The 56,858-nt window shown below is 59.8% G+C and carries 51 protein-coding genes (1 of these 51 running past the window's edge); 31 read left to right on the forward strand and 20 right to left on the reverse strand.

Annotation, left to right across the window (positions count from 1 at the left end):
* Positions 1–53: 53 nt before the first annotated feature.
* The 5 genes from dgoD to ACQRBV_RS08990 all read right to left on the reverse strand — a co-directional run bounded on the left by dgoD (position 54) and on the right by ACQRBV_RS08990 (position 4,314).
* Positions 54–1,202, reverse strand: coding sequence for a galactonate dehydratase (dgoD, locus tag ACQRBV_RS08970; protein WP_411984855.1), 1,149 nt, complete (start codon positions 1,200–1,202; stop codon positions 54–56).
* Between the two features lie 48 nt (positions 1,203–1,250).
* Positions 1,251–1,871: a 2-dehydro-3-deoxy-6-phosphogalactonate aldolase gene (locus tag ACQRBV_RS08975; RefSeq protein WP_161548514.1), complete on the reverse strand. Its 621-nt coding sequence runs from the start codon at positions 1,869–1,871 to the stop codon at positions 1,251–1,253.
* Position 1,872: 1 nt separating this feature from the next.
* The gene (locus ACQRBV_RS08980) at positions 1,873–2,832 is read right to left on the reverse strand and encodes a 2-dehydro-3-deoxygalactonokinase (protein WP_104995094.1); all 960 of its coding nucleotides are present in this window, start codon (positions 2,830–2,832) and stop codon (positions 1,873–1,875) included.
* 174 nt (positions 2,833–3,006) lie between these two features.
* The gene (locus ACQRBV_RS08985; protein WP_060756682.1) at positions 3,007–3,333 is read right to left on the reverse strand and encodes a DOPA 4,5-dioxygenase family protein; all 327 of its coding nucleotides are present in this window, start codon (positions 3,331–3,333) and stop codon (positions 3,007–3,009) included.
* 30 nt (positions 3,334–3,363) lie between these two features.
* Positions 3,364–4,314 carry a choline sulfate utilization transcriptional regulator gene (locus ACQRBV_RS08990; protein WP_060756539.1) on the reverse strand — a complete coding sequence of 317 codons (951 nt, stop codon included), beginning with the start codon at positions 4,312–4,314 and terminating at the stop codon, positions 3,364–3,366.
* Between the two features lie 103 nt (positions 4,315–4,417).
* Here ACQRBV_RS08990 and betC point away from each other — a divergent pair, with 103 nt between their 5' ends.
* The 3 genes from betC (at position 4,418) to ACQRBV_RS09005 (ending at position 8,546) form a co-directional block, all read left to right on the forward strand.
* Positions 4,418–5,932: a choline-sulfatase gene (gene betC, locus ACQRBV_RS08995; protein WP_411984856.1), complete on the forward strand. Its 1,515-nt coding sequence runs from the start codon at positions 4,418–4,420 to the stop codon at positions 5,930–5,932.
* A gap of 18 nt (positions 5,933–5,950) precedes the next feature.
* Positions 5,951–6,865, forward strand: a complete 915-nt coding sequence (gene choX, locus ACQRBV_RS09000) for a choline ABC transporter substrate-binding protein (RefSeq protein WP_411984857.1) — start codon at positions 5,951–5,953, stop codon at positions 6,863–6,865.
* A gap of 112 nt (positions 6,866–6,977) precedes the next feature.
* Positions 6,978–8,546 carry a SulP family inorganic anion transporter gene (locus tag ACQRBV_RS09005; protein ID WP_411984858.1) on the forward strand — a complete coding sequence of 523 codons (1,569 nt, stop codon included), beginning with the start codon at positions 6,978–6,980 and terminating at the stop codon, positions 8,544–8,546.
* A 128-nt stretch (positions 8,547–8,674) separates the two neighbouring features.
* On the opposite strand, the gene aroE is transcribed toward ACQRBV_RS09005, so the two are convergent.
* Together aroE and hemF are read right to left on the reverse strand one after the other, a co-directional pair.
* The gene (gene aroE / locus ACQRBV_RS09010) at positions 8,675–9,493 is read right to left on the reverse strand and encodes a shikimate dehydrogenase (protein WP_090367774.1); all 819 of its coding nucleotides are present in this window, start codon (positions 9,491–9,493) and stop codon (positions 8,675–8,677) included.
* Complete coding sequence (hemF, locus tag ACQRBV_RS09015; RefSeq protein WP_060756544.1) at positions 9,493–10,425, reverse strand: oxygen-dependent coproporphyrinogen oxidase; 933 nt, start codon at positions 10,423–10,425, stop codon at positions 9,493–9,495. The genes aroE and hemF overlap by 1 nt, the downstream gene beginning before the upstream one ends.
* A gap of 160 nt (positions 10,426–10,585) precedes the next feature.
* Here hemF and ACQRBV_RS09020 point away from each other — a divergent pair, with 160 nt between their 5' ends.
* A complete protein-coding gene (locus ACQRBV_RS09020; protein ID WP_060756545.1) occupies positions 10,586–11,563 on the forward strand; it encodes a quinone oxidoreductase family protein in 978 nt (325 codons plus the stop codon).
* A 131-nt stretch (positions 11,564–11,694) separates the two neighbouring features.
* Here ACQRBV_RS09020 and ACQRBV_RS09025 read toward each other — a convergent pair whose 3' ends face one another.
* From ACQRBV_RS09025 to ACQRBV_RS09035, 3 genes are all read right to left on the reverse strand, one after another.
* On the reverse strand, positions 11,695–12,252 hold the full coding sequence (locus ACQRBV_RS09025) for an L-threonylcarbamoyladenylate synthase (RefSeq protein WP_060756546.1): 558 nt from the start codon (positions 12,250–12,252) through the stop codon (positions 11,695–11,697).
* Between the two features lie 54 nt (positions 12,253–12,306).
* A complete protein-coding gene (gene dprA, locus ACQRBV_RS09030; protein ID WP_411984859.1) occupies positions 12,307–13,401 on the reverse strand; it encodes a DNA-processing protein DprA in 1,095 nt (364 codons plus the stop codon).
* A gap of 63 nt (positions 13,402–13,464) precedes the next feature.
* Entirely contained in the window at positions 13,465–14,241 is a 777-nt protein-coding gene (locus tag ACQRBV_RS09035) for a peptidoglycan-binding protein (RefSeq protein WP_411984860.1), read from the reverse strand.
* A 135-nt stretch (positions 14,242–14,376) separates the two neighbouring features.
* Between ACQRBV_RS09035 and def the strand changes: the two genes are divergently transcribed.
* From def to ACQRBV_RS09060, 5 genes are all read left to right on the forward strand, one after another.
* A complete protein-coding gene (gene def, locus ACQRBV_RS09040) occupies positions 14,377–14,883 on the forward strand; it encodes a peptide deformylase (protein WP_016970668.1) in 507 nt (168 codons plus the stop codon).
* A gap of 69 nt (positions 14,884–14,952) precedes the next feature.
* Positions 14,953–15,906: a methionyl-tRNA formyltransferase gene (fmt, locus tag ACQRBV_RS09045; protein ID WP_411984861.1), complete on the forward strand. Its 954-nt coding sequence runs from the start codon at positions 14,953–14,955 to the stop codon at positions 15,904–15,906.
* Positions 15,903–17,213: a 16S rRNA (cytosine(967)-C(5))-methyltransferase RsmB gene (gene rsmB, locus ACQRBV_RS09050; protein WP_411984862.1), complete on the forward strand. Its 1,311-nt coding sequence runs from the start codon at positions 15,903–15,905 to the stop codon at positions 17,211–17,213. Before fmt ends, rsmB begins: the two co-directional genes overlap by 4 nt.
* A 22-nt stretch (positions 17,214–17,235) precedes the next feature.
* Complete coding sequence (gene trkA / locus ACQRBV_RS09055; RefSeq protein WP_060756551.1) at positions 17,236–18,609, forward strand: Trk system potassium transporter TrkA; 1,374 nt, start codon at positions 17,236–17,238, stop codon at positions 18,607–18,609.
* A gap of 20 nt (positions 18,610–18,629) precedes the next feature.
* The gene (locus ACQRBV_RS09060; protein ID WP_060756552.1) at positions 18,630–18,941 is read left to right on the forward strand and encodes a hypothetical protein; all 312 of its coding nucleotides are present in this window, start codon (positions 18,630–18,632) and stop codon (positions 18,939–18,941) included.
* A 133-nt stretch (positions 18,942–19,074) separates the two neighbouring features.
* On the opposite strand, the gene ACQRBV_RS09065 is transcribed toward ACQRBV_RS09060, so the two are convergent.
* Entirely contained in the window at positions 19,075–19,962 is an 888-nt protein-coding gene (locus ACQRBV_RS09065; RefSeq protein ID WP_060756553.1) for a lysophospholipid acyltransferase, read from the reverse strand.
* A 40-nt stretch (positions 19,963–20,002) separates the two neighbouring features.
* Positions 20,003–20,560, reverse strand: a complete 558-nt coding sequence (locus ACQRBV_RS09070; protein WP_104995084.1) for a DNA-3-methyladenine glycosylase I — start codon at positions 20,558–20,560, stop codon at positions 20,003–20,005.
* 81 nt (positions 20,561–20,641) lie between these two features.
* Between ACQRBV_RS09070 and glyQ the strand changes: the two genes are divergently transcribed.
* From glyQ to ACQRBV_RS09090, 4 genes are all read left to right on the forward strand, one after another.
* Entirely contained in the window at positions 20,642–21,595 is a 954-nt protein-coding gene (gene glyQ, locus ACQRBV_RS09075) for a glycine--tRNA ligase subunit alpha (RefSeq protein ID WP_003187265.1), read from the forward strand.
* Complete coding sequence (gene glyS, locus ACQRBV_RS09080; RefSeq protein ID WP_411984863.1) at positions 21,592–23,646, forward strand: glycine--tRNA ligase subunit beta; 2,055 nt, start codon at positions 21,592–21,594, stop codon at positions 23,644–23,646. The genes glyQ and glyS overlap by 4 nt, the downstream gene beginning before the upstream one ends.
* Positions 23,647–23,648: 2 nt before the next feature.
* A complete protein-coding gene (gene gmhB / locus ACQRBV_RS09085) occupies positions 23,649–24,185 on the forward strand; it encodes a D-glycero-beta-D-manno-heptose 1,7-bisphosphate 7-phosphatase (RefSeq protein ID WP_411984864.1) in 537 nt (178 codons plus the stop codon).
* An 82-nt stretch (positions 24,186–24,267) separates the two neighbouring features.
* Entirely contained in the window at positions 24,268–25,038 is a 771-nt protein-coding gene (locus ACQRBV_RS09090) for a lysophospholipid acyltransferase family protein (RefSeq protein ID WP_411984865.1), read from the forward strand.
* Between the two features lie 180 nt (positions 25,039–25,218).
* Here the strand turns inward: ACQRBV_RS09090 and ACQRBV_RS09095 are convergent, their stop codons facing one another.
* Positions 25,219–27,498 carry a CHASE2 domain-containing protein gene (locus tag ACQRBV_RS09095; RefSeq protein ID WP_411984866.1) on the reverse strand — a complete coding sequence of 760 codons (2,280 nt, stop codon included), beginning with the start codon at positions 27,496–27,498 and terminating at the stop codon, positions 25,219–25,221.
* 3 nt (positions 27,499–27,501) lie between these two features.
* Positions 27,502–28,464: a FecR family protein gene (locus tag ACQRBV_RS09100; protein ID WP_161548525.1), complete on the reverse strand. Its 963-nt coding sequence runs from the start codon at positions 28,462–28,464 to the stop codon at positions 27,502–27,504.
* A gap of 281 nt (positions 28,465–28,745) precedes the next feature.
* Between ACQRBV_RS09100 and ACQRBV_RS09105 the strand changes: the two genes are divergently transcribed.
* The gene (locus tag ACQRBV_RS09105) at positions 28,746–29,468 is read left to right on the forward strand and encodes a response regulator transcription factor (protein WP_060756559.1); all 723 of its coding nucleotides are present in this window, start codon (positions 28,746–28,748) and stop codon (positions 29,466–29,468) included.
* 78 nt (positions 29,469–29,546) lie between these two features.
* Here the strand turns inward: ACQRBV_RS09105 and ACQRBV_RS09110 are convergent, their stop codons facing one another.
* Entirely contained in the window at positions 29,547–32,000 is a 2,454-nt protein-coding gene (locus tag ACQRBV_RS09110) for a TonB-dependent receptor (RefSeq protein WP_332874161.1), read from the reverse strand.
* 507 nt (positions 32,001–32,507) lie between these two features.
* Here ACQRBV_RS09110 and ACQRBV_RS09115 point away from each other — a divergent pair.
* The 12 genes from ACQRBV_RS09115 (at position 32,508) to ACQRBV_RS09170 (ending at position 45,103) form a co-directional block, all read left to right on the forward strand.
* Positions 32,508–33,032: a sigma-70 family RNA polymerase sigma factor gene (locus ACQRBV_RS09115; RefSeq protein ID WP_069076214.1), complete on the forward strand. Its 525-nt coding sequence runs from the start codon at positions 32,508–32,510 to the stop codon at positions 33,030–33,032.
* Entirely contained in the window at positions 33,016–33,978 is a 963-nt protein-coding gene (locus ACQRBV_RS09120) for a FecR family protein (protein ID WP_411984867.1), read from the forward strand. Before ACQRBV_RS09115 ends, ACQRBV_RS09120 begins: the two co-directional genes overlap by 17 nt.
* Before the next feature lie 172 nt (positions 33,979–34,150).
* Positions 34,151–34,528, forward strand: coding sequence for an STN domain-containing protein (locus ACQRBV_RS09125; protein WP_411984868.1), 378 nt, complete (start codon positions 34,151–34,153; stop codon positions 34,526–34,528).
* Between the two features lie 5 nt (positions 34,529–34,533).
* Positions 34,534–35,361: an energy transducer TonB gene (locus ACQRBV_RS09130; protein WP_232965744.1), complete on the forward strand. Its 828-nt coding sequence runs from the start codon at positions 34,534–34,536 to the stop codon at positions 35,359–35,361.
* Between the two features lie 40 nt (positions 35,362–35,401).
* Entirely contained in the window at positions 35,402–36,154 is a 753-nt protein-coding gene (locus ACQRBV_RS09135) for a MotA/TolQ/ExbB proton channel family protein (protein ID WP_411984869.1), read from the forward strand.
* Between the two features lie 2 nt (positions 36,155–36,156).
* Positions 36,157–36,573: an ExbD/TolR family protein gene (locus tag ACQRBV_RS09140; RefSeq protein ID WP_232965733.1), complete on the forward strand. Its 417-nt coding sequence runs from the start codon at positions 36,157–36,159 to the stop codon at positions 36,571–36,573.
* A gap of 16 nt (positions 36,574–36,589) precedes the next feature.
* Positions 36,590–38,302 carry an ABC transporter ATP-binding protein/permease gene (locus ACQRBV_RS09145; RefSeq protein ID WP_411984870.1) on the forward strand — a complete coding sequence of 571 codons (1,713 nt, stop codon included), beginning with the start codon at positions 36,590–36,592 and terminating at the stop codon, positions 38,300–38,302.
* Positions 38,299–40,077 carry an ABC transporter ATP-binding protein/permease gene (locus ACQRBV_RS09150; protein ID WP_411984871.1) on the forward strand — a complete coding sequence of 593 codons (1,779 nt, stop codon included), beginning with the start codon at positions 38,299–38,301 and terminating at the stop codon, positions 40,075–40,077. Before ACQRBV_RS09145 ends, ACQRBV_RS09150 begins: the two co-directional genes overlap by 4 nt.
* A 13-nt stretch (positions 40,078–40,090) precedes the next feature.
* Positions 40,091–41,437 carry a TldD/PmbA family protein gene (locus ACQRBV_RS09155; RefSeq protein ID WP_411984872.1) on the forward strand — a complete coding sequence of 449 codons (1,347 nt, stop codon included), beginning with the start codon at positions 40,091–40,093 and terminating at the stop codon, positions 41,435–41,437.
* 27 nt (positions 41,438–41,464) lie between these two features.
* Positions 41,465–41,821 carry a thioredoxin gene (trxA, locus tag ACQRBV_RS09160; protein ID WP_198761079.1) on the forward strand — a complete coding sequence of 119 codons (357 nt, stop codon included), beginning with the start codon at positions 41,465–41,467 and terminating at the stop codon, positions 41,819–41,821.
* Between the two features lie 37 nt (positions 41,822–41,858).
* Positions 41,859–43,313, forward strand: a complete 1,455-nt coding sequence (tldD, locus tag ACQRBV_RS09165) for a metalloprotease TldD (RefSeq protein WP_411984873.1) — start codon at positions 41,859–41,861, stop codon at positions 43,311–43,313.
* A 23-nt stretch (positions 43,314–43,336) separates the two neighbouring features.
* Positions 43,337–45,103 carry an enoyl-CoA hydratase-related protein gene (locus ACQRBV_RS09170; protein WP_411984874.1) on the forward strand — a complete coding sequence of 589 codons (1,767 nt, stop codon included), beginning with the start codon at positions 43,337–43,339 and terminating at the stop codon, positions 45,101–45,103.
* Between the two features lie 112 nt (positions 45,104–45,215).
* Here ACQRBV_RS09170 and gyrB read toward each other — a convergent pair whose 3' ends face one another.
* From gyrB to dnaA, 4 genes are read right to left on the reverse strand one after another with little or no spacing between them, the layout of a single operon-like run.
* On the reverse strand, positions 45,216–47,633 hold the full coding sequence (gene gyrB, locus ACQRBV_RS09175; RefSeq protein ID WP_060756560.1) for a DNA topoisomerase (ATP-hydrolyzing) subunit B: 2,418 nt from the start codon (positions 47,631–47,633) through the stop codon (positions 45,216–45,218).
* 4 nt (positions 47,634–47,637) lie between these two features.
* Entirely contained in the window at positions 47,638–48,741 is a 1,104-nt protein-coding gene (gene recF / locus ACQRBV_RS09180; protein ID WP_034101623.1) for a DNA replication/repair protein RecF, read from the reverse strand.
* 20 nt (positions 48,742–48,761) lie between these two features.
* The gene (gene dnaN, locus ACQRBV_RS09185; protein WP_060756562.1) at positions 48,762–49,865 is read right to left on the reverse strand and encodes a DNA polymerase III subunit beta; all 1,104 of its coding nucleotides are present in this window, start codon (positions 49,863–49,865) and stop codon (positions 48,762–48,764) included.
* A gap of 38 nt (positions 49,866–49,903) precedes the next feature.
* Complete coding sequence (dnaA, locus tag ACQRBV_RS09190) at positions 49,904–51,415, reverse strand: chromosomal replication initiator protein DnaA (protein ID WP_060756563.1); 1,512 nt, start codon at positions 51,413–51,415, stop codon at positions 49,904–49,906.
* 586 nt (positions 51,416–52,001) lie between these two features.
* Between dnaA and rpmH the strand changes: the two genes are divergently transcribed.
* From rpmH to mnmE, 5 genes are all read left to right on the forward strand, one after another.
* The gene (gene rpmH / locus ACQRBV_RS09195) at positions 52,002–52,136 is read left to right on the forward strand and encodes a 50S ribosomal protein L34 (RefSeq protein WP_003213577.1); all 135 of its coding nucleotides are present in this window, start codon (positions 52,002–52,004) and stop codon (positions 52,134–52,136) included.
* Between the two features lie 13 nt (positions 52,137–52,149).
* Positions 52,150–52,557 (forward strand): ribonuclease P protein component, encoded by a 408-nt coding sequence (gene rnpA / locus ACQRBV_RS09200; protein WP_020302575.1) that lies wholly within the window; start codon positions 52,150–52,152, stop codon positions 52,555–52,557.
* Positions 52,550–52,795 (forward strand): membrane protein insertion efficiency factor YidD, encoded by a 246-nt coding sequence (yidD, locus tag ACQRBV_RS09205; RefSeq protein WP_003213574.1) that lies wholly within the window; start codon positions 52,550–52,552, stop codon positions 52,793–52,795. The genes rnpA and yidD overlap by 8 nt, the downstream gene beginning before the upstream one ends.
* 2 nt (positions 52,796–52,797) lie before the next feature.
* Positions 52,798–54,480, forward strand: a complete 1,683-nt coding sequence (yidC, locus tag ACQRBV_RS09210) for a membrane protein insertase YidC (protein ID WP_060756565.1) — start codon at positions 52,798–52,800, stop codon at positions 54,478–54,480.
* A 79-nt stretch (positions 54,481–54,559) separates the two neighbouring features.
* Positions 54,560–55,930, forward strand: a complete 1,371-nt coding sequence (mnmE, locus tag ACQRBV_RS09215) for a tRNA uridine-5-carboxymethylaminomethyl(34) synthesis GTPase MnmE (protein WP_060756566.1) — start codon at positions 54,560–54,562, stop codon at positions 55,928–55,930.
* Positions 55,931–55,947: 17 nt separating this feature from the next.
* Here the strand turns inward: mnmE and ACQRBV_RS09220 are convergent, their stop codons facing one another.
* A protein-coding gene (locus ACQRBV_RS09220) for a TonB-dependent siderophore receptor (RefSeq protein WP_411984875.1) crosses the window boundary here: on the reverse strand, positions 55,948–56,858 show its final stretch. It continues 1,525 nt past the right edge of the window; the window shows 911 of its 2,436 coding nt (coding positions 1,526–2,436); the start codon falls outside the window, past its right edge; it ends in the stop codon at positions 55,948–55,950.

The raw sequence follows: 56,858 nt of genomic DNA on the forward strand, positions 1-56,858 counted from the left end.
CTGACTGACTCACCGCCATCGGGAGCAAGCCCCCTCCCACATTTAGCTGGAAATCACCACTCGGCAAAGCTGCCGTCGGCATGGCGCCAGATCGGGTTGCGCCAGCGATGGCCGATGGCCGCGCGTTCAACCACATATTCCTCGTTGATCTCGATGCCCAGGCCTGGCCCGTTGGGTATCTTCACGAAGCCCTGGTCATAATCGAACACGCCCGGGTCGCGCACGTAGTCGAGCAGGTCATTGCTCTCGTTGTAGTGAATGCCCAGGCTTTGCTCCTGGATAAACGCGTTGTAGCACGCAGCGTCCAGTTGCAGGCACGCCGCCAGGGCAATCGGGCCCAGCGGGCAGTGCAGGGCAAGGGCCACGTCGTAGGCTTCGGCCATGTTGGCGATCTTGCGGGTTTCGGTGATGCCTCCGGCGTGGGACGCATCCGGCTGGATGATGTCGACATAGCCTTCGCTGAGCACACGCTTGAAGTCCCAGCGCGAGAACAGGCGCTCGCCCAGCGCAATCGGGGTGCTGGTCAGCGGTGCCAGTTCCTTGAGCGCTTCGTAGTTTTCACTGAGCACCGGCTCTTCGATGAACATCAGTTTGTACGGGTCCAGTTCCTTCATCAGCACCTTGGCCATGGGCTTGTGCACGCGGCCATGGAAGTCGACGCCAATGCCCACGTTAGGGCCGACCGCATCCCGCACAGCGGCAACGTTGGCCAAGGCCAGGTCGACTTTTTCGAAGCTGTCGACGAACTGCAACTCCTCGGTGCCGTTCATTTTCACTGCGGTAAAGCCACGCGCCACCGCCTCTTTGGCGGCACGGGCGGTATCGGCCGGGCGGTCGCCACCGATCCATGAATACACGCGGATCTTGTCGCGCACCTGGCCACCGAGCAGGTCGCTGACGGACACGCCGAGGGCCTTGCCCTTGATGTCCCACAACGCCTGGTCGATACCGGCCAGCGCACTCATGTGCACCGCGCCGCCACGGTAGAAACCACCGCGATAGAGCACGGTCCAGATGTCTTCGATATTGCGCGGGTCTTTTCCGATCAGGTAGTCGGACAGTTCTTCGACGGCCGCCGCCACGGTATGGGCGCGGCCTTCAACCACAGGCTCGCCCCAGCCGGTCACGCCCTGGTCGGTTTCGAGCTTGAGGAAGCACCAGCGCGGCGGGACGATGAAGGTCGTCAGTTTGGTGATTTTCATCTGTTATCTCTCTTATAGATGCAGCGCCCGTGGGCGCGGAACTTGGAGTCAGCTCAGGCTGTTCCAGGCGGCGACATACGCCTGGGCGCGGCTCGCGACCTGATCCACCGTCATACCCGGCTTGAACAACCCGGAACCCAGGCCGAACCCTTTGGCGCCGGCATCGATGAACACCTGCATGTTGTCCGGGGTAATGCCGCCCACCGGCAGCAGCAACGTGCCCGTCGGCAAGACCGCCAGCCACGCCTTGATCACCGACGGGCCCATTTGCTCGGCCGGGAACAGCTTCAACACGTCGGCGCCTTCGGCCAGGGCGGCAAATGCTTCGGTCGGCGTGGCCACACCGGGCGACAGGAACAGGCCCGTCGCTTTCGCTGCGCGCAAGACCTTGGCATCGCTGTGGGGCATCACGATGACCTGGCCACCGGCGGCTTTCACTTGCTCGACCTGCTCCGGGGTCAACACCGTGCCCGCGCCGATCAGGCAATCGGCAGGCAGGCCATCGCGCAGCGTGCGGATGCTGGTGTAGGGGTCGGGCGAATTCAGCGGCACTTCGATGACACGAAACCCCGCCTGGTACAGCACCTGGCCGATCGCCAGGGCTTCGTCCGGTCGTACGCCACGCAGGATTGCGATCAAACCGTTGCGGGCGAGCGCTTGCTTGAGCATGTCAGGTCTCCAATGCAGGTTGAGTGAGCCCGGCGGCCACCGCCAGTTGCCACAGGCCACGCTCGGTGGCTTCCTGCGCCAGGCTGACGTGGTCGAAGCCGCACAGGGCGAGGGCGCGTTGGTAGCGGGCGCAGAGGGCGGCGGCGCCGACCAGGATGATGGGTTGGTGTTTGGCGCCGACCGGCAGGCCGGCCAGTTCATGACCGATGAGCAAACCGGACAGGTAGTCAGGCTGTTGTTCGGGCGCCAACTCGCCGGTCAGCCCGAGCGTGCGCGCACTGAACAACGTCGACAGCACGCCGCGTTGGCCATCTTTGGAGAGCGCCACCTGCACGCCCCGATCAAAAGCGTCGGCCTGGAAGTATTCGGATATTTGCTGGGTACGCCCAAGCAGGCTGTGTTTACTCAACACCGCGAACAGCTCGCCGGTCATGAAGGTGTCGAAGTGGGTGATACGCCCCTCGACCACCTCGACCCATTTGGAATGGCTGCCGGGCAGGCCGATCAAAACATCGGCGCCAAGCCCCTGCAGCACGCCCAGCACTTGGGTTTCTTCGCCACGCATCACATTGGGCAGACCGACCTGCTCAATCACGCCGGGCACGATATGCACGTCGATTCCACGCAAGCTGCGTACCCGATGCAGAGCGTTGCCGAGGCTGGCGACGTTCACTGGCGTATTGCGATAGGCCGCCTCGCTCCAGCCCTGGGCGCTGCCGACCATGCCGCAGGCGATCACGGGCAGGTCGGGCCGGGCATCGAGCCAGTCACCACACGCCGCATCGAATGCCAATTCAAAGCCATCACGACAGTACACACCCGCGATATCCCGGGGCTCGCTGGGCAAATGCATGATGCCCCACGCCAGCGAGCGCTGCTCCAGCACCACACCTGCGGGGCCGAGTTTATAAGCACGAAGGGAACTGGTGCCCCAATCGAGCGCGATCAATTGCGCCTGCATCGCTTCACCTGAATGAGTGGTGATGAAAAAAGCTGATGGGCGAATATAAACCTATGCTTGCGCATATCTCAATATATAAATATCAATCCCATATAGTGAGACGAGACGAGATAAATCCTACTCCGTTTGCCCTTTTTGCGGGGAGTGGAACAAGACGTTATCTGATAGGGGAAGTTAAAAAGCCGACAAGTCCAGTTCGCGCATCGCCCCCATCCAGATCGCATAGTCGGTGTGATCCTTCAGGTCATCGCCGGTTTCGGGGTGCAGGAACACCACCAGACCCTCGCGGTGCAAGGCCAACCACGGCAGCACCACACCGATGTACTCCGGCTCGAAAGCCAATTGGCAGCTCCAGTCCGGGTGCGGGCCCACCGGCCGTTCGTGCACTCGACCCATGCGTAACGGGAACAGCTTGGCCGCGTCTTCGCACAGGGTGCGCGCCTGCTCGATCGTACTGGCGTCGAAGTAGATATGGGCGTGATAGCCCTTGATACGTTGCATGATGAAATCCGCGTCCACTGTGCGCCGATCCTAGACCGCAATCGACGGCAGGGCCAGCCCGGTCAGGGACTGCGCGCTGCTGGCCTGCTCCGCCAGCAGCCAATCGACAAAGCGCTCGATCAACTGCCCCCGGCGTTTGCGCTGGGGCTGCACCACGTAATAACCGAAACGCGAGATCACCGTGTCGCTGATCGGCCGGCACAGCCAGTTCTGCTGCAACAGGTTATCCACCAGGTGGCGCCAGCCGATGGCTACGCCCTGACCGGCAATCGCCGCCTGGATCAGCAGTGTGTAGTTGTCGAAACGCAACTGGCCTGGCGTGGGTGCCGTGGTGATCCCTAACTCGCGAAACACACCGCTCCAGTCGAACCACTGGCTGTTGTTCTCCTGACGCAGGTGCAGCAGGGGAAAATCCTGCAAATTCGCCAGGGTCAGCGCTGTGGTCTGCTCCTTGAGCCACTGCGGGCTACACACCGGGAACACTTCTTCGTTGAACAGCCACAGGCTGTCGCCCTGCTTGAAACGCCCGTCGCCGAACAGCACCGCCACATCGATATCACTGCGCAAGGTGGCGTGGTTACGTTCGCTGGTGACCAGGCTGACATCGACCTGCGGGTTGGCCTGGTGGAAGCGGTGCAGGCGCGGCATCAACCAGTAAGCGGCGAAAGCGAAGTCGGTGGCCACTTGCAGCACTTCATGCTGGCCCTGCTGGGTGATCGCGCTCAGGCCTTGGTTGATGGCCTGCAAGCCACCCTGGGCATGCTCGAACAGCAGGGCACCCGCGTCGGTCAATTCGATGCCACGGTAGATGCGATCAAACAGGCGAATCGACAGCTGTTCTTCGAGCCGCTTGATCTGCTGGCTGATGGCCGGTTGAGTGGTGCCCAACTCCATGGCGGCCGCCGTGAAGCTGCGATGTCGCGCCGCCGCTTCGAACACGCGCAACAGGTCGAGGGATAGATCACCGAGGGCTTCATACATTAGCTGTACTTATCCTAGACATTGTATTTCATGGGCTTTACCCAATTTTTCATGGGCTGCATGCTCATTCGCATAAACACCGCCTATGGAATGCCGAAGCCCCATGAAGCGCAAGAACATTCTTTTCATCATGGCCGATCAAATGGCCGCGCCACTGTTGCCGTTCTACGCACCGTCCCCGATCAAGCTGCCGAACCTGAGCCGCCTTGCCGCACAAGGCGTGGTGTTCGACGCCGCCTATTGCAACAGCCCGCTGTGTGCACCGTCGCGCTTCACCTTGGTCAGCGGCCAACTGCCGAGCAAGATCGGCGCCTACGATAACGCGGCGGATTTCCCCGCCGATGTACCGACGTATGCCCACTACCTGCGCCGCCTCGGCTACCGCACCGCGCTGTCGGGCAAGATGCATTTCTGTGGCCCCGACCAGTTGCATGGCTACGAGGAGCGCCTGACCAGCGACATCTACCCCGCCGACTACGGCTGGGCGGTGAACTGGGATGAGCCGAACGTGCGCCCCAGCTGGTACCACAACATGTCCTCGGTACTGCAAGCCGGTCCGTGTGTGCGCACCAACCAGCTCGACTTCGACGAAGAGGTGGTGTTCAAAGCCCAGCAATACCTGTTTGACCATATCCGTGAGGACGGCGATCAGCCGTTCTGCCTGACGGTATCGATGACTCACCCGCACGACCCGTACACCATTCCCAAGCCGTTCTGGGAGCTGTACGACGATAGCCAGATCCCTTTGCCGACGACCCCGCCCCAGGCCGATCTCGACCCGCACTCCCAGCGCCTGCTCAAGGTCTATGACCTGTGGGACAAGCCGCTGCCTGTGGATAAGATCCGCGATGCGCGGCGTGCTTATTTCGGTGCTTGCAGCTATATCGACAGCAATGTCGGCAAGCTCTTGCAGACCCTGGAAGACACCGGCCTGGCCGAGGATACGATCATCATCTTCTCCGGCGACCACGGCGACATGCTCGGCGAGCGCGGCCTCTGGTACAAAATGCATTGGTTTGAAATGGCCGCCCGCGTACCGTTGCTGGTCTGGGCACCGGGGCAATTCGCCGCCGGCCGCGTGGCCCACGCGGTGTCCACCGCCGACCTGCTGCCGACCCTGGTGGAACTGGCCGGCGGCGAGCTGGATCCACGCCTGCCGCTGGACGGCCGCTCGCTGGTGCCGCATTTGCAAGGGCAGGGCGGGCACGACGAAGTGTTCGGCGAATACATGGCCGAAGGCACCATCAGCCCGCTGATGATGATCCGCCGTGGCGCCTACAAATTCATCTACAGCGAAGACGACCCTTGTCTGCTGTTCGATGTGCACAACGACCCGCACGAGCGGGAGAACCTCAGCCAGTCGCCGGAGCACCGCTCACGGTTCGAGGCGTTCTTGAGCGAGGCGCGAGCCAAATGGGACATCCCGGCGATCCACCAACAGGTGCTCGCCAGCCAACGCCGCCGTCGCCTGGTGTTTGAAGCCCTGACCCAGGGCAAGCTGAAGAGCTGGGATCACCAGCCACTGGTAGACGCCAGTCAGCAGTACATGCGCAACCATATCGACCTCGACGACCTGGAGCGCAAGGCACGTTATCCACAACCCTGCCAAAACCAATAAAGACACAGAGGGAAGGCCATGCAAAAGCTAACGGTAGTACTGGGTATCCTGGCGCTCGCCAGCGCCAATGTGTACGCAGACACCAGTTGTGAAACGGTGAAAATGGCTGATCCCGGCTGGAGCGATATCGCCGCCACCAATGCCATCACCGGTTTTCTACTGACAGGCATGGGCTACAAACCCAAGGTCGACACCCTGGCGGTGCCGATCACGTTTGGCGGGCTCAAGGATGGCCAGGTGGATGTGTTCCTGGGTAACTGGATGCCGGCACAACAGGGCTTCTATGACAAATTCGTGGCCAATGGCGATGTGGTGCAACTGGCGAAAAACCTCGACGGCACCGAGTTCACCCTCGCGGTACCGGACTACGTGTGGGACGCCGGCGTGCATGACTTCAACGACCTGAACAAGTTTGCCGACAAGTTCGACAAGAAGATCTACGGCATCGGCTCCGGCGCACCGGCGAATATCTCGTTGCAGGAGATCATCAAGAAGAACGACTTTGATCTGGGCCAATGGAAGCTGATCGAGTCCAGCGAACAGGCGATGCTCGCCGAGGTGTCACGCTCGGTCAAAAAACAGAAATTCGTCACCTTCCTCGGCTGGACGCCGCACCCGATGAACGTGCAATTGAAAATGCACTACCTCAAGGGCGGCGAGAAGTATTTTGGTGACACCGGCAGCGTGTATACCTTGACCCGCAAGGGTTACGCACAGGCCTGCCCGAATGTCGGGAAGCTGCTGACCAACCTGAGTTTCACCCAGGAGATGGAGAACAGCATCATGGCCGAGGTCGCCAACAACAAGGTCAGCAATGCCGATGCGGCGAAGGCGTGGATCAAGGCGAATCCAGCGGTGTTGGACAAGTGGCTCGACGGCGTGAAGACCACGGATGGCCAGGAGGCCCTGCCGGCTGTCAAAGCCAGGCTCTGACATCCAACACGATCCAAGTGTGGGAGGGGCGGTGCGACGATTCGACTTGCTCCCTCCCACAGGGATCGGTGCCTGCTGATATTCTGCGCCAAACCTACAGACCGAGCCTTTCATGCCCCGGCCCAACCGCCACACACTTTTTCCCTTTCTCGCCTGGCTCCCGCGCCAAACCCGCGCCAGCATGGGTCGAGATGCAGTCGTTGGCCTCAGCGGCGCAATCCTCGCCCTGCCACAGTCGATTGCCTACGCACTGATCGCCGGTCTCCCGCCCGAATACGGCCTGTACGCGGCAATCATCCCGGTACTGATCGCCTGTCTCTGGGGCTCCTCCTGGCACCTGATCTGCGGCCCTACGGCGGCGATTTCCATCGTGCTGTACGCCAGCATCAGCCCCTTGGCGATACCCGGATCGCAGGACTACATCACCTTGATCCTCCTGCTGACATTCCTGGCCGGCGTTTTCCAGTGGCTGCTGGGCATGCTGCGCTTCGGCGCGCTGGTGAATTTCGTCTCTCACTCGGTGGTACTGGGTTTCACCCTGGGTGCCGCCGTGGTGATTGCCCTGGGCCAGTTGCCCAATCTGCTGGGCCTGGATTTGCCGAGCCAGGCCACGGCAGTCAATAGCCTGCTGGCACTGATCGACCATGGCGGCGAGTGGGACCAGGCGTCACTGGCCCTGGGGCTGGGCACCTTGTTGGTGGGCGCGTTGCTCAAATACTGGGTGCCACGCTGGCCAACGCTGTTGATCGCCCTGGCCCTCGGCAGCCTGGCCGTCTGGCTGTGGCCGGCGATGTTCGGGCATGTCGCGCGGGTCAGTTCGTTTGTTGGCAAGCTGCCGCCATTCAGCCCGCTACCGATGGACCTCGATCTGCTGCTGCGCCTGCTGCCCAGTGCAGTGGCGGTGGGGATGCTGGGGCTGGTGACCAGCCTGTCGATAGCCCGCTCCTTGTCGGCTCGTTCACAGCAATTGCTCGACGCCAACCAGGAAGTCCGCGCGCAGGGTTTATCCAACATTGTCGGCGGATTTTTCTCGGGCTACTTGTCAGCCGGTTCCTTTACCCGCTCCGGGCTCAGCTATGAAGCCGGCGCGTGCTCGCCGTTGGCGGGGGTGTTTTCCGCGCTGTGGGTGGCGCTGTTCGCGTTGTTCGGCGCCGCATTGATCGCCCACATCCCCATTCCGAGCATGGCCGCGAGCATTCTGTTGATTTGCTGGGGCCTGGTGGACCATCGCGGCATTCGTGCGTTGTTCCGGGTGAGCCGGGCCGAGTTTGTGGTGATGAGCCTGACCTGCGTCGCCACCTTGCTGCTGGAGCTGCAAACGGCGATTTATGCCGGGGTGCTGGCCTCGCTGTTTTTCTACCTCAAGCGCACCTCGCAACCGCGCGTCCAGCAGTGGCGTGACGGCGACGAAGATGTGCTGCGGGTAGGCGGCTCGATCTTCTTCGGCGCCAGCCATTACCTGCAAGTACGTCTGCAAAGTCTGCATGGCCAGCGGGTGGTCATCGAGGCGCAGCAGATCAACTTTATCGACTATTCCGGCGTGGAGATGCTGCACCAGGAGGCACGGCGATTGCGGGGCTTGGGACGCAGCTTGACCTTGCGCCGGGCCCGGCCGCAGGTGGTGGAAGAGTTGAAGAAACTGGAAGGGGCCGACAACTGCCCCCTCCAGTTCGAAGACTGAACGCAGTCAAACATGTGGGAGGGGGCTTGCTCCCGATAGCGGTGGTTCAGCCAAGTCATTCTTGGCTGACACACTGCAATCGGGAGCAAGCCCCCTCCCACAGTAGCGGTGCCCACATCAGATTGGAGCTAGATGAGTTGGCGGCGCAGTTCAGCCAGCACCGGTGCCGAAGCCGGGCGCACACCGCGCCACAGGAAGAACGCTTCCGCCGCCTGCTCCACCAGCATGCCCAAGCCATCCATCGCCACGGCTGCACCTTGTTCAGCAGCCCAGCGACAGAACGCGGTCGGCTCCTTGGCGTACATCATGTCGTAGCAAAAGGTCTTGCCGGGTTCGATCAGGCTGCCGGCAATCGGCGGTACATCGCCTGACAGGCTGGCGGACGTGGCATTGATGATCAGGTCTACCGGCTCACGCAGCCAGTCGAAACCGCTGGCGGATACCGGGCCGAGATCGTCGAACAGCTCCGCGAGCAATTCGGCCTTTTCGACCGTACGGTTGGCGATGATCAACGAGGCCGGTTGTTCCGCCAGCAACGGTTCCAATGCCCCGCGGACTGCACCGCCGGCGCCCAGCAGCAGGATGCGCGCGCCTTTGAGCGTCAACCCGGCGTTTACCGTCAGGTCGCGCACCAAACCCGCGCCGTCGGTGTTGTCGCCCAGCAGGGTGCCGTCGGCCAACTTGCTCAAGGTGTTCACCGCACCGGCGCGTTGGGCGCGCTCGGTCAAGGTATCGGCCAGACGGTAGGCTTCTTCCTTGAACGGCACGGTGACGTTGGCACCCCGTCCTTGCACAAAGAACTCACGGGCACAGCCGGAGAAATCCTCCAGCGGTGCGAGCAAGGTGTTGTAATCCAGTTGCTCGCCGGTCTGCTCGGCAAACATACGGTGGATCAACGGCGATTTACTGTGGCCGATGGGGTTACCGAATACGACATACCGATCCATCAGACAGCCGCCTTGGGCGCAATCAGGCCAAGCCAGTCGCGGTCTTGCAGGAAGTAGTCGGTGAGCCGCGCTTCTTCGCTGCCGGCTTCGGCTTTCCAGTCATAGCTCCAGCGCACTTGCGGCGGCAGCGACATCAGGATCGACTCGGTACGCCCACCCGACTGCAGGCCGAACAAGGTGCCACGGTCGTAGACGAGGTTGAATTCCACGTAGCGGCCGCGACGGAATTCCTGGAATTCGCGCTGTTGCTCGGTGTAGGGCATGGCCTTGCGGCGCTGTACGATCGGCAGGTAGGCATCGATGTAGGCATCGCCGATAGCGCGGATGAAGGCGAAGCAGGTGTCGAAGTCCCATTCGTTCAAGTCATCGAAGAACAGCCCGCCGATACCGCGCGGTTCGTTGCGATGCTTGATATGAAAATAGGTGTCGCACCAGGCTTTGTAGCGCGAGTACACCTGCGGGCCGAACGGCGCACAGGCCTGCTCGGCCACGCGATGCCAGTGGATGCAGTCTTCTTCGTTTCCATAGTAGGGCGTGAGGTCGAAGCCGCCACCGAACCACCATACCGGCTCTTCGCCGTCTTTTTCGGCAATGAAAAAGCGCACATTGGCGTGGGACGTCGGCACATGCGGGTTGTGCGGATGGATCACCAGCGACACCCCCAACGCCTCAAAGCCTCGCCCGGCCAGCTCAGGGCGATGGGCACTGGCAGAGGGTGGTAGGCCGCTGCCAAACACGTGGGAAAAGTTAACGCCGCCTTTTTCAATGACCGAACCGTCTGCAATCACACGGGTGCGACCGCCACCGCCGGCAGGCCGGGTCCAGGCGTCTTCGATAAAGCGAGTGTCCGTCTCGAAGGTTTCCAGGGCGCTGCAAATGCGGTCTTGCAGGTCGAGCAGGTAGGCTTTAACAGCCTCAGTGCGAGTAGTCATGGCATCACCTTGAATCGGGCAAAGCTACGCGAGGCCATCGGGCGTCGGCGGCAAATGGGCGCACAGGATAACACCGCACCCACGCGCGTCGCAGTTGACGAAGATCAAGCTTAGGAGTCCGATAGCAGGCCACGCGATTCGATCTCAAGGAGAAGTGCAGATGGCCAAACGTATCCAGTTCAGCGCCCATGGCGGTCCCGAAGTACTTGAATATGTCGACTACACGCCCGCAGAGCCGGGCCCGCAACAGGTTCGCGTGCGTAATGAGGCCATCGGCCTGAACTTCATCGACACCTATTTCCGCAGCGGCCTGTATGCGCCGCCAGCCTTGCCGTCGGGGCTGGGCGCCGAGGGTGCCGGGGTGGTCGACGCGGTCGGCAGTGAAGTCTCTCAATTCAAGGTCGGCGACCGTGTGGCGTATGGCAGCGGCCCATTGGGCGCCTACAGCCAACTGCATGTGTTGCCCGCAGCCAACCTGGTGCACCTGCCGGACGAGATCAGCTTTGAACAGGCTGCCGGCGCAATGCTCAAGGGCCTGACCGTGCAATACCTGCTGCGCCAGACCTATGAACTCAAAGGCGGCGAAACCATTCTGTTCCACGCCGCGGCCGGGGGCGTGGGCTCCCTGGCCTGCCAATGGGCCAAAGCCCTGGGCGTCAAGCTGATCGGTACCGTGAGCTCGCCGGAAAAAGCCGCCCTGGCCAAATCCCTCGGCGCCTGGGAAACCATCGACTACAGCAAGGAAAACGTCGCACAGCGCGTATTGGAATTGACCGACGGCAAGAAAGTACCGGTGGTATACGACGGTGTGGGCAAGGATACCTGGCTGACCTCACTGGACAGCGTGGCACCGCGTGGGTTGGTGGTGAGCTTCGGTAACGCGTCGGGCGCGGTCGATGGGGTGAACCTGGGGATCCTGGCGGCCAAGGGTTCGCTGTATGTGACCCGTCCGACACTGGCGACCTATGCCAACAACCCGGAGAACCTGCAGGCAATGGCCGATGATTTGTTCTCGATGATCAAGAGCGGCAAGGTCCGCATTGATATCAACCAGCGCTATTCGCTAGCTGAGGCGGCGAAAGCGCAAACGGAATTGTCGGGACGGCGCACGACGGGGTCGACCATTCTGTTGCCGTAAGACGATAGATCTGTAGAGGTTGTGAGGGCCTCATCGCGAGCAAGCCCGCTCCCACATTTTGATCGGACTCCAACTGAAGGAACGCGCTCAAGTGTGGGAGCGGGCTTGCTCGCGATGGCCACACCTCGGCCTCAGGACGGCCGCACCACCTCACCCGTCGCCAAATCACGAATCAGGCTCGGGTTCTTGCGCCCACCCAGGGCGCCACCCAGCACCACGTCCAGTTGGCCACGGAAATATTGCTCTACACGCAGCCGCGTGCGCGCCGCCGGGCGCCCCTGAGGGTTGGCCGATGTGGAAATCAACGGCCCCACCAGCGAGCACAAATCCCGCACCAGCGGATGGTCACTCACCCGTACCGCCACCGTGTCATGCACACCGGTCACCCATTCAGGCAGCAAGCCCTGGTGGGGCACCAGCCAGGTATTCGGCCCCGGCCAGGTACTGGCCATGCGTTCGATCCAGGTATCCGGGAAATCTTCAAAGAGAAAATCGAACTGGCGAATATTGTCCGCCACCAGGATCAAGCCCTTATCCACCGAGCGGTTCTTGATCGCCAGCAGCCGGTCCACCGCTTCTTCATTCCACGGGTCGCAGCCCAGGCCCCAGACCGCCTCGGTCGGATAGGCAATCACCGCGCCTGCGCGAATTTCTCGTGCGGCTTCCAGCACACGCCACCTGTTGACCATTGTTCACTCTCCGGACTAAAGCTCTGCGCAGTTTACCGATCTTCGTTACAAAACCTAGGGGCGCGCGAGCCAGCGGCCACTCTCGCAGATCACTTGGCCTTCGAGCTCCAACTCCGTCAGCGTCGCCAGCACTTGGGATAACGGCCGCCCGCTGGCAATCGCCAAGCCTTCGCTGGTATGAGGCGCGGCATGCAGCAACGCCACCAGCGGATGGGTGACCGGCACGGGGGCAGGACGGGACAGGGCCTGCCAACCGCGCAAACCTTCCAGAATGTGCTCGATGGTTTCGACCAACACCGCGCCATCGCGGATCAACTGGTGACAACCCTTGGCACCCGGATGATGAATGGAGCCGGGGATCGCATACACCTCGCGTCCTTGCTCGGCCGCCAGCCGTGCGGTAATGAGCGAGCCGCTGGCCATGCTGGCTTCAACCACCAACACGCCCAGCGACAAACCGCTGATGATCCGGTTGCGCCGGGGAAAATTACCCGCTTGCGGCGCCGCATCCAGCGGAAACTCGGAAACTACGGCACTGCCCTGGTCAATCATCGCCGCCGCGAGCTTTCGATGGCGCTGTGGATAAAAATTTTCCAGGCCCGTGCCCAGCACGCCGATGGTCTGGCCACCCACCTCCAATGCCGCCTGATGCGCCGCGCCGTCTATGCCCAGCGCCAAGCCGCTGGTGATAACAAAGCCCGCACTCGCCAGGCTGCGCGAAAACGCGGCGGCCGTGTCCATGCCGGGGCGGGAAGCGCGACGGCTGCCGACCATCGCCAGCTGGGGTTTTTCCAGGATTGCAGGGTCACCGGCAACGAACAGCAACGGGGGGGCATCGTCGATCTGGGCGAGTAGCGCGGGATACTCAGGCTGGTCCCACATCAGTAAATGCTGGGCCGGGCGGGCTAGCCAGACCAAGGCAGCACTCGCGCCATCACGGATTTCAGGGCTGCGCCGAGCCTCGGCACTGATGGCCGGCAACCCAAGGGAACGCCAGGCACTGGCGGGGGCGCTGATGGCCTTTGAAGCGCCGCCGAACGCTTCGATCAAAATGCGAAAACGCTTGGGGCCCAGTTCCGGCAGCCTGTGCAAGCGTAGTCGGGCTTCCAGTTCGGCAGGCGAAATTTCATCACTGTTTATCGGATACATCTGATCATCCTTGACCGGAACAAGCTGTGGATAACTCTGTTGGTAACTTATTTAGCAGGCTATTTATTGCGTTGGATTGGCCGTCACGAAACGGTCCATCACCGCCAGTGAGCGCGAGGCACTCAGTACCAGGCCGTAACTGAGTTTTTCAAAGGTACGAAACACCAGCAGGGTGCCAGCACGCTCGTCAGGAAGTGGCGTCGGGGCGCCGGTGAGGATGTCGCGGACAGTGGAACCGCTCTTTATCACCGTGAGCAATTGGCCTTCGACCATGCCGTCGCGCCGGCCTTTATTCAGGGTGACGGCGTCCAGCACGCCAATCTGAGTGACGCCCTTGGGGATATCAATGATTTGCCCTTCGATAAAAGGCGCGGATACCCCAGCTTCCAGCCTTGCCGGCGCGACGGGGTGCTCAGCGCGTAGCAGACGGTCGCCTGGGCGGACTTCCTGGGTCACGCGCTGCACGGCCAGGGTAGTGAGATCACCGGCCGTCACAAAACGTGCGGTGCCGATGTCGTCGGCATTGATGCCCAGCAGTTCCTGAGTGTGCGGGTCGGTGTAGGTTTTGCCGCGCCGGAAAATCCCATAGCTGGTCTGGGACGGGTCGAGAGCACCGCGGGCATGCACCCGCTCGCCATGGGCGCCCAACACCCGCCCCGCCTCAGCCGCAACAATGTAGGGCGCCCGGTCCAGATCCTGGGGCGTATCGAGAATGCGGTTATGCAATAAGAAGCGCTGGATGGCCTGTTGCGTCGGTTGATCCAGGCGCTGTACAGGCTGGGGCAGCAGGGCCTTGGCGAACGGGGCCCACAGCAGCAAGACGAGTAGCGATTTCCTCATGGGGTCAATCTCCTTTATTATGTGCGTTCGCGTGAAATGCCATGGCCTGTGCGGCTTTTGAGCGTTTCACACCGGCTGTCTGGGTCCATCCCAACGCCGATTTGCCTCTACCTCACATGTGCAGCAATTACGCTTATGGCTATTTTGAACATCCTCGAATTCCCCGACTCGCGCCTGCGCACGATCGCCAAACCGGTGGCCGTAGTGGACGACAAGGTTCGTCAGTTGGTCGATGACATGTTTGAAACAATGTATGAAGCCCCGGGCATCGGCCTCGCCGCCACCCAGGTCAACGTGCATCAGCGCGTCGTGGTCATGGACCTGTCGGAAGATCGCAGCGAACCCCGGGTGTTCATCAACCCCGAGTTCGAACCGCTGACCGAAGAGATGGGCGAATACCAGGAAGGTTGCCTGTCGGTACCGGAGTTCTACGAAAACGTCGAACGCCCGCTACGCGTGAAGATCAAGGCCCTGGACCGTGATGGCAAGCCCTACGAGTTGATCGCCGATGGCCTGCTGGCGGTATGCATCCAGCATGAGTGCGACCACCTCAACGGCAAGCTGTTTGTCGATTACCTGTCCACGCTCAAGCGCGACCGAATCAAGAAGAAGCTGGAAAAAAAGCATCGCCAGCAAGCTTGATGCCCGTCTTCCAAAGGCTTGCTGCGGCAAGCCTTTTTCTTTTGTGACTGCTTTTAACCGAGAACTCCCATGACCGAGCCACTGCGCATTGTTTTTGCCGGCACTCCCGAATTCGCAGCCGAACACCTCAAGGCGCTGCTTGCCAGCCCTTATGACATCGTCGCGGTGTATACCCAGCCGGATCGTCCGGCCGGACGCGGGCAAAAACTGATGCCAAGCCCGGTCAAGCAGTTGGCGCTGGAGCACAACATCCCTGTGCTGCAACCACCCAGCCTGCGTAATGCCGAGGCTCAGGCCGAGCTGGCCGCACTGCAGCCGGACCTGTTGGTGGTCGTGGCCTATGGCTTGATCCTTCCACAAGTGGTGCTGGACATCCCGCGCCTGGGTTGCATCAACAGTCACGCCTCGTTGCTGCCACGCTGGCGCGGCGCAGCCCCCATCCAGCGGGCGGTTGAGGCGGGTGACCGCGAAAGCGGGGTGACCGTGATGCGCATGGAGGCGGGCCTGGATACTGGCCCGATGCTGCTCAAGGTCACCACCCCGATCACGGGCGAAGACACGGGCGGCAGCCTGCACGACCGTCTCGCCGAGCTGGGCCCGCCGGCGGTGATCCAGGCCATCGCCGGCCTCGCAGCCGGCACACTGCCAGGCGACGTACAGGATGACAGCCTGGCCACCTACGCCCACAAACTGAATAAAGACGAAGCGCGTATCGACTGGAGGCGCCCGGCCGTGGAACTGGAGCGCCTGGTGCGCGCCTTCAACCCGTGGCCGATCTGCCACAGCACGCTCAATGGCGAGGCCTTGAAAGTATTGGCCGCGACCTTGGCCGATGGCAAAGGCGCTCCCGGCGAAATCATCGGGGCCAGCAAAGACGGCCTGGTGGTGGCCTGCGGTGAACAGGCGCTGTGCCTGACCCGTCTGCAATTGCCTGGCGGCAAAGCACTGAATTTCAGCGACTTGTTCAACAGCCGTCGTGAGAAATTTGCCCTCGGCACGGTTCTCGGGACGGTCGCCCAATGAACCCGCGTCTGGCCGCCGCCAAGGCCCTCGCCGCCGTTCTCAACGGCAAGGCTTCGTTGAACAGTTCGCTGCCCACTCAGCTGGACAAGGTTGAGGACCGCGATCGCGGTTTCACCCAAGACCTGGCATTTGGCACCGCCCGCTGGCAGCCGCGCTTATCGGCACTGGCGGCCAAGCTGCTGCAAAAGCCGTTCAAGGCCGCCGATGCGGATGTGGAGGCGCTGCTGCTGGTCGGCCTCTATCAGTTGCTCTATACCCGCGTGCCGGCCCATGCCGCCATTGGTGAAACCGTCGGTTGCGCCGACAAGCTGAAAAAGCCCTGGGCCAAAGCCCTGCTCAACGCCGTGCTGCGCCGCGCCCAGCGCGAGAGCGAAGCGCTGCTGGCCGAGCTGGAGCACGACCCGGTGGTGCGCACCGCTCACCCCCGCTGGCTGCAAAAAGCCCTGAAAGCCTTCTGGCCGCAGCAATGGGAAGCCATTTGCGCCGCCAACAATGCGCACCCGCCGATGATCCTGCGGGTCAACCGCCGTCATCACAGCCGTGATGCCTACCTGCAATTGCTGACCACGGCCGGCATCAACGCCACACCGTGCGTGTACAGCGTCGACGGTATCGTGCTGGAAGCCGCCACCGACGTACGCAGCCTGCCGGGCTTTGCCGAAGGCTGGATCAGCGTGCAGGACGAAGCCGCACAACTGGCCGCCGACCTGCTCGACCTGGCCCCCGGCCAACGCGTGCTCGACGCTTGCTGCGCACCGGGCGGCAAGACCTGCCACATCCTGGAAGTCGAAAAGGACCTGGCGGGTGTGGTCGCGGTCGACCTGGAAGCCAAGCGCCTGGTACGTGTGCGTGAAAACCTCGCACGTCTGGGCCTCAACGCCGACCTGATCGCTGCCGACGGCCGCGACACCGCCAGTTGGTGGGACGGCAAACCTTTCCAACGTATCCTGCTGGACGCGCCGTGTTCCGCTACCGGCGTCATCCGCCGTCACCCGGACATCAAGCTGACCCGCCAGCCCGACGACATCGCTGCCCTGGCCGTGCTGCAAGGCGAACTGCTCGACGCCTTGTGGCCGACCCTGGAAGTCGGCGGCATCCTGCTCTACGCCACCTGCTCTACCTTGCCCACCGAGAACACCGAGGTGATCCAGGCCTTCCTCGCCCGCACCAGCGGCGCGCGCGAACTGGACCTCGCCACGGCCGCCGGGATCAAGCAGCCCCACGGCCGCCAACTGCTCGCACAGGAAGGCGGCCACGATGGTTTCTACTACGCCAAACTGATCAAAATCGCCGCCGCACGCGGCTGAATGGTTTTAAGGGAGTGACCGGATGAAAATCATCATCCTTGGGGCAGGGCAGGTTGGCGGTACGCTGGCCGAACATTTGGCCAGCGAAGCCAACGACATCACGGTGGTCGACACCGACAGCGAACGCCTGCGCAACCTCGGCGACCGCCTGGACATCCGCACTGTGCAAGGCCGCGCGTCATTCCCGACGGTGCTGCGCCAGGCCGGCGCCGACGATGCCGATATGCTGGTGGCCGTGACCAACAGTGACGAAACCAACATGGTTGCCTGCCAAGTCGCCCACACCCTGTTCCACACCCCGACCAAGATCGCCCGCGTGCGTGAAGCGGCCTACCTGACCCGTGCGGGGCTGTTCGACAACGACGCGATTCCGGTGGACGTGCTGATCAGCCCGGAACAGGTGGTCACCCACTACATCAAGCGCCTGATCGAGATACCCGGCGCCTTGCAGGTGATCGACTTCGCCGAAGGCAAGGCACAATTGGTGGCGGTGAAGGCTTACTACGGTGGCCCGCTGGTCGGCCAGCAACTGCGCCAGTTGCGCGAACACATGCCGAATGTGGAAACCCGCGTAGCGGCTATTTTCCGACGCGACCGGCCGATCCTGCCCCAGGGCGATACGGTGATCGAGGCTGACGACGAGGTATTTTTCATCGCAGCCAAGGCGAATATTCGCGCAGTGATGAGCGAAATGCGCCGGCTCGACGAGAGCTACAAACGCATCGTGATCGCAGGGGGTGGGCAGATTGGCGAACGCTTGGCGGAGGCGATTGAAAGCCGCTACCAAGTGAAGATCATCGAGATGAGCCCGACACGTTGCCGGTATTTGTCCGACACGCTCGACAGTACCGTGGTGCTGCAAGGCAGTGCCTCGGACCGCGACCTGCTGATGGAAGAAAACATTGCCGACGCGGATATCTTCCTGGCCCTGACCAACGATGACGAAGCCAACATCATGTCTTCCCTGCTGGCCAAGCGACTGGGCGCGAAGAAGGTGATGACCATCATCAACAACCCGGCCTATGTCGATCTGATTCAAGGGGGCGATATAGACATCGCCATCAGCCCGCAGTTGGCCACCATTGGCACCTTGCTCGCCCACGTGCGCCGTGGCGATATCGTCAGCGTGCACTCCCTGCGCCGGGGCGCGGCGGAGGCCATCGAGGCGATCGCCCACGGTGATGCGAAATCGAGCAAGGTGATCGGCAAGGCCATCCGCGATATCGGCCTGCCTCCGGGCACCACCATCGGCGCAATCATTCGTGATGAAGAAGTGATCATCGCCCATGACGACACGGTGATCGCCACGGGCGACCATGTGATTTTGTTCCTGGTGGATAAAAAGCATATCCGCGATGTGGAAAAGTTGTTCCACGTGGGGCTGAGCTTTTTCTGACGCAAAAGGAGTACGCCGGCATGCTCGAATCCCTGGAGAAAATGCTCGCCAAGGGTGTTGATAATTCCCTGCTGCGCTTTGGCTTGGGCAAGGGTTACCTGGACCTGAAGGACAACGCCAAGGCCGTGGAGCATTTACGCAAGTGCGTCGAGTTTGACCCGAAGTATTCGGCGGCGTGGAAGTTGCTGGGCAAGGCGCAGGCGGGATTGGGTGATATCGCTGCGGCGCGGCTGGCGTGGGAGAAAGGGATCGAAGCGGCCCAGACCCATGGCGACAAGCAGGCCGAGAAAGAGATGACGGTGTTCCTGAAGAAACTCGACCGTCAGCCCTGACCGGAATGAAATGTGGGAGGGGGCTTGCTCCCGATTGCAGTGTGTCAGCCAAGAATTACTTAGCTGAACCACCGCTATCGGGAGCAAGCCCCCTCCCACATTGGGTTTTGCTTGGGTATTGAGCCAGTGGGGCCTAGTACCACCGCGCCTCGCCCGGCGGGCGCTTCTTGAAGCGCTTCATGCTCCACATGTACTGGCTCGGGTACGCGCCGACATAACGCTCCACCACCTTGCTCATGGCCGCGCAGGACGTGGCGGTGTCGGTGCTGTACATGTCTTCCGGCGCCGCTTCCAGGATCACTTTGTAGCCTGAGCCATCCGGCAACCGCAGCGCATGCAGGAAGACACCCACAGCCTTGTGGCCTGCGAGCATGTTCGGCACGAACTTGCTGGTCAGCGCCTGGGTGGCGAAGAACGGCACGAAGATCCCTGCCGATTCGGCCGGCTCCGGGTCGGCGGGGATGCCGACCTGACCGCCTTTGCGCACTTCCTTGATCACGCTGAGAATGCCTTCCTTGGTCGACGCCGCCACGCGGTTACCCAGTTGCACCCGCTGTTTTTGCAGGAGTTCATCCACCGCCTTGAGCTTCGGCGGGCGGTAGAAAATGATCGGTTTGCATTGGTTGCAATAGAAGTGATTGAGCACTTCCCAGTTGCCCAGGTGGCTGGTGATGCCCACCACGCCTTTGCCTGAGGCCAGGGCTTGGTGCAGCACTTCCAGGCCTTCGACTTCGCGCACCAGGTCGATGGAGCGCTGGGCCGGCCAGATCCAGGCACAGGCGCTTTCGGTCAGGGACTTGCCGATATCCATCAGGCTCTGGCCGACCAGCCGCTCGCGAGCGGCCGGGTCCATGTCCGGGAAGCACTTGGAGAGGTTGATCCGCACCGTGTCGCGAGAGCGGTTGGGGGTTTTCCACATGATCCAGCCAATCGCCGTGCCGACGGCTTGAACGGCGCGCCAGGGCAGCAGGGCAAACAACCGGAGAGCGCCTACCAGCAAGGCGCCTTTAAACTTTTCCACAGGTCACTCCTGATCGTGTGTGGTGCGCAAAGCGGGCATTCTAACCGGCGTTGGCCAACTGCGCGTAACGGTCACAGTCCTGGGTGTGGTCCATGACCATGCCGCTGGCCTGCATGAAGGCATAGCAGATGGTCGGCCCGACAAAGGTGAACCCGGCCTTTTTCAGGGCCTTGCTCATGGCTTCGGCCTCGGGGGTAATTGCCGGGACTTCGCTGCGGTCCTTGAAGTGATTGACCTTGGGCACGCCGCCAACGAAGGACCAGAGCCACCCCACCGGGTCTTCCAGGGCCAGCCAGGCAGCGGCATTGCGCCGGGTGGCGTTGAGCTTCAAGCGATTGCGCACGATACCCGGATCGAGCATCAAGGCATCGATTTCAGCATCGGTCAGTTTCGCCAGCCGTTGCGCATCGAAACCGAACAACACCTTTCGATAATGCTCGCGTTTGCGTAAAACGGTGATCCAGGACAGGCCCGCCTGGAACCCTTCGAGCAAAAGCAACTCGAACAAACCCTGCGCATCGCGCAGCGGCGTTCCCCACTCCTGATCGTGATATGCCATGTACAGCGGATCTTCAGAACACCAAAAGCAGCGTGGCATAAGGCTCCAGGGGGTGGTAGCAGGGCCGAATCGGGTATACTCCCGCTCTTTAAATCGCAGCCCAAGTAACAGGTGAATTTCGTGAGCCAGCCTACGCCAGCCGTGCGTACCTTCCAAGACTTGATCCTCGCCCTCCAGCAATACTGGGCCGAGCAAGGTTGTGTGGTACTTCAGCCCTACGATATGGAAGTAGGCGCCGGCACTTTCCACACCGCCACATTCCTGCGGGCCATCGGCCCGGAAACCTGGAACGCCGCTTATGTGCAGCCCAGTCGTCGCCCGACTGACGGCCGCTACGGCGAAAACCCCAACCGCCTGCAGCACTACTACCAGTTCCAGGTGGTCTTGAAGCCGAACCCGGACAATTTCCAGGAGCTGTACCTGGGCTCGTTGAAACATGTCGGCCTGGACCCTCTGGTCCACGATATCCGTTTCGTCGAAGACAACTGGGAGTCGCCGACCCTGGGCGCCTGGGGCCTGGGCTGGGAAGTGTGGCTCAACGGCATGGAAGTGACGCAGTTCACCTACTTCCAGCAAGCGGGCGGCATCGAGTGCTACCCGGTGACCGGCGAAATCACCTACGGCCTTGAGCGCCTGGCCATGTACCTGCAGGGCGTGGACTCGGTCTACGACCTGGTGTGGGCAGACGGCCCGTTCGGCAAAGTGACCTACGGCGATGTGTTCCATCAGAACGAGGTGGAGCAGTCCACCTACAACTTCGAACACGCCAACGTCGACAAGCTGTTCGAACTGTTCGACTTCTATGAAAGCGAAGCCAAGCGCCTGATCGAACTCGACCAGCCGCTGCCGTTGCCAAGCTATGAAATGGTGTTGAAGGCCTCCCATACCTTCAACCTGCTCGACGCCCGCCGTGCCATCTCGGTAACCGCGCGTCAGCAATACATCCTGCGTGTCCGCACCCTGGCGCGTTCCGTCGCCCAAGCCTACCTGCTGGCACGCGCCAAGCTGGGCTTCCCGATGGCAACCCCGGATTTGCGTGATGAAGTGTTGGCTAAGCTGGAGGCTGCACAATGAGTGCTCAAGATTTCCTGGTTGAACTGGGCACCGAAGAGCTGCCACCCAAGGCACTCAATACCCTGGCCGACGCCTTCCTGGCCGGTATCGAAAAAGGCCTGCAAACCGCCGGCCTGAAGTTTGAAGCGAAGAAAGTCTACGCCGCGCCACGCCGCCTGGCCGTGTTGCTGACCGCCCTGGAAACCCAGCAGCCGGACCGCAGCATCAACCTTGACGGCCCACCGCGCCAGGCCGCTTTCGACGCCGAAGGCAACCCGACCCAGGCCGCCCTTGGTTTTGCCAAGAAGTGTGGCGTGGAGCTGAGCGATATCGACCAGAGCGGCCCGAAACTGCGCTTCAGCCAAGTCATCACCGGCAAGCCGACCGCAAGCCTGCTGCCGACCATCGTCGAAGACTCGCTGAACGACCTGCCGATCCCCAAGCGCATGCGCTGGGGTGCGCGCAAAGAAGAATTCGTACGCCCGACCCAGTGGCTGGTCATGCTGCTCGGTGACCAGGTCATCGACTGCACCATCCTCGCCCAGAAAGCGGGCCGCGACTCCCGTGGTCACCGCTTCCACCATCCAGAAGCCGTGCGCATTACGTCGCCGGCCAACTACCTCAATGACCTGCGTGCCGCCTACGTGCTGGCCGATGCCAACGAGCGTCGCGAGCTGATCAGCAAACGCACCGAAGAGCTGGCTCGCCTGCAGGAAGGCACCGCCATCGTGCCGCCAAGCCTGCTTGATGAAGTGACCGCTCTGGTTGAATGGCCGGTGCCGCTGGTGTGCTCGTTCGAGGAACGTTTCCTCGAGGTGCCGCAAGAAGCACTGATTACCACCATGCAGGACAACCAGAAGTACTTCTGCCTGCTGGACGTGGACGGCAAGTTGCTGCCGCGCTTCATCACCGTGGCCAACATCGAGAGCAAGGACCCGCAGCAGATCATCGCCGGTAACGAAAAAGTCGTTCGCCCGCGCCTGACCGACGCCGAGTTCTTCTTCAAGCAAGACAAGAAGCAGAAGCTCGAAAACTTCAACCTGCGCCTGCAGAACGTGGTGTTCCAGGAAAAACTCGGCAGCGTCTACGACAAGGCCGTACGCGTTTCCAAGCTGGCCGCCTACATTGCGCCACGCATCGGCGGTGATGCTGCACGGGCTGCGCGTGCGGGCCTGCTGTCCAAGTGCGACCTGGCCACCGAGATGGTTGGCGAGTTCCCCGAGATGCAAGGCGTCGCCGGTTACTACTACGCCCTCAACGACGGCGAGCCGGAGGATGTGGCCCTGTCACTGAACGAGCAGTACATGCCGCGCGGTGCCGGTGCCGAGCTGCCAAGCACCCTGACCGGTGCAGCTGTGGCCATCGCCGACAAGCTGGACACCCTCGTCGGTATCTTCGGTATCGGCATGTTGCCCACCGGCAGCAAAGACCCGTATGCCCTGCGCCGTGCGGCCCTGGGCGTGCTGCGTATCCTGATCGACAAGAAGCTGGACCTCGACCTGACCCAGGCCGTGGTGTTCGCGGTCGGCCAGTTCGGTGCCAAGGTCAAGCAAGCCGGCCTGGCCGAGCAAGTGCTGGAGTTTGTGTTCGACCGCCTGCGTGCGCGTTACGAAGACGAAGGCGTGGATGTTTCCGTCTACCTGTCGGTACGTGCCCTGCAACCGGGTTCGGCGCTGGACTTCGACCAACGCGTGCAAGCCGTACAGGCGTTCCGCAAGCTGCCGGAGGCCGATGCCCTGGCCGCCGTGAACAAGCGCGTATCGAACCTGCTGAGCAAGGCCGAAGGCTTGGGCAACGCCGAAGTCGACCCGGGCCTGTTTGCCGATGCCAAGGAGTTCTCGCTGAACTCGGCCATCGCCAAGGCGGAGAACGCGGTGAAGCCGCTGATCGCCGAGCGTAACTACGCCGAAGCGCTGGCGCGCCTGGCGAGCTTGCGTGAGCCGGTGGATGCGTTCTTCGAAGCGGTGATGGTCAATGCCGAAGAGGCCGGCGTGCGGAAAAACCGCTACGCCATGCTGGCGCGCCTGCGCGGCTTGTTCATCGGCATCGCTGATATTTCCACACTGAGCTGACTATGTTGAAACTGCTGATTCTCGATCGGGACGGGGTGATCAACTACGACTCCGACGCTTACATCAAGTCGGTGGAGGAGTGGGTTCCACTGCCCGGCTCGATCGAGGCCATCGCGCAGTTGAGCAAAGCCGGCTGGACGGTGGCCATCGCCACCAACCAGTCCGGCATTGCCCGTGGCTACTACGACATCGCGACCCTGGACGCCATGCATGCGCGCTTGCGCACGTTGGTCACCGAGCAGGGGGGTGAGGTGGGGCTGGTGGTGTACTGCCCCCACGGGCCGGACGAGGGCTGCGATTGCCGCAAACCCAAGCCTGGCATGTTGAAAACCATTGCAGAACATTACAAGGTGCCCTTGGCTGGGCTATGGTTCGTCGGGGACAGCCTCGGTGACCTGGAGGCGGCCAAAGCCGTCGACTCTCAGCCAGTTTTGGTTAAGACCGGGAAAGGCGAAAAGACCCAGGCGAAAAACCTGCCGGTAGGCACTTTGATTTTTGACGATCTGGCGGCGGTTGCCGCAGAACTTATCAACAACTAGCCGCCCTCGACTTCCTGGCCAAGGACTGTTCGGGAGTGCGCTTTTAACAGGCGGGCCGTGTCCCGCAACGGTAAATGCCGCCATGTCGATCTTGCAGGCCATCAGAACCTTTTTCTTTTACCTGCTGCTGGGCACCAGTTCGTTTCTCTGGTGCACCCTGAGCTTTTTTATTGCGCCTTTCTTGCCGTTCAAGGCGCGTTATCGCTTTATCAACGTCTATTGGTGCCGCTGCGCGTTGTGGCTGACCCGGGTATTCCTCAACATCCGTTTCGAGGTCAAGGGCGCTGAAAACGTCCCGGACCAGCCCTGCGTGATTCTGTCGAACCACCAGAGCACGTGGGAGACGTTCTTCCTGTCAGCCTACTTCTCGCCATTGAGCCAGGTGCTCAAGCGTGAGTTACTGTACGTGCCGTTCTTCGGCTGGGCCATGGCCATGCTGCGGCCCATCGCCATTGACCGTGACAACCCCAAGGTGGCGCTCAAGCACGTGGCCAAAAAAGGCGACGAATTGCTCAAGGACGGCGTCTGGGTGTTGATCTTCCCAGAAGGCACTCGGGTGCCCTACGGCACCGTAGGCAAATTCTCACGCGGTGGTACCGCGCTGGCGGTCAACGCGAACCTGCCGGTTTTGCCAATCGCCCACAACGCCGGCAAGTTCTGGCCAAAGACGGGTTGGGCAAAACGCGAGGGCACCATCACCGTGGTGATTGGTGAGCCGATGTACGCTGAAGGTGAAGGACCGCGTGCCATTGCTGCGCTGAATGATCGCGCTGCCGCGTGGAACGAGGCACAACAGCGAGCCATGGGTTCGCTGCCTCCGGAGCCGGTTGTGGCCGAAACACCGGCGGTGTGAGCTTCTGTGGATAACCTGTGTACGGTTTGTTGGCGAATTGGGGATTTTCAAACCTAACGAACTGATTTTATTACATATTTCTTGATCTTATAAAATCTCGAAAAACGTGCATAAGTTTTTTCAGCCAAAAAAACCGGTCCTTGTGACCGGTTTTTTATGCACAACGAAAAAGTACGTTTTTTATTCGTCCAAGAGGGGCAGGGAAAGGATGAAGGTAGAGCCTTTTTCCAACTCGCTTTCACACCGGATACGACCACCATGACGCTCGACCACGGCTTTGACCATGGTCAGGCCCAACCCCAACCCTTCGCTGCCCTGGGCCGAATCAAAGCGCCGGTACTGGTTGAACAGCTCGGGCAAGTCGTCAGGCGCAATACCCGGCCCCTGATCGCTGATGCGGCACTCCAGAACACCTTGCCCGCTGCTATGGCTCAAGCTGACGGTGGTGCCGGACGGCGAGTACTTGATGGCGTTCTCCAGCACATTAAACAGCGCTCGAGTGAGCAATGATTGATCTGCCGACACCATGGCTTCATCGGCTTCATCCAGGTCGTGGACGAGGTGGATGCCCTTGAGTTGGGCGAGCAACGCCACCTGGTCAAAGGCGTCCATCACCAGCATGGCGAACAGCGTGGGCTGGAACTGATAGCCGTCAGCTTCGGCCTTGGCCAATTGCACAAAGGATTCCGTGAGGCTCAAGGCCCGCTTCACTTGTTGTTCGATTTGAGCAAACACCGGTGACTCGCTGTTGTGCACATCCAGCAGGGCCAATATTGCCGAATGTGGCGCACGCAGGTCGTGGGACAAAAAGCGCAACATCGTCTCGCGGTGTTGCTGGGCCTCGCGCTCCTGGCTCAGGTCGGTCAGGCTCAGCAGCCAGCCGAGGGCGATGTCGCCTTCAGCCGGCAGCAAGGGTGCGAGCTCCATGCGCAAGCTGCGTTGGTGGATGTCACGGAATTCAACAAGCTCCAACGCCGAGAGGGCAGGGCGAACGCCGTTGTGCAGCGGTGGATAACCCAAATCAGCGAGCTGTTCGATCAGATTGGCGCTGACCAGATCGCTACCGAACACCTCACGAGCGATGCGATTGGCCAGCAGTATGGTGCCTTGGGGATCGGTAATCAGCGTTGCCACCGGCAGGCACTCCAGACCATCGGCCATGAAACGGCGCGTATCACGTGTGCGGCTGACCGCCTGTTCCAAGGCAAAAATCCGTGCCTGTAACATATCCCCTTTGCTTGCAGGGGCGCGACGACGTTCGGGGAGAACCTTGGGTTCGTGATCCAGGCGCGCCAGTTCCCAGCCGAAATAAGCGAGGATCACGCTGAGACGACGCCAGTTCCAGATCAGGTAGCTGAGCAGCAAACCGATCAGACACGCCGCCGGCGGCCACCAGTGCCCCATGCGCAGCAGCAGCCATGCCCCCAGCAGAGCGCCAGCCATGCACCCCAGCGTCATCCACAAGGCGTACCGGGGCCGATACAGCAGCAGGCCCAGTAACACGGCCACCAACGAGGTCGCGATCAACGCGGCGAGCCAACCGGGCAGCTCGACAATGCTGCGCTCTTGCAGCAAGCCGTTGAGGACGTTGGCCTGGATCTCCACACCCGCCGTGGTGCCCGCAATCGACGACAGCGGGGTGACAAAACGATCGCCCATTCCAGAGGCGGTGGCCCCCACCAGGATCAGGCGATTGCGCAGCCGCTCAGGGGCGACTTCACCGCGTAACAGGCTGGCGTAGGAGACACTGGGAAAATGGGTATGGGCCGCGATGAACGGGATGCGTATAGCGTAGTCCCGATGCCACTGCGCGCTGGTTTGCGCCATCGGCTCGCCAGGCATCTCAGACGGTTGGCCGCTTAATGTGTAGGCCAGCCACGCCAATTGCGGTGTGGTAGCACCGGGCGGGCCTTCGCGCAGGTAGAGGCCACGAACCACGCCATCGCTATCCGCTTCAACGTTGATATGCCCAAGCCCCTTGGCGCATTTGAGCAGGGGCAAGAGTTGCGGGTCCGGCTCGCTATAGGTGGCGGCGCCTTCACGCAATAACGGCAATACCACGTTACCTGCGTTGCAAATCGCATCCGCCAGGCGTCGATCATTGGCGGGTACACCTGGCTCGCTGAAGATCACATCGAACAGGATCGCCGCCGGTTGTGCGTCACTCAGGCGGTCGATCAGGTCGGCGTGCAGGCTGCGCGGCCAGGGCCATCGGCCCAGCGCTTTGACGCTCTGATCATCAATCGTCACCAACAAGATGCGCGGGTCCACCGGCAGAGGGGCCAGGCGGCGAAGGCTGTCGTACAGCGGGTTGTTCAGCGCCAGCCCCGGGCTGAGGGACAGGTAGGCGGTGATCGGCAATAGCAGCAGACCTATCCACAACCATTCCCGAACCAGACCGTGGAATAAACGCTGGGCATGGGTAGGCTGGCGTTTCTCGGCCTTGCGCCAGAGCATCATCGGTCAGCCACCGGATGCCTGCGCCTGGGTGGCGGGTGGGTAGTAGAAGATGTCATAAACCCCGGTTTCTCCCTCCAGGCCGTGCTCATCGTAGGCCGACAAACGCACGTGATAGAACGACGCTTTGAGCCCAGTGAAGCTCATTTTCGGCTCGCTGGAAAAGTTTTGCTGCTTGATGTTCAGGAAGGCGCTATCCGTGGCAACTTGCGCACGATAACGCTGCGCCCCCGGTAATGGTCGCAGGTACAAATGCCACACCGGCGCGTCGCCTTTCTGGCCGTCCTGGCCAACCAACACCGGCGCCGGCAGAAGCTCCACCGGCTTGAGTTCACCCTGTCTGGTGAACAACAGTCCCTGACGCGCATCCACCTTCACTTCGCCGTCGACAGGACCGGTGACCCGCTTTGTTTTCACATCACGGTTGACCGCGACCTGACCGTTGAGCACCTCCAATACCGATTGCTCACCTTCATCGCGTACTCGAAAGTGCGTACCGCGTACCCCCAGCACTCCCACGGGAGTCACGATCTGGAACCGATCAGAGGCGCTGTCCCGCTTGATCACATAGGCTTCAGCCTGGCCTTGTTCAAGAACGACTTGGGGAATCGACAGCGGTTGCACCGAGCGCAAATGCACCTGCGAATGGGAAGGCAGCACCACTCTCGAACCGTCGCCGAACAACAGGCTGGTGAACGCCGATTCCGAGGTTCTGACGCCTTCTTGCTCATCGATGGTCATGCCTTCTTGCAGAGGGTGCGCCTTGCCCTGGCTGTCCAGCTTCCAGGCGTCCCCTGTCAAATGCAGGACAACCGCCGGCAGCGGCTGGGCACGACAGACAAAATGATCATCGATGTAGGCGGCACGAGGCGACGCACAAACAGGCAGGGCGACCATGGCCATGACCAGGAACGAGGGGAGTGTCCCGTACCCGCTGCGGGGAGAAAAACTCAGGGTGCTTATCGACATGGGGCTTCCATAGTGCGTCTCACAAAAACGCGCAGGTTTTACGCACGTTACACATGCGTCGGCTGATCCTTTTCCTCAGGAGCAGGAGCCGGTATCTTTCCCACATTGGTACTGAAAATTTTCAATGAGTTAACGGCTCTTTGCTATCAGCGTACCGATTGATCCACGGGGTGTTGCGTCTGGCCACAATTATTCAGATTCAACACCAGGTATTTGCTCTGTACGAAATCGCTGTCGAACAGGCCATCGACGGCCGCTATTTTAGTTGAAAGGACCCACCCATGCGTGTCGCAATACTGGATGACGAGCCTGCCGAACTACGCCGGGTTGAACAGACACTGCGACAGATCCCCAGCACTGCGGAACAGCCGTGGTCCCTGCATTTCTTTGAGCGCGGCGAAGACCTGTTGCGCCAGTTACGCCGGGAAACCTTCGATCTGCTGATACTCGATTGGCAACTGCCTGATATCAGCGGAATCGCCCTGTTGCGCTGGACCCGAGAACACATGGAGGTCCCCCCTGCGGTCATCATGCTGACCAGCCGGGACGCAGAGAGCGACATCGTCACGGCACTCAACAGCGGGGCCGATGACTACGTCAGCAAACCCTTCCGCCCCAATGAGCTCAAAGCACGGGTCAGTGCGGTGCTACGCCGTCATGGCCTGCAAAAGCCCGCCACCAGCGAGCTGCAAAGTTTCAATGACCTGACCTTTGACGATGCCGAGTTGACCGTTACCCGTGCGGGTAAACCGATCAATCTGACCGAGAGGGAGTATCGACTGGCCAGTTGTTTGTTCGCCAACCTGGCGCGGCCGCTGTCGCGCGAGTACCTGTATGAACGGTTCTGGACCCATGAGGAAATGGTGTCCTCACGCCCGCTGGATACGCATATCTATCGACTGCGTAACAAGCTGGGGCTGACGGCGGATCGAGGCTGGCAGTTGCTGACCATCTATGGGTATGGGTATCGGTTGGAGAGTGTGGCGACGACCACGTCGGACTAAAACCGGCAATGTTCCACGTGGAGCATTTTTTACGAAAAACCGGCCTGGATGTAGGCCGGTTTTTTTGTTTGAGCCGCTTTAGAAGTTATAGGTCGCTGTCAACCGGGTCGTACGCTCAGGCCGCACCCCGATATAGTTCGGCGTCGACGTGTATGAGTAAAGCGTACGGTCAAAGATGTTTTTGACGCCCAACGTCAGTGACCAGTCTTTCTGCCGATAGAAAATCGACGCATCGGTCTGAGCCCCACCCGGAAGGGAGAAGTAATTAAAGCCTGACGCGTACCCGTTGATCGTGCTGCTATAGGCATTCACGCCTATCCCCGCTCCCAAGCCTCTGAACGTCCCATCCAAAAGCTCATAAGAGGTCCACACGCTGCCGGTATGTTTCGGCTGGCCGATCGTTTGAGGAGAGGCGTAGAAAAGGGGGTTCCTTCCTGGTGGCGGCGCCGGCTGGGCGAAATCACTGTAGGTGTAGCTGGCATTGATTGCCCAGCCCGGAAGAATTTCACCGGCCAGGTCAAGGTCAACACCTTTGGATTTAAGCCCTTGGGAACCTGTCGTTCGGCCAAATGGATCGGTGGTCGGCACGCCGGTTTCTTCCATTTGGAAAACGGCGGTGGTCAAGGTCAAGGCATCGTCGTTGAACTTCACTTTAACCCCGGCCTCCTTTGAATCGCTTTGTCTAGGAGGCAGCACCAACCCTGTGACGTTGTCAGTAGTGTTGTTGGCCTGGAAACCTTTGTAATGGTTCGCATACACCGTCACATCAGGCGTGATGTCGTAACTGATGCCGTAGCTCGGTACCCACTTGCTGTTCTTGAAATCCGTTGAAGAGGAAGTGCCACGTCTGTTGGCCGGGTAGTCGGGCAAGTTGGGTATATAAATAGTCGAGTCGGCATCGTACAGAGTGCGTCTCGCGGCGAGCATCACGTGTGTCTTGTCGCCAACCTTGACCAGGTCCTGCAGCACCAATCCCTTTTGGTTCTGAAGGTAGTCCCCGGAATGGTAATAGTTGGGTGATGAGTAACTGAAGTCAGGCAGGTCGAAGTCGTGGCCCGCATTGAGGTTGCCACTGGCTGCTACCCGAGTTGCCGTGTCAAACGCGGAGGTCTTGTAGTGCTGGTAGTCAAGTCCGGCCAGCAGCTTCTGTTCGATAACCCCAGTCGTCAGCGTGTAAATAATATTATTTTGGGTATTGAAGGAGTTGGTGATCGTTCCGGATTGTAAGCCTCTGGAGCGGATCAAGCCGTTTGGTCCATAGGGCGGCGCGCCACCGGGTCCTCCCGGCTCCCATAGGTGAACCTGGTCTTCTTCACGGGTATAGCTCGCCTTGCTTTCAAACGTGAGGTTGCTTGTGAAGTTGTGACTGAATTCGTAATAGCCTGTTTTGGTATTGCCGGTGACTCGATCGTCCTTGCCAGTGAGTCGGTAATTGGGAAGCTTCTGTATCTTGCCTTGGTAGAGGTATGTCGCAGCGCCTAGAGCGCCTCGCTGACCTTGGAGTTCTGCGCCAATCGTCAGGCTGGTGTCGTCATCCTTCCAGCGTAATGCCGGAGCGATATAGTCGCGACGGCCGCCGTTGTAATCCGGCTCGCTCTCGTTGGCACGCATGTGGACGATGTTAAGTCGATAACTGAACTGTTTGTCATCACTCAACGCGCCCCCCAGATCCAGCGCCTGCTGAAATTCGCCTTTGCTGGTCACGTCCACGCGCAGTTGGTGCAATGGTGTGGTTACCGGCGCTTTGCGGACCAGATTGATCGATCCCGAAGAACTCGCGCTGCCGGTCATGATGGAGTCCGGGCCCTTGATGACTTCGACACGGTCCAACCCTTCGATTGGAGTCGTGCCAACGCCAACGTCCGCCACACCATTGGTGCTGGTGTTCGCAACGGCGAAGCCTCGGATGAAGTAAGAACTAACTCCGCGGTTATTTTGCCAGGTGGTTACACCCCCAGAGCTGCGTAACGCGTCCTCGAGAGAAGAGGCCTGGCGGTCGGTCAACAGTTTGCTGCTGAGTACCTGAACCGAGCGTGGGGTTTCCTGAATCGAGGTGTTGCCGCGCATCGCGCCAGTGGCATTGTTTGGATTGTAGACCTCCGCATCCTCGTTTTCGGTGCTGCTGCTCACGGTTATGCTGGGTAGCACGGCATCGTTATTGGTCGCCGTTGGCGCTGCGGCAACTTGCGGAGCCCGTTCAACGGTCAGTGTCCCATTGCCAGTGATACCCAGGCGCAGGTCAGTACTACGCAATGCCTGGGCTATGGCCTGCTCGGTGCTCAAGCGACCGGTAACCGCCGGCACGCGGTAAGCTTTGGCCAAGGCAGGGTCGAAGGATATCGTCCTTCCGGTCTGTTGCCCGATAGCCAGGAGTGTCTGATCCAGCGAGCCCGCAGGAACGTTGAATTGAGCTACGGCCTCTTGCGCGGTTGCCGCCAGGACAACTTGCACCGGCGACAAGCCGGAAATCAGCGAAATAGCCAAAGCGAGTTTTGCCAACTTGCAGCTTGATGCCATACGTTTGCGCTCCACCTTGTCCCCAGGAAACCAAAATGTTCGGTTACTGGTTCTGTGTGACGAGATGTGAAAAGCGTGAGAGGCCTGCCGAAAAAAAGGTATTTTTTTGGAAAGCCGGGAGGATTTATTGGAATCCAGTTGCCACTGCCTGGCCGTATGACGAGGGTATCAAGGCGTCGAGAGGCCGCGTTATCCAGCGGTGACATTGCCGAGTAAATTTCCTACAACTGGTGTTTTTATCGCTTTCTCCCAAGTGCATCTAAGTAACACTCACCAAGCCGGCAGCAGGAATAAGAGAAATTTGCGCAACGCTATCCTCTCTTTCGATCAATGATGGTGCGCTGCGGTTTTCTGGCGCGCCACTATGGCGCTCGATTATCACAACACTGCGTATCCAGGGTGTTACCTCAACTTGCTCAGCTGTGTTGGCCCAAGACTTGCGTACGTGTGCCCCAGCTACTTGACCCAGTCGCCGGATAGTCTGTGTTGAGCGTATTTATTTGCAGTTGAACGGGTGCATTCATGGCCGCCACTGACTCTCTCATTCGATCCGACTTCCTGACTGTGGTCTTTCGCAGCGACTACCGCTGGCTGACTGCACGCTTGCGGTACAAGCTGGGCTGCCGCTACAACGCCGAAGATGTCGCTTCCGAGGCCTTCACCCAGCTGGCTGCAATGCCCACCCTGCAGGAAGTAAAAGAGCCACGGGCGATGCTTACCACCATTGCCAACCGGGTCATGTATGAACTGTCGCGTCGCCGGGACCTGGAACGAGCCTATATGGATGCCCTGGCCCTGGCACCCGAGGCATGTCATCCTTCGCCGGAAGAGCAGCACCTGCTGATGGAGTCACTGCTGGCCGTCGACAAGGCGCTGGAAGGACTCTCGGTCAACGCCCGCAGCGCGTTCCTGTATAGCCAGCTCGACGGTTTGACCTACGCGCAAATTGGCGAACTGCTCGGAGTCTCGGCGGCTCGAGTTCGTCAATACATGGTCAAGGCACTGCGGTGCTGTTATGAGGCGGCTCGCCATGAGCAAGGCATCTAAGAAAAGTACTGACGACGCAGCCGAGCAGGCGATCGAGTGGATGGTGTTACTGCGTTCCGGTGAAGCCACGCTCGACGATGAGCAAGAGTTCGCCGCCTGGCGAGCCCGCAGTACGGAACACGATCAGGCCTGTGCCTACATAGAGGCAACGCTGGGCCGGATTCCGCTCAGGCTGGCGCCCACTCAGCATCAGGCGGTGCGCTCAACGTTACTGGCACCGTCACGTCGTCGTGAGTTCCTGCGCAATGCCCTGTGCCTGGCGGCCGTCGGCGTAATGGGTGGGGCGCTGGTCGATAGAACCTATCCGGTCGGCAACCTCCTCGCCGATCTTTCGACCCGCACCTCGGAGCGTCGGACCTTGACCCTGGGTGACGGCAGCTCGCTTACGCTCAATGCGCGCAGTGCGGTCAACATCGATATCGACGAGGCTCGCGACAAGCGCAAAATCAAATTGATTGAAGGGGAGATGCTGCTGCAGGCAGCGGCTTCCCGGCTACCCCTGAGTGTTCAGTTGTCAGGCGGCAGGGTGGAGCTGGGCAGTGGCCGGCTGTCCATCCGGCATCTGAATGATGGCTTCCGGGTGGCGGCCCTCACCGGACCTGTGCAGGTGTGGGATGCGACCGGCAGTTCGCGCTTGCTTGCCGTAGGGCAGGGGGCTTCGGTGGGTTCGAACGGCTTCAATGTCTTCCCGATCTCCGCCGTAGCCGAATGCAGCTGGACGCGGGGCCTGCTGGTGGTCGATGACCAGCCGCTGGCGACTGTAATCGAAGCCCTGCGTAACTATCGTACCGGCGTGGTGCGGCTGGATCCTCGTGCTGCGGTCATGCGGGTGAGTGGCATATTCCCGTTGGACGACAGCGACAACGCCATCGAATCGATAGCGCAGACCTTGCCGATCATCGTACAGCGCACCACGGGGTTCTGGGTCAGCATCAGCGCTGCCTGACGTCTGCCTTGCCTGGTGTGTTCTCTCGTCCCCTGCTTAACTGACCAGAACCCCGCCGCACCTGCCTTCACGGCTGCCCGCAAAAAAATCAAAAATAATCGCATTCGCCTCTCACGCTTTTACTGCCTCGTTGCACATAGGTAGTAAGAACAACTGTTAGGCGATCACCATCGTGCTGCGTTCCCTCCTTCCCAAGCGTCATTTTCGGTCTGCCCAGGCCGTGAGCCTGTCAGTACTGATGGCGGGGGGCTGCAGCAGCAGCATGGCTTGCAGCTTGGCCGCCGAGCGAGATTACGCGATATCTCGCGGCACATTGAGCAACGCGCTGCTTGAAGTGGGGCGTCTGAACGGGTGCTCGATCGTGTTTGATCCGGGCTTGATCAGCCAGATGCACAGTGAGGGCGTTCGCGGCCATTTCAGTGGCTATGACGTTGCGCGGATGCTTCTGTATAGCTCGGGGTTCGAGTTGGTACTCACTGCCAACGGAACCCTGACCCTGCAGCCAGCGGATGTCCAGGTCAAGCGTGCGAGTGCGGGGAGAGGCGTGTGACCAATATGAATGTGCGTGTAGAACAGCTCCCTCGCGGGCGCGGCTGGGATGCCAGCCAAATTGGCGAGTTTGCCGAGCTGAAAAAAAGCCGCTTGCCTATCGTCACGGCGTTCAGCTTTGCCGTGCTGATTCATGTGGCGGCGCTGGCCCTGCTGGTCACCCAGGTCAGCAAGCGAGAGTTGACGATGGAGGCTTCCGCGCCGGTCACCAGTGTACGCGTGAGCCTGGTCGCCATGCCGCCACCGCCACCCGTGGTGGTGCCGCCACCGGTGGTCGAAGCTCCGGTGGCGCCGGAGCCTGCCGTGCTCACCAGTGAGTCGGCAACCCGCACGATAGAACAGGCGCCGCCCAAGCCCGAGGCCAAGCCCAAGGAAGTAAAACCCAAGATCAAGCCCAAGCCTGTGATCAAGCCTGAACCGAAGAAAACGCAGCCTGTGGCCGAGCAAAGACCGGTCGAGCCGAGCCCGCGCACTGAAACCAAGCCTGACCCGAATTCAACGCAGGCCCAGGCGGCACCCGTTGCGCAAAAGCTGATGGATCTGCCCTCTGCAGTGCCCAAGGACGTGCCTTCCGTAGGTTGCCGCGTGCCGGCCCCGGAGTATCCGCGTAGAGCCCGGCGCCTACATGCCCAAGGGCAAGTGCTGGTACGCCTGGAGATCAACCCTAAAGGCCTGGTACAGCGCGCGGATGTGGTTCGCAGCAGTGGTAACGAAGACCTTGACGAGTCCGCGGTGACCGCCGTACGCGGCGCTGTTTGCAACCCTTATATAGAAGGCGGCCAGGCCATCTCGGTGCGCGCTGTGCAAACCGTTGACTTCAATTTGAGCAAATAACCGCTCGACGATGCTCGAGTGCCACAGAAGAGGATTGATCATGCAAGAGATGGGGTTGGCCTACGCTTGGCAAACAGCGGATATGGTGTCGAAAACGATCGCTTTCGTACTGCTGATCATGTCAATACTCAGCTGGGGAGTGATGATCATCAAGGCTGGGCAGTTGATCAAGCTGCGCAGCATGACACGCCGAGCGGTGACGTCGTTCTGGCGTGCCGAAAGCTTCGAAGAGGGCGTGAAACAGCTCAATACCGGCCCCGGCAATCCCTTCGTCCATCTGGCCCAGGCCGGCGTTGCCGCGAATGCTCACCAGCAGCAACAGAGCTCCCAGTTGAACAGCCGGTTCGACCTGAGCGACTGGTTGGCACGCTGCCTCAAGGATGTGGTGGAGGAGCATTTGTCACGCTTGCAAATGGGCTTGGCGGTGTTGGCGTCGATTGGCAGCACCGCACCGTTCGTGGGGCTTTTTGGTACCGTTTGGGGTATTTACCACGCGCTCAAAGTGATAGGAACGTCGGGCGATGCGTCCTTGGCCCAAGTCGCGGGGCCTGTAGGTGAGTCGTTGATCATGACGGCGTTTGGCCTGTTCGTGGCCATCCCCGCTGTGCTGGGTTACAACGCGATTGCGCGGCGTAACAAAAGTGTCAGTCATGCGCTGGGGCGGTTCGCTCACGACCTGCACGCTTACTTCCTCACCGGCGCCCGCGTCAGCATTGCCGGCAATGCGGTACAGCCTACCGTGGCACCTTCCGACAAGTGCTCCGATACCCTCGTTGAGAGGGCACGGGCATGAGCATGGGTGGCTCGCAATTCGATGCCAACGACGTGATGTCCGATATCAACATGACGCCGTTGATCGACGTCATGCTGGTGTTGTTGATCATCTTCATCATCACGCTTCCAGTCATCAATCACGCAGTGAAACTCGAGCTGCCCAAAGCCGACAGCCACGCGATGGAAAAGCAGCCAGATGCGATCGATGTATCGATCACCGCCGACGGCCAAGTGCTGTGGAACAAGGAAGCGCTGGATGACGAGCAACTCAAACAACGTATCGCCGTGGCCGCCGTGCAGGATCCCGTGCCCAATGTGCGCTTGTTCGCCGACAAGGCAGTGCGCTACGAGCGGGTCGCCACCGTGTTATCCGCTGCACAAAGTGGTGGCCTGAGCAAAATCGACTTCGTGACTGAAGCCAAACCCGCAACGCCTTGAGCCCTTTGGTACCCCTATGACCAGTGCCGTAAAAACCACTGCCAGGCCCTCGCTCGCCCAGCTTTTGCTGCCCTACTGGGTTTCTGAAGACCGGTATTGGGCCTGGGGGCTTCTGGCGACCAATCTTGCGATCAACTTCGGCTCGGTCTACGTGTCCCTCACGGCCATGCGGGTTGTAGCAAAAACCACGGATGCCTTGGTTGCACGCGATTGGCCGACGTTGTGGGGAGCGCTGGGATTGGGGCTGGTGCTGGGGATGACCATGGTGTTTCTGGCCATCATCAATTATGCAGCGCAGGATTACCTGCGTATTCGCTGGCGAACCTGGATGACTCACGGCTTTATCCACCAGTGGACCGCTGACCAGCGATTTTATGGGATAGAGCGCGACGGGCTGCTTAGCAATGCGGACCAGCGTGTGGCCGAAGACATCGATGTATTCGTGCAGCGTGCGCTGTCCTTGAGTGTAGGAACACTGACAGCCGTAGTGAATGCTTTCACATTCGGTGCGGTCTTGTGGTCACTGTCCGGTACTCTCGAGTTCGACCTGGCCGGAACCCACCACGCGATTCCTGGTTATCTACTCTACGCCGCGCTCCTGTATTCACTGCTGGGTATGCTGATCGCGCAATGGATGGGCAAGCCGCTGATAGCCCTCAATGCGCGCAAGCAGACTGTCGAGGCGGACTTCCGAGCGCTGGGCATGAACCTGCGCGAAAACGCTGAACAAATCGCATTTTATCGCGGAGGGCCTCAAGAGGGGCGCCGCATGATGGGGCAGTTCCGAGAGATACAGCTCAACTTTATCGCGTTGGTGATCCGCACCTCCAAGCTATTGATCACTAACGTAACCTACTTTCACATCGGGAGCCTGGTTCCCACCGCATTGTCGATGCCGCGCTACTTGTCAGGTGCAGTCTCTCTGGGGGACGTCACTCAGGTTACCGCGTCTTTCGAGCGCGTTCATTCCTCGCTGAACTACTTCATCACCAGCTATGTCGACTTCAGCATCTGGCTGGCTTCTGCCAACCGGTTGCGTGACTTCAAGGCGGCGCTGGACAAACTGCAATTCAACCGCACGGGTATCCAGTTCAAAAGCTCAAGCGAGGCGGTATTGACTGCGTCGCCTCTGGCGCTGCAGGCACCCACTGGCGAACTGCTGAGCCACTTGGCCGCCATCCGTATAGAGCCAGGCCAGCGCTGGCTGATCAAAGGCCCCTCCGGTTCCGGTAAAAGCACGTTGATGCGCGCGCTTTCCGGGTTGTGGCCCCATGGCAACGGCGACATCACACTGCCTGGAGCTCAGGCCACCACGCTGTTCGTCCCGCAAAAAAGCTACATTCCAGAAGGCAGCTTGAAAGCCGCATTGTGCTACCCGGATGGTGAAGCCAGGTTCACCACGGAGCAATGCCGGCAGGCGCTTCTCGATGTCGGCTTGACCGAGCGAGCGGGGTCATTAAGCGTATGTGACGACTGGCAGAAAGTACTCTCTGGCGGCGAGCAGCAGCGCCTGGCCATTGCGCGGGTGTTGTTGCAGCAACCGCAATTCGTCTTTTTTGACGAGGCCACCAGCGGGCTGGATATAGCCAGCGAGCGCGCGCTGTATCAGGTGGTGTTCGAGCGCCTGCCCAACAGCGCAATTATCAGCATCAGTCATAACCCGCAACTCGATTCCTACTACCCACATCAACTGAACGTCACCGGCGCGCGACAGGCGGTGCCGGCATGAGTGCTACTGAGCAAAGAACCGACAGCAGCGCGCTGCGGCCGGGTATAGGCCGCCTGGTAATGGGGTTCTGGGTTTCAGAAGATAAGTGGCTGGCCTACCTGTTATTCGCTGTGTGCGTGAGCATTACCTTGGGTGGCGTGTACGTCGCCGTGTGGGCGAACAAAGCCGGTGGCAACCTGGTCGATGCGCTGGTCGCACGGAACTGGGCAACGCTGTTTCCCGTGTTGGTGCTCAACTTTGTGTTGGCCTTGGCCACACCGGTACTGATGATCGTCGGGTCGGTGTTCCGCCAGCTACTGGAGTTACGTTGGCGGACTTGGCTGACCCGTCACTATGTAGAACGCTGGACGCAGGCCAACCACTTTTTCGAGCTTGAGCGCGAGGGCATGCTTGGCAACGCCGATCAGCGTATCGCTCAGGATGTCGCCCAGTTCGTCGACATTACCCTCAACAACATTCTCAACATCATTCAAGTCGTGGTCAGCGCCGTGTCCTTCGGGGTAGTGCTCTGGGGGCTTTCGGGTGAGTTGTCATTCAGTGTATTCGGGCTGGCCGTGGCCATTCCCGGATACCTGTTATTGGCTGCTTTCGCATACACCCTTGGCCAACTGGCTGTGGTGCATTGGGCGGGCAAGTCGCTGATAGGCCTCAATAACCACAAGCAGACGGTTGAAGCCGAGTTTCGTTTCCTGGCGATGCGCCTGCGCGAAAACGCGGAGCAGATCGCTTTCTATCGTGGCGGCGAAACAGAAGGCCAGCGGTTATCCGGCGCATTTATGCGCGTGCGTAGCAACTGGGTGGCGATCATCAGGCGGACCGCCAGGCTGATGTTCGCCCGCGACACCTATTCCGAGGCTCTTTCGCTGCTGCCTCTGTTGCTTGCGTTGCCGCGCTACATGAGCGGGGATATCAGCCTTGGCGACGTTGCGCGCATCCGGGGTGGCCTCGGCGGGCCTGCCGGCGGTGCATTCGGCGCAATGACCAGCGTTTTGAGCCTGTTCGTGCAGATATACCCAACCTTTACCCTCTGGTTGGCGCTGGTTAACCGGCTGCGGGACTTCAGTTGGGCAATTAACAAGCTCGATGCGAAACCCAGCGGCTTTGAGCTGCAGCGGGGCGGCGACCGATTGATTTGTCGCGATGTGCACCTGCTCAAACCTTTGGGCCAACCTATGCTTTCGCTCAAGTCGCTCGACATCAGCCAGGGTCAGCGTTGGCTGATCAAGGGCGCTTCCGGACGGGGCAAAAGCACCTTGCTGCGCGCCATCGCCGGCCTGTGGCCACATGGCAGCGGGCTGATACAGACGCCTGGCCATTGGCAGGTGATGTTCGTTCCCCAGCGCAGCTACACGCCTACCGGCACACTCAAGGCAGCACTCTGTTACCCCGCCGAAGCGACTCAGTTCAGCGACGCGCAGTGCGAGCAGGCACTGCGTGATTGTCGGCTGCCGCAATGCGCAGTGTTGCTACAGGAAGAAGCAGCGTGGCAACACAAGCTGTCCGGCGGTGAACAGCAGCGGCTGGCGTTCGCCAGGCTGCTACTGCAACGCCCGGACCTCGTGTTCCTGGATGAAGCCACCAGTGCGCTGGACGCTGAGACCGAAGCCGCCGTTTACCGCCATATGCTCGCTCAGTTGCCGGCCACCACGATCGTGAGTATCAGCCACCGGCCCGCCTTGGACAGCCTGCACGACCACGTGCTCGATCTGGACGCGCCACCGCCGTTCTCATCCAACCATCCGCAGCGTGAAGGCGCTTCTGGATATTCTTTCTGAATCGGAGTTACCCATGGATCATCAGTTCGCTTATACCGAGGAACAATTGGCAGAAGTGGCTCATGAGCTGATCGCGCAGGCCCAGGCGGCTGGTGCGAGCGATGTAAAGGTCTCACTCTCGGAGATGGCCGGCCTGAGCGTCGAGGTCATGGACGGCCGTGTGAACACACGCTCGCAACATGCCAAAAGCGGGCTTTCCCTCACGGTTTTTCGCGGTGACCGACAAGGCACCACGCATTCCACCGATTTCAGCGCCGCCAACCTGCAGCGCATGGTCGGTAAAGCGCTGGATATCGCCCGCTACACCAATGAGGACCCGCACGCGGGATTGGTGGATGGCGACGGGCTTAGCCGTTTCTACGCAGACCTCAAGCTTGATAACCCCTGGGACCTGAGTATCGAGCAGGCACTTGAACACGCCCATCGCGTTGAGGCCGGCGTACGCGCGGCAGGCAATGAAGTGCGCAGTGACGGAGCCAGTTTGAGCACGTCGCGCTCGCAATTCCAACTGGTCACGTCACGGGGATTTTGCCGGACCGCGATCCGTACCGACCACAACATCTCCGCCAGGGTAATTGCCAATCGCAATGGGCAAAACAAGCCGGACTCGTGGAGTGATTTTCAAATTGCACCGCACCGCCTCCAGACGCCGGAGGCAACGGGTGAGCGCGCTGCGCGATCTGCACTTGAAGCCTTGGGTGGACGCTCGATCAGTTCGCGCAGTTGCCCGGTGCTGTTTGCCTCCAGAGCGGCCCACAGCCTCACCCAGCATTTTTTCCAGGCGGTAAGCGGGGGCGAGCTGGCACGCGGCTCGAGCTTTCTACGCGACAGCCTTGGCCAAGTGGTTTTTGCCGAACACATTGACCTGCTTGAGGACCCCTTCCTTGTCGGTGGCACGGCCAGCGCCTGTTTCGACACCGATGGCGTCGCCGGGCAGCGTCGCGCCGTGGTCGAGCAGGGCAGGGTCAACGGCTATTTTCTCGGCGCCTACGGTGCCCGGCGCCTCGGCATGGCCAGTACCGGCAATGCCCAGGGAGCCCACAACCTTACCCTCAAAAGCCGGCTGACGCGTGCCGAGGACGACCTGCCCGGCATGCTGCGCAAGCTGCATACGGGGCTTCTGGTCACCCACCTCATGGGCGATGGCGTGCGCCTGGCCTCCGGTGATTATTCACGCGCGGCCCAAGGCTTCTGGGTTGAAAACGGCCAGATACAGTTTCCGGTCGAGCAAATCACCATCGCCGGGCATCTGCGCGAGATGTTCGCCGGCATCGTCGCGGTGGGAAGCGACACCTTGACCCTGGGCAATATCAGCAGTGGCTCAGTCCTGATCGACCGGCTGCGAGTCGGCGGCCAATAACTTGTAAATCTGAACGGAGCGAACCCTATGAGCGAATTGATTCAAGACCTGTCCCTGGCGACCTTCGACGCCCTGGTGACTGATTCCGAGCTGCCAGTGCTGGTGGATTTCTGGGCGCCTTGGTGCGGCCCGTGCAAGATGCTTGCGCCGGTGATCGACCAGCTGGCCGAAGAGTATGACGGCCGGCTCAAGGTCATGAAATGCAATATGGATGAAGTCAACGCACAGGATCCGGAGGCCGGCAAGGCACGGTTCCAAGTGGCGGGTATTCCCGCCCTGGTGATTTACCGAAACGGCCAAGAGGTAACACGGGTGGTCGGTGTGCAGTCGCGTCTGCGGCTGCGCGGTTTTATCGATAAGGGGATTGCGGCCGACGCCGAATGATCATCCACCTCCTTTTGAACGAGCTAGCCGGGATATCATGAACGCACCTCATACCCACATAAATAATCTGCAGGCCGCCAGGCAGTTGCTGCTCGAGCCCTATGGGCTGGACGAGCGTCTCTTGGCGCGCGTCCTGGACGATGTCATGACGCATCAGGTCGACTTTGCGGATTTATATTTGCAATCGGTCAAACGAGAGCGCTGGAATATCGAAGGCGGGCTGATCAAGTCTGGTTCGTTCAGTGTCGATCAGGGCTTTGGCCTGCGGGCGCTTGACCAGGACCAAAGTGCTTTTGCCTACTCCCAGCAGATCAATGAGCGGTTCCTCATGGAGGCTGCGCGTGCAGTGCGCACCATTGCTCGCCCCGGGGGTAAGCCGATTCAGGTCAACCTTCAGCCGACTGCGCCGCAGGCGCAGTATGCCAACGTCGATCCGATCGACTCCGTGGGTACGGATGCGAAGGTCGCAATCCTGAAAAACATCGACCGTATGGCCCGCGCCATGGACCCGCGGGTAGTCAACGTCTTCGCCATGATCGAAGTAGAGCAACAGACCCTCATGGTCATGCGCCACGATGGACGCCTGGCTGCCGATGTGCGACCGCTGGTCATCGTGCAAATGAACGTGATGGTCGCCAACGGCAAGCAACGCGAAATGGCCAGTACCGGCCTCGGTGGGCGTTATGCGCTGGAGACGCTGGACGAGGCCAGCATCAGCCAGGAATTGCGCAAGCTGGTCGATGGCGCATTGCTCAATCTTGACGCCATTCCCAGCCCGTCCGGCAGTATGCCGGTAGTGCTGGGGCCCGGTTGGACCGGCATTCTTCTGCATGAAGCCATGGGCCACGGGTTTGAAGGTGACTTCAATCGCCTGGGGACTTCCGCCTACAGCGGGCGCATGGGGGAGAGGGTGGCGCCCAAAGGCGTCAATGTGGTCGACGATGGCTCGCTGGTCGGCCATAGGGGCTCGCTGAATATCGACGATGAGGGCGAAGCGGGACAATGCACGCCGCTGATCGAGGATGGGATCCTGTGCGGCTACATGCACGACAGCCTCAGCGCCCGGTTGATGAACATGGCACCTACCGGCAACGGCCGGCGCCAGTCATATGCCCATTTGCCGATGCCTCGCATGACCAACACCTTCATGCGCAACGGCGACTTGGAGCCTGAGGAAATCATCGCTTCAGTGAAGCGGGGCCTTTACCTGGCCACTCCAGGCAGCGGCCAGGTCGATATCGTCAGCGGTCAATTCACGTTCCAAAGTGCGCTGGCCTACCTGATCGAAGACGGCAAGCTGGTTGCCCCCGTGCGCGGGGCCACCCTGACAGGCAACGGCCCGCAAACGCTCAGCCAAATCAGTATGGTCGGCAATGACCTGGCGCTGGACCCAGGCATGGCGGTCTGTGGAAAAAGAGGCCAGAGCGTACCGGTCAGCGTTGGGCAGCCCACACTGAAAATTGACAATCTTATCGTTGGAGGGACGGCCTGAGCCGTCTCTTACAGGAGCCCCGCATGTCTCTGGTCAACTACCGTCGCGAAGGCACACTCGCGCTGCTGCAACTGAATAACCCGCCTTTTAACGCCTTCAGCGAAACTCTGCTGGATGATTTCGCTCACTGCCTGGCGCTTTACGAGCAGGACGATGAGGCGCGACTGGCCGTCGTTCATGGACAAGGCGCGGATTTCTCGATCGGAGCCTTGGGGCACGAGTTGGGCTCGGTGTACAACAGCGACGCCGCCCGACCGCTGGTGAACGCGGTGGAGGCTTGTGCGAAACCGCTCATAGCCTTGATGCACGGTCGCGTGCTGGGGGCGGGGCTGGAGCTCGCGCTGGCGTGCCATTGGCGCGTGGCAACCGTGACCGCCCGCATCGGGGTTCCGGAAATCCACATAGGTTTGCCACCGGGAGCCGGCGCTACCCAGCGCTTGCCACGGCTGATCGGGGTTGAGCCAGCCTTGAATATGTTGTTGGAGGGCACAATCATCACCGCCGAGCAGGCCCGAGACCTCAAGCTGGTCGATAAGGTTTTGGAAAAGGATGGGTTGGGTGACTTCAAAACGATCGCAGAATGGGCCGCGATGCTCGGAGTGCCTCAACAGACCCGCAACCGCAGTGATCTACTCGCGCAAACGCCGGAGGGCTTCTTCAGCGAATTCCGAGCCGCCAGACCCGCAGAATTCTTTGTGTACAAAGGCAAGGCCGCCATATTGCAGGCGATGGAAGCTATCGACCCGGATGAGTTTGACAAGGGCTATGAGCTGGAGGAAAGCCTTTACCTGGAGGTTGAGCAATCCGGCCAGAAGAACGCCTTGATGAACAGCTTCATGCAGGACGAAGCTGCGGCGTGGCGTACGACAGGACGGCCCGACGAGCATGCGCCATCGATAGGCGCAGTGACGTTGACAGGAGCGCAGCTTCCGCTCGGCTGCAAACAGAGTGTCGATGGATTGCAGGTGAACTGGATCAAGCCTCATGAAATGCGCTCCCAGACATTGACTGCTCTGGAGGCCGCAGATGTATGGCTGGACTTCACCGATGAGCCACAGGCATATCGGTTGGAGACCTTCGCCAGCTATTGTGCGGCCATGAAGCCGGGCGCGGTTATTGTTTATGCAATTCGCGAAGGGGAGAGCATCGACCTGCATCAGCTCCCCGAACAGATACAAGGGCATGCGCTGTTGCCTGCTTTTGTCTACGGCACAGGCCCCAAGTCACTCCTGCAGTTCTGGGCTCGTGAGTCGAATCAATCCAGTCACGTCCAGTTGGCAGTACGTGGTGGGCGCGCCGTAGGGCTGGCGTGCATGCATTCATCTGGACAGCGAATGTTGGGACCAGAAATGAAGGCCGGTTGGATAACCGACTTCAATAGCCTCCTGCACCAGGGGGTAAGCCTGGAATCTATCATGCGAGTTTGCCAAAGCTTCGGTCTGTCGCTGGAGGCTCTGCAATGGTCGCCACATGGCTCCCACCAAACCACCGAGCTCGACTGCCCACTCGACGATAAAGACGTGCTCGACGCCATTCTCTGCTCTATTGCCAATCAGGGCTGTCACCTGCTGAGCGCTGGGCTGGCGATGAATCCTGCGGATATTGATATGCTGGTCACCCGCGGCTATGGCTACCCACCCTACCAGTCTGGCCCCATGGGGCGCTGGGCGCAAAACGTGCTGGCGCTGCATGACAACCTGGTGAAGTTGCAGGCGCGTTTTGGTGAAAACTGGGAACCCGCCCCCATGCTTAAAAGGCTGGCTGAGGGGTTACGCGGCGCTACGGTTTAAGGTGAAAAACTGAGGATGTTCCACGTGGAGCATTTTTAAAATGTTATCCACACGGCAATAAAAAAGGCCAACGCTAAGCGTTGGCCTTTTTTTAGCACGCAGTCAGACTTGATCAGAAGTCCAAGTTGGACACCGCCAAGGCATTGCTCTCGATGAAGTCACGGCGAGGTTCGACCGCATCCCCCATGAGGGTGTTGAAGATCTGGTCTGCGCCAATGGCGTCTTCAATGGTCACGCGCAGCATGCGACGCTGGCTTGGGTCCATGGTGGTTTCCCACAGCTGATCCGGGTTCATCTCACCCAGACCTTTGTATCGCTGGATGGTATGACGCTTGGTGCTTTCAGCCATCAGCCAGTCGAGGGCTTCCTTGAATTCCTTGACGGGCTTCTTGCGTTCGCCACGCTGGATGTAAGCGCCTTCGTCCAACAGAGTGCTCAGTTGAGCGCCCAGGGTAACCACGGTCTTGTAGTCATTGCTGCCGAAGAAGTCGCGGTTGAAGGTGACGTAGTTGGACAGGCCGTGGGAGATCAGTTCGACCTCGGGCAACCACACGCCACGTTCACGATCTTCACGCAGGCTGGCTTTGTAGACCAGGCCGGATTTCTCGACGGTACGCAAGCGCACTTCGTATTGAGCCAACCATTCCTGCATGGCCGCGTGATCACCCAACTGCTCCAGGCTGACCGCCGGCAGGTAGATGAAGTGCTCGGTCAGTTCCTGAGGGTACAGGCGCGACAGACGCTTGAGGGTCTTCATCACCATGCGGAAGTCGTTAACCAGACGCTCCAGTGCCTCACCGGAGATACCCGGCGCCTCGTCGTTCAAGTGCAGGCTGGCATCTTCCAGGGCCGACTGCGTCATGTACTCTTCCATGGCGTCGTCGTCTTTGATGTATTGCTCTTGCTTGCCCTTTTTCACTTTGTACAACGGCGGCTGGGCGATGTAGATGTAGCCACGCTCGATCAGCTCCGGCAACTGACGGAAGAAGAAGGTCAGCAGCAGGGTACGGATGTGCGAACCGTCGACGTCAGCATCGGTCATGATGATGATGTTGTGGTAGCGCAGCTTGTCGATGTTGTACTCGTCACGACCGATGCCGCAGCCCAGTGCCGTGATCAAGGTGCCGACTTCCTGGGAAGAAATCATCTTGTCGAAACGGGCTTTCTCGACGTTGAGGATCTTGCCCTTCAACGGCAGGATGGCCTGGGTACGACGGTTACGACCCTGCTTGGCGGAGCCGCCAGCAGAGTCACCTTCCACCAGGTAAAGTTCGGAGAGGGCAGGGTCCTTCTCCTGGCAGTCCGCGAGTTTGCCTGGCAAGCCGGCAATATCCAGCGCGCCTTTGCGGCGGGTCATCTCACGGGCTTTACGTGCTGCTTCACGGGCACGTGCGGCGTCGATCATCTTGCCGACTACCAGCTTGGCTTCATTTGGGTTTTCCAACAGGAAGTCGGAGAAGTATTTGCCCATCTCCTGTTCCACTGCGGTCTTCACTTCGGAGGACACCAGCTTGTCTTTGGTCTGGGAGCTGAACTTGGGGTCCGGTACTTTTACCGAGATGATCGCGGTCAAGCCTTCACGCGCATCGTCACCGGTGGTGGCGACTTTGTGCTTCTTCGCCAGGCCCTCGGCCTCGATGTAGGTGTTCAGGTTACGCGTCAGTGCGGAACGGAAACCCACCAGGTGAGTACCGCCATCGCGCTGTGGAATGTTGTTGGTGAAGCACAACAGGTTCTCGTTGAAGCTGTCGTTCCACTGCAGGGCGATTTCCACGCCGATGCCGTCTTCACGCTGGATATTGAAGTGGAACACCTGGTTGACCGCGGTCTTGTTGGTGTTCAGGTATTCAACGAACGCACGCAGGCCACCTTCGTACTTGAACAGTTCTTCCTTGCCGCTGCGCTCGTCCTTGAGGACGATACCCACACCGGAGTTAAGGAAGGACAGCTCACGAATACGCTTGGCGAGGATATCCCAGCTGAAGTGGATATTCTTGAACGTCTCGCTGGAAGCCTTGAAGTGAATCTGGGTACCGGTGGTTTCACTGTCACCCACGATCGCCATGGGTGCCTGAGGCACGCCATGCACGTAGGTTTGCTCCCAGATTTTGCCGCTGCGGCGAACGGTCAACACCAGCTCTTCCGAGAGGGCGTTTACTACCGAAACACCTACGCCGTGCAAGCCGCCAGACACTTTATAGGAGTTATCGTCGAACTTACCGCCAGCGTGGAGCACGGTCATGATGACCTCGGCCGCCGAAACGCCCTCTTCTTTATGCACATCAACCGGAATGCCGCGACCATTGTCGCGCACAGTGATGGATTCATCCGGGTGGATGATGATGCTGATGTCGTCGCAGTGACCGGCCAGCGCTTCGTCGATGGAGTTGTCGACCACCTCGAACACCATGTGGTGCAGACCGCTACCATCATCGGTGTCGCCGATGTACATACCGGGACGTTTGCGTACGGCATCCAAACCTTTCAGCACTTTGATGCTGGTCGAGTCGTACGTGTTTTCTTCGCTCATGCCTTCACTCCCGATGGTCGTGGGTCTGGGTGATACGGCCCTGTTCCACGTGGAACAAAGCGACTGGCGTTTCCGTCTGCCAGCCTTCCCTCAATAATTCATGGTCTACACAGGTGATGAACACCTGGCAGCGTAAGTCTTCCAACAAGCGGCATAGCGAACGGCGGTGCTGCTCATCGAGTTCAGATGGCAGGTCATCCACCAGATAAATACACTGACCGCGCCGGGCCTGGCTAACCAAGTGACCCTGGGCGATACGTAAAGCACACACCACCAACTTCTGCTGGCCGCGCGACAAGATATCCGCAGCGTTGTGTGCGCCCAATCTGAGGCGCAAATCAGCACGTTGCGGGCCAGCCTGTGTATGGCCAATTTGCTGATCCCGTTGCAGGGATGTGGCGAGCACTGCACTCAGTTCACGCTCTTTATCCCATCCGCGGTAGTAGCTCAGCGTCAGCCCTTCGAGATCCAATAGTTCTCTTAAGGTCTGCTCAAAGACTGGTTTCAAGGCTTTGATATAAGCACGGCGGTATTCATCTATTTCGTCGCTGGCCAGGCACAGTTCCCGGTCCCAGGCCGCTTGTGAAGCGGCGTCAAGTGTACCATGCCGCAGCCACGAGTTCCGCTGCCGCAGGGCCTTCTGCAGGCGCTGCCAAGTGGCCATGAATCGTGGTTCCACGTGGAACACACCCCAATCGAGGAATTGCCTGCGTATTTTGGGTGCGCCTTCCAGCAAGCGAAAGCTATCAGGGTTGATCAATTGCAACGGCAGAATTTCGGCAAGTTGCGCCGCACTCCGCGCGTTTTGCCCATCAATGCGAATTTGAAACTCCCCACCGCGATCCCGAGATATCCCCAGGCTGCTATGCCCACCTTCAGCCAGCTCAACTTGGCCAAATACCGTGCACGCCAATTGTTCGTACTGAATGACGGGTAACAGCCGAGCACTGCGAAACGAACGGGCGAGCCCCAGCAAATGAATGGCTTCCAGCACGCTGGTTTTACCACTGCCATTAGCGCCGTGGAGGATGTTGATGCGGGGGGAGGGGGAGAAGGTCACCGGGTGCAGATTGCGCACCGCGGTGACCGAGACGCGACTGAGGGACATCTAGCTTCTGCTGAGCATAATTACAGGCGCATCGGCATGACAACGTAAGCCGAGTCGTCGTTATCGGATTCTTGCACCAGGGCGCTGCTGTTGGAGTCCGACAGAATCAGGCGAACCTGTTCGGTAGTCATTACACCCAATACGTCCAGCAGGTAGCTCACGTTGAAGCCGATCTCCAGCGAGCCGCCGTTGTAGTCGACGCCCACTTCTTCTTCCGCTTCTTCCTGCTCCGGGTTGTTGGCCTGGATCTTCAGCTGACCGTTAGCCAGTTGCAGACGGATACCACGGTACTTTTCGTTGGACAGGATCGCAGTACGGCTGAAGGCTTCACGCAACGCCTGACGATCGCCGAGTACCAGCTTGTCACCACCTTTAGGCAGTACGCGCTCGTAATCCGGGAATTTGCCGTCAACCAGCTTGGAAGTGAAGGTGAACTCGCCGGTAGTTGCACGGATGTGGTGCTGACCCAGGACAATGCTGACGTTGCCATCGGGCTCAGTCAGCAGGCGCGCCAGTTCAAGGATACCTTTACGCGGGACGATCACCTGGTGACGATCCGGCTGGCCGATGTCGGCCTTCATCGAGCACATTGCCAAGCGGTGCCCGTCCGTGGCGACAGCACGGATGATGCCTTCCGACACTTCCAACAACATGCCGTTGAGGTAGTAACGCACGTCCTGCTGCGCCATGGCGAAGCTGGTACGCTCGATCAACCGACGCAGCTTGCTCTGTTCCAGGCTGCACGTCAGCGAGCCGGGGCCCTCTTCTACAGTCGGGAAATCATTGGCCGGCAAGGTAGACAGGGTGAAGCGGCTGCGGCCGGCCTTGACGACCAACTTACCCTCATCCACCTTGATGTCGATCAGGGCGTCGTTCGGCAGGCTCTTGCAGATGTCCATCAGCTTGCGCGCCGGCACCGTGATCTCGCCAGGCTCGGCGGGCTCTTCCAACTGCACACGACCGACCAGCTCGACTTCAAGGTCGGTACCGGTCAGGGACAATTGCTGGCCTTCGACTACCAGCAATACGTTGGAAAGCACCGGCAAGGTCTGTCGGCGCTCGACGACGCCCGCGACCAGTTGCAGGGGTTTCAACAGGGCTTCGCGTTGAATGGTGAAATGCATGGTCTAGTCCCTTGCCTTAATAAGCTGCGCTGGTGTCATCACGTTGTCAGTGTACGCAGCAGGTTCTTGTAGTCCTCGCGAATATCCGCGTCGGATTCCTTAAGTTCGTTGATTTTGCGGCACGCGTGCAAGACCGTGGTGTGGTCACGACCGCCAAATACATCACCGATTTCCGGCAGGCTGTGGTTGGTCAGCTCCTTGGAGAGGGCCATGGCAACCTGACGGGGACGAGCCACCGAGCGCGAGCGGCGCTTGGACAGCAGGTCGGAAATCTTGATCTTGTAGTACTCGGCAACAGTGCGCTGGATGTTATCCACACTCACCAGCTTGTCTTGCAGTGCCAACAAGTCTTTGAGGGATTCGCGAATCAGCTCGATGGTGATATCGCGCCCCATGAAATGCGAGTGTGCGATAACCCGCTTGAGCGCACCTTCCAGCTCACGCACGTTGGAGCGGATGCGCTGGGCAATAAAGAATGCAGCATCGTGCGGCAGTTCGACCTTGGCCTGGTCGGCCTTTTTCATCAGGATCGCTACCCGGGTTTCCAGCTCCGGCGGCTCGACCGCAACGGTCAGGCCCCAGCCGAAGCGGGACTTCAGGCGTTCTTCGAGGCCCTCGATTTCCTTCGGATAACGGTCACTGGTCAAGATGACCTGCTGGCCGCCTTCGAGCAGGGCATTGAAGGTATGGAAAAACTCTTCCTGAGAGCGTTCTTTGCGCGCGAAGAATTGAATGTCATCGATCAGCAAGGCATCCACCGAGCGGTAGAAACGCTTGAACTCGTTGATTGCATTGAGCTGCAGGGCCTTGACCATGTCAGCCACGAAACGCTCCGAATGCAGGTACACGACCTTGGCGTTCGGGTTCTTCTTTAATAGGTGGTTACCCACAGCGTGCATCAAGTGAGTCTTACCCAAACCAACGCCACCATAAAGGAAGAGTGGGTTGTAACCATGCTTGGGGTTATCGGCGACCTGCCAGGCCGCTGCACGAGCCAGTTGGTTGGATTTACCTTCGACGAAATTCTCAAAGGTAAAGGTACGGTTCAGGTAACTGGTGTGCTTGAGCGCACCTTCGACCTGCACGGTGCGCTGTTCGGCGCGGACCGGGGCCTGCTGCGAACTCGCACCGGCCATTGGGTCGAAGCTGTCGCGAGACGGTTCTTCATTCTCCGAAACATCTTTTTGCGCGGACGATTTGGCCGGCGCCGGCGTCGGGCTTGGCGTAGCAACAACCGGTGCAACCTGGGCCTGCGACGCGGCAGCGGCCAACGGTGCGTTCGGCGCCGCGCGCGGTGCCGAGCTGCGTTTGCTGCCTATTAATAAGGAAAGCGCAGGTGCAAGGCCGTTGCCATGTTCGTCGAGCAATTCGAGAACGCGGCTCAGGTACTTCTCATTGACCCAGTCGAGAACAAAACGATTCGGCGCGTAGACACGCAACTCGTCGCCTTCGGCTTCGACCTGTAGCGGACGGATCCAGGTGTTGAATTGCTGGGCAGGCAGCTCATCGCGCAATAGCTCCACGCACTGCTGCCAAAGTTCCACTGACACGGATATCCCCTAAGTTGAAAGCCGGTGAGGCAAAAACAGCCGCCATTGTAGCGGTCGGCCGCTCACTTATCCACATGTAGGTTGCCCACAGGGCACCCAAAATCAATGCGTTAACCGCAAAAAAGGCGACCAATGGTCTGTGCATAAGCTCTGTGGATAAACCTGCCTGAGCTCGTTGCAAAAGTGGGGGTGAAAGTCTGTGGGTAACTGGCCTGTGGATAACTAGCTGTTCCACCCACAGCTTATCCGATAGCGCAGCACAGGCAGAGCACCGTTTCTCCCCCGTGTTGTCATTCTCTGTACAGCACGTGAAATAAGGCCTAAAGGGAGTTATCCACAGATGAAGGGCTGCCTAGCTTTTATAAGCTTTACAGAAAAGCTTTAAATAACTTCCTTCTCTATTTTTATATCTATGACACTCGACATGAAAGCGAGAAGGCAGAAAAGGGCGCTTTGCCTTTATAGAGATCTAATTAAAGGAAAAGCTGGTTGGAAATTGACCTAGAGGCTTGCTTTCTCTAGAATCGCCGGTCTCTTAAAACGGGGGCCATTCCGGCCCGTTGTGGACGAACCAGGTAACAACGCCATGAAACGTACTTTCCAACCCAGCACCATCAAACGCGCCCGTACCCACGGCTTCCGTGCCCGCATGGCCACCAAGAACGGTCGTGCCGTCCTGTCGCGTCGTCGCGCCAAAGGTCGCGCGCGTCTGGCAGTTTGATAATCCGGCACTGGTGGTGAGTCAGGACTTCAGTCGGGAAAAGCGTCTGCTAACTCCCCGGCATTTCAAGGCAGTCTTTGACTCCCCCACCGGCAAGGTTCCGGGGAAAAATCTCCTGCTCCTTGCGCGTAACAACGATCTGGATCACCCCCGTCTCGGGTTGGTGATCGGCAAGAAGAGCGTAAAGCTCTCCGTTGAGCGCAATCGCCTCAAGCGTCTGATGCGCGAATCGTTTCGCCTCCACCAGGACACTCTGGTTGGTTGGGATATTGTTATCGTCGCGCGTAAAGGCTTGGGGGACGTAGAAAACCCCGAATTGATTCAGCATTTCGGCAAGCTCTGGAAACGTTTGGCGCGTACCCACAAGCCAGCACCAGCAGTCAGCACCGAAACTGTAGGGGTAGACAGCCTTGATGCGTAAACTGGCCCTCGTTCCGATCCAGTTTTATCGCTATGCCATTAGTCCTCTGATGGCCAACCACTGTCGTTTCTACCCCAGTTGTTCCTGCTACGCGTTAGAGGCCATAGAAAATCATGGTCTTCTGCGCGGTGGCTGGCTGACCTTTCGTCGTTTAGGTCGCTGTCATCCGTGGAATCCCGGTGGTTATGACCCGGTTCCGCCTATCCCTACCTCCCGTTCTTCTTCGATGGCCGAGTAATCATGGATATTAAACGCACGATCCTGATCGTCGCCCTGGCAATCGTGTCCTACGTTATGGTTCTTAAGTGGAACCAGGACTATGGTCAAGCTGCCCTGCCGACTCAGAATGTTGCTACCAATCAGGCTGCGCCGGCTATTCCGGACACCCCGCTGGGTAACAATGCTTCCGCCAGTGCCGATGTACCCAGCGCGAATGCCGATACCAGCACCCCTGTAGAAACGCCGGTGGTCACCAATAAAGACCTCATCCACGTAAAAACGGATGTGCTCGACCTGGCTATCGATCCACAAGGCGGTGACATCGCGCAGTTGAAACTGCCGCTGTATCCACGTCGTCAAGACCACCCGGATGTTCCGTTCCAACTGTTCGATAACGGCGGCGAGCGTATTTATCTGGCACAAAGTGGCCTGACTGGCCCCAACGGCCCGGATGCACGTGCTACCGGTCGTCCGGTTTATTCGACCGAACAAAAGAATTATCAACTGGCTGATGGCCAGAACCAGTTGAACGTCGACCTGAAATTCAGCCTCGACGGTGTCAATTACATCAAGCGTTTCAGCTTCACCCGCGGTTTGTACGACTTGAAGGTCACTTACCTGATCGACAACGAAAGCGACAAACCCTGGAACGGCAACCTGTTTGCCCAGCTCAAGCGTGACAACAGCGCCGATCCTTCTTCCAGCACCGCCACCGGTACCGCGACTTACCTGGGCGCCGCCCTGTGGACAAGTAGCGAGCCGTACAAAAAAGTGTCGATGAAAGATATCGACAAGGGCGCTCTGAAAGAAACCGTCCAAGGCGGTTGGGTTGCGTGGTTGCAACACTACTTCGTGACCGCATGGATCCCGAACAAGGGTGAAGCCAACCTGGTTCAAACCCGCAAAGACAGCCAAGGCAACTACATCATCGGTTTCACTGGCCCGTCGTTGACCGTCGCGCCAGGTGCCAAGGCTGAAACCAGCGCTACTCTGTATGCCGGCCCAAAAAGCCAGGCAGTGTTGAAAGAGTTGTCCCCAGGTCTGGAACTGACTGTGGATTACGGCTTCCTGTGGTTCATTGCCCAGCCGATCTTCTGGCTGCTGCAACATATCCACAGCATCGTCGGTAACTGGGGCTGGTCGATCATCTTCCTGACCATGCTGATCAAAGGGCTTTTCTTCCCTCTGTCGGCAGCCAGCTACAAGTCGATGGCGCGCATGCGTGCCGTGGCGCCGAAACTGGCCGCGTTGAAAGAACAGCATGGTGATGACCGGCAGAAAATGTCGCAGGCCATGATGGAGCTGTACAAGAAAGAGAAGATCAACCCGTTGGGTGGATGCTTGCCGATTCTGGTACAGATGCCGGTGTTCCTGTCGCTGTACTGGGTTCTCCTGGAAAGCGTGGAAATGCGCCAGGCTCCGTTCATGCTGTGGATAACTGACCTGTCGATCAAAGACCCGTTCTTTATCCTGCCGATCATCATGGGCGCGACCATGTTCATCCAGCAGCGTCTGAACCCGGCTCCACCGGACCCGATGCAGGCCAAGGTAATGAAAATGATGCCAATCATCTTCACCTTCTTCTTCCTGTGGTTCCCAGCTGGTCTGGTTCTGTACTGGGTAGTCAACAACGTGTTGTCGATCTCCCAACAGTGGTACATCACTCGTAAGATCGAAGCGGCTACCAAAAAAGCCGCGGCGTAACTTACTCTGTGGATAACCACTCAAGACGCCCCCTAGTGGGGCGTTTTGCTTTCCGTCACTTTTGTTCTGGAACCTGATGATGAGCGCTCCTCGTGAAACCATCGCTGCTGTCGCTACCGCTCAAGGTCGCGGTGGTGTCGGCATCGTTCGAATTTCCGGGCCGCTTGCGGGTGTGGCGGCGCGGGCAATCAGTGGTCGAGAGCTGAAGCCGCGTTTTGCTCATTACGGTCCGTTTCTGGATGCCGATGAAGCCGTGCTGGACGAAGGTTTGGCCCTGTATTTTCCGGGCCCCAATTCCTTCACAGGTGAAGACGTGCTGGAACTGCAGGGCCACGGTGGCCCGGTGGTCCTTGATATGTTGCTGCAGCGCTGCCTGCAACTGGGCTGCCGGTTGGCACGCCCAGGCGAGTTCAGTGAGCGGGCATTCCTCAACGACAAGCTTGACCTGGCCCAGGCTGAAGCGATTGCCGACCTGATCGAGGCCAGTTCTGCACAGGCCGCGCGCAATGCTCTGCGCTCGTTGCAGGGCGCCTTTTCCCTGCGTGTGCATAACTTGACCGAGCAACTGATCAGCTTGCGCATTTATGTCGAGGCGGCAATTGATTTTCCGGAGGAAGAAATCGACTTCCTCGCCGATGGCCATGTCTTGGCGATGCTGGATAAGGTTCGTGATGAATTATCCACAGTGCTGCGTGAAGCCGGGCAGGGGGCCTTGCTGCGCGATGGCATGACCGTTGTGATCGCTGGCCGCCCCAATGCCGGCAAATCCAGCTTGCTCAACGCCTTGGCAGGTAGAGAAGCGGCTATCGTCACGGAGATCGCCGGCACCACGCGGGATATCTTGCGCGAACATATCCACATCGATGGCATGCCCCTGCATGTGGTCGACACGGCGGGGTTGCGTGATACCGACGATCAGGTCGAAAAAATCGGCGTGGAACGGGCGCTCAAGGCTATCGGTGAAGCGGACCGGGTACTGCTGGTCGTCGATGCCACGGCACCGGAGGCTGTAGATCCTTTTGCGCTCTGGCCGGAATTCCTTGAGCAACGGCCCGACCCGAGCAAAGTCACCTTGATCCGCAACAAGGCCGACTTGACCGGCGAAGCGATTACCATGGAAACCAGCGAGGATGGCCACGTCACGCTCAGCCTGAGCGCCAAGTCGGCAGGGGATGGCCTGGAACTGCTGCGCGAGCACCTCAAGGCCTGCATGGGCTACGAACAGACCTCGGAAAGCAGCTTCAGTGCGCGCCGCAGGCACTTGGAGGCACTGCGCCATGCCAGCTCAGCGTTGGAACACGGCCGAGCTCAGCTGACTTTGGCGGGTGCGGGCGAGCTGCTGGCCGAGGACTTGCGCCAGGCGCAGCAGCTGTTGGGCGAAATCACCGGCGCGTTCAGCTCCGATGATTTACTCGGGCGAATCTTCTCCAGCTTCTGTATCGGCAAATAACCGAGTTATCCACACCGTCACCAGTTGTAGGACACCGTACCCAGCAAGGTACGGCTGTCGCCCCAGTAGCAACGCCCGGCGTCGTTGCAACCAGACACATATTCCTTGTCGAACAGGTTCTTGGCATTCAGATCCACCGACCAGTTCTTATCGATCTGATAGCCAACGGACGCATCTACCAACGTCACACTTCCCGCGTCCAATTTCCCGTACAGCGTAGGTGCTGTGTAGGAAAAAGTGCTGTCGAAATAACGCACGCCGCCGCCCAGGGACAGGCCCTTGAGTTGGCCATCGAGGAAGCGATATTTTCCCCACACTGACGCCTGGTTACGTGGGACGCCGGTCATCTGATGACCTTCCACCAGCGATGTTGCCGAATCCTTGGTGATCCGTGCGTCGGTATAAGTGTAAGCCGCCGTCACATTCAGATTGGGCGTGATATTGCTGTTGACCTCTACTTCCACGCCCTTGGCCCGGCTTTCACCCACCTGGCGGTAGCTATTGGTGGTGGCATCCAGGTAAGTATCGTCCTGCTTACGAAGGTCATACACCGACAGGGTCATCGCGGTATCCCAGCCGATCGGCTCGTACTTCACACCCGCTTCATATTGGCTGCTGGTGATCGGTTTCAGCGGGGAGCCCGCGTTGGAGATCTGCTGCACCGGTACGAACGCGGTGGAATAGCTGACATACGGCGTAAGACCGTTGTCGAACTGATACATCACGCCACCCTGATAGGTGAACTTGCGGTCTTCGGAGCTGGTATTACTGGCCTTGTTCACCTTGTCGCGGAAATCGCTGTCGACCCAGTCCTGTCTGCCACCGAGCAGTAACAGCCAATGGTCGTACTTGCTTTGGAGCTGTGCATAAACCCCTTTCATCCGCTGTTCGAGCAAAGTGTTCTGCACTGCGATTGGGGTGAGCGGAT

It is taken from the genome of Pseudomonas sp. R11F, assembly GCF_050312575.1.
Taxonomy (GTDB): domain Bacteria; phylum Pseudomonadota; class Gammaproteobacteria; order Pseudomonadales; family Pseudomonadaceae; genus Aquipseudomonas; species Aquipseudomonas palleroniana.

Excerpts from the sequence above, each read along its gene's own strand:
- yidC (WP_060756565.1), top strand. The coding sequence starts at position 52,798 with ATGGATATTAAACGCACGATCCTGATCGTCGCCCTGGCAATCGTGTCC.
- ACQRBV_RS09135 (WP_411984869.1), top strand. The coding sequence starts at position 35,402 with ATGCAAGAGATGGGGTTGGCCTACGCTTGGCAAACAGCGGATATGGTG.
- ACQRBV_RS09020 (WP_060756545.1), top strand. The coding sequence starts at position 10,586 with ATGGCCAAACGTATCCAGTTCAGCGCCCATGGCGGTCCCGAAGTACTT.
- ACQRBV_RS09150 (WP_411984871.1), top strand. The coding sequence starts at position 38,299 with ATGAGTGCTACTGAGCAAAGAACCGACAGCAGCGCGCTGCGGCCGGGT.
- ACQRBV_RS09145 (WP_411984870.1), top strand. The coding sequence starts at position 36,590 with ATGACCAGTGCCGTAAAAACCACTGCCAGGCCCTCGCTCGCCCAGCTT.
- gmhB (WP_411984864.1), top strand. The coding sequence starts at position 23,649 with ATGTTGAAACTGCTGATTCTCGATCGGGACGGGGTGATCAACTACGAC.
- dnaN (WP_060756562.1), bottom strand. The coding sequence starts at position 49,865 with ATGCATTTCACCATTCAACGCGAAGCCCTGTTGAAACCCCTGCAACTG.
- ACQRBV_RS09090 (WP_411984865.1), top strand. The coding sequence starts at position 24,268 with ATGTCGATCTTGCAGGCCATCAGAACCTTTTTCTTTTACCTGCTGCTG.
- ACQRBV_RS08980 (WP_104995094.1), bottom strand. The coding sequence starts at position 2,832 with ATGCAGGCGCAATTGATCGCGCTCGATTGGGGCACCAGTTCCCTTCGT.
- ACQRBV_RS09130 (WP_232965744.1), top strand. The coding sequence starts at position 34,534 with ATGAATGTGCGTGTAGAACAGCTCCCTCGCGGGCGCGGCTGGGATGCC.
- tldD (WP_411984873.1), top strand. The coding sequence starts at position 41,859 with ATGAACGCACCTCATACCCACATAAATAATCTGCAGGCCGCCAGGCAG.
- fmt (WP_411984861.1), top strand. The coding sequence starts at position 14,953 with ATGACCGAGCCACTGCGCATTGTTTTTGCCGGCACTCCCGAATTCGCA.
- hemF (WP_060756544.1), bottom strand. The coding sequence starts at position 10,425 with ATGACTACTCGCACTGAGGCTGTTAAAGCCTACCTGCTCGACCTGCAA.
- ACQRBV_RS09170 (WP_411984874.1), top strand. The coding sequence starts at position 43,337 with ATGTCTCTGGTCAACTACCGTCGCGAAGGCACACTCGCGCTGCTGCAA.
- ACQRBV_RS08985 (WP_060756682.1), bottom strand. The coding sequence starts at position 3,333 with ATGCAACGTATCAAGGGCTATCACGCCCATATCTACTTCGACGCCAGT.
- glyS (WP_411984863.1), top strand. The coding sequence starts at position 21,592 with ATGAGTGCTCAAGATTTCCTGGTTGAACTGGGCACCGAAGAGCTGCCA.
- choX (WP_411984857.1), top strand. The coding sequence starts at position 5,951 with ATGCAAAAGCTAACGGTAGTACTGGGTATCCTGGCGCTCGCCAGCGCC.
- ACQRBV_RS09035 (WP_411984860.1), bottom strand. The coding sequence starts at position 14,241 with ATGAGGAAATCGCTACTCGTCTTGCTGCTGTGGGCCCCGTTCGCCAAG.
- rsmB (WP_411984862.1), top strand. The coding sequence starts at position 15,903 with ATGAACCCGCGTCTGGCCGCCGCCAAGGCCCTCGCCGCCGTTCTCAAC.
- ACQRBV_RS09105 (WP_060756559.1), top strand. The coding sequence starts at position 28,746 with ATGCGTGTCGCAATACTGGATGACGAGCCTGCCGAACTACGCCGGGTT.
- ACQRBV_RS08990 (WP_060756539.1), bottom strand. The coding sequence starts at position 4,314 with ATGTATGAAGCCCTCGGTGATCTATCCCTCGACCTGTTGCGCGTGTTC.
- ACQRBV_RS09115 (WP_069076214.1), top strand. The coding sequence starts at position 32,508 with ATGGCCGCCACTGACTCTCTCATTCGATCCGACTTCCTGACTGTGGTC.
- betC (WP_411984856.1), top strand. The coding sequence starts at position 4,418 with ATGAAGCGCAAGAACATTCTTTTCATCATGGCCGATCAAATGGCCGCG.
- ACQRBV_RS09120 (WP_411984867.1), top strand. The coding sequence starts at position 33,016 with ATGAGCAAGGCATCTAAGAAAAGTACTGACGACGCAGCCGAGCAGGCG.
- ACQRBV_RS09060 (WP_060756552.1), top strand. The coding sequence starts at position 18,630 with ATGCTCGAATCCCTGGAGAAAATGCTCGCCAAGGGTGTTGATAATTCC.
- dprA (WP_411984859.1), bottom strand. The coding sequence starts at position 13,401 with ATGTATCCGATAAACAGTGATGAAATTTCGCCTGCCGAACTGGAAGCC.
- def (WP_016970668.1), top strand. The coding sequence starts at position 14,377 with ATGGCTATTTTGAACATCCTCGAATTCCCCGACTCGCGCCTGCGCACG.
- ACQRBV_RS09155 (WP_411984872.1), top strand. The coding sequence starts at position 40,091 with ATGGATCATCAGTTCGCTTATACCGAGGAACAATTGGCAGAAGTGGCT.
- trkA (WP_060756551.1), top strand. The coding sequence starts at position 17,236 with ATGAAAATCATCATCCTTGGGGCAGGGCAGGTTGGCGGTACGCTGGCC.
- ACQRBV_RS08975 (WP_161548514.1), bottom strand. The coding sequence starts at position 1,871 with ATGCTCAAGCAAGCGCTCGCCCGCAACGGTTTGATCGCAATCCTGCGT.
- rpmH (WP_003213577.1), top strand. The coding sequence starts at position 52,002 with ATGAAACGTACTTTCCAACCCAGCACCATCAAACGCGCCCGTACCCAC.
- ACQRBV_RS09140 (WP_232965733.1), top strand. The coding sequence starts at position 36,157 with ATGGGTGGCTCGCAATTCGATGCCAACGACGTGATGTCCGATATCAAC.
- mnmE (WP_060756566.1), top strand. The coding sequence starts at position 54,560 with ATGAGCGCTCCTCGTGAAACCATCGCTGCTGTCGCTACCGCTCAAGGT.
- ACQRBV_RS09025 (WP_060756546.1), bottom strand. The coding sequence starts at position 12,252 with ATGGTCAACAGGTGGCGTGTGCTGGAAGCCGCACGAGAAATTCGCGCA.
- ACQRBV_RS09095 (WP_411984866.1), bottom strand. The coding sequence starts at position 27,498 with ATGATGCTCTGGCGCAAGGCCGAGAAACGCCAGCCTACCCATGCCCAG.
- trxA (WP_198761079.1), top strand. The coding sequence starts at position 41,465 with ATGAGCGAATTGATTCAAGACCTGTCCCTGGCGACCTTCGACGCCCTG.
- ACQRBV_RS09070 (WP_104995084.1), bottom strand. The coding sequence starts at position 20,560 with ATGCCACGCTGCTTTTGGTGTTCTGAAGATCCGCTGTACATGGCATAT.
- gyrB (WP_060756560.1), bottom strand. The coding sequence starts at position 47,633 with ATGAGCGAAGAAAACACGTACGACTCGACCAGCATCAAAGTGCTGAAA.
- ACQRBV_RS09100 (WP_161548525.1), bottom strand. The coding sequence starts at position 28,464 with ATGTCGATAAGCACCCTGAGTTTTTCTCCCCGCAGCGGGTACGGGACA.
- recF (WP_034101623.1), bottom strand. The coding sequence starts at position 48,741 with ATGTCCCTCAGTCGCGTCTCGGTCACCGCGGTGCGCAATCTGCACCCG.
- yidD (WP_003213574.1), top strand. The coding sequence starts at position 52,550 with ATGCGTAAACTGGCCCTCGTTCCGATCCAGTTTTATCGCTATGCCATT.
- dgoD (WP_411984855.1), bottom strand. The coding sequence starts at position 1,202 with ATGAAAATCACCAAACTGACGACCTTCATCGTCCCGCCGCGCTGGTGC.
- aroE (WP_090367774.1), bottom strand. The coding sequence starts at position 9,493 with ATGGATCGGTATGTCGTATTCGGTAACCCCATCGGCCACAGTAAATCG.
- ACQRBV_RS09005 (WP_411984858.1), top strand. The coding sequence starts at position 6,978 with ATGCCCCGGCCCAACCGCCACACACTTTTTCCCTTTCTCGCCTGGCTC.